The organism is Brevibacterium sp. 91QC2O2 (assembly GCF_024580695.1).
GTDB classification, from domain to species: Bacteria; Actinomycetota; Actinomycetes; order Actinomycetales; family Brevibacteriaceae; genus Brevibacterium; species Brevibacterium moorei.
Genome location: NZ_JANIJY010000016.1, coordinates 1 through 57,671 on the forward strand (window position 1 = coordinate 1; position 57,671 = coordinate 57,671).

The following is a 57,671-nucleotide window of genomic DNA, read 5'->3' on the forward strand; positions in this document are numbered from 1 at the left end:
ACTTCGAAGGTGATCTTTCTTCTGCGGGAATTGAACTCTAGACAAGTCCTATTTTCCCAGGTCAGAGGTCACCTTCACCTATTCATCCACACCCCGGACACCCCACACCATGAAAAACCCAGGCTAGCGACGCCCGATTTGCTCTACAGCGCGCAGATGATTTACTCTCGCACGTATCAGACTATTCCCCTTCTCCTCGTAGCCACAGTCTGGTATCTGGTGCTTACAACGATCTTCACCATCGCGCAACAGCTGATAGAACGTCGCATACATGATCAGCCGATGCTCAATGTTCGGAGACTGAGGTTTAACCCGTTTGCTTCGAAGGGCCCGAAGAAGGTGATGGCGTAATGAATGAAAAAATCACTGCGGCCGGTGCCGTCAACTCGGCAGATATGGAATGGCCGCTGCTCAAGGCCGACGGGATCCATAAGAGATTCGGGAGCAACCATGTTCTGCGCGGGGTGTCGCTCGATGTGCACAAAGGCGAAGTGCAATGTGTGATTGGACCGTCCGGATCAGGCAAGAGCACCCTGTTACGGTGCCTCAACCTGTTGGAAAGACCCGACGCTGGCTACGTCTACCTAGACGGCGAACCGGTGGGATACTCATGGCGAGGCGATGATCTGAGTGAGATGAAATCGGCTCAGTTGGCACGTCAACGAGAACGCATGGGAATGGTGTTCCAGAGTTTCAACTTATTCGGACATTTGAGCGTGCTGGAGAACGTAACTCTGGCACCTCGTCTGATCAATGGCTCCAGAGGAACCGCGATCAACACAGAAGCCACGGAACTGCTGGCCTCAGTCGGTTTAGCCGATAAAGCGGGGTTCAAACCCGCACAGCTTTCCGGTGGTCAGCAACAGCGCGTCGCCATTGCCAGAGCTTTGGCGATGCATCCGGAAGTCATGCTTTTCGACGAGCCGACCTCGGCGCTCGATCCGGAATTGGTCGGCGATGTTCTGGAGGTCATGAAGAATCTGGCCGAGCAAGGGATGACGATGGTCATCGTCACCCACGAAATGGGCTTCGCGGCCGACGTTGCAGACAAGGTCGTCTTCATGGACGGGGGAATCATCGTGGAAGCCGGCACTCCCAGGGAGATTTTCAAGGACAGCACACATCCGCGCACCACTGAGTTCTTGGCTAGGGTGTTGTGAGTACGTCGAGCTCGTTCCGCCTGTATTCCGCTGCGGAGTGCATGAAAGCGGTTCCCGATTCCACCGGGGTCGAGCTGATGGGGTTGGCGGGGTGCATCACGAAACATGTGGGTGTCCTGCAATCGCAGTTCGGCGGTCGAGTGGAGAGGGCACTAGATCAGCCAGAAGCTCTCCTCTTCGGGCACATGGGCTTCGTCCCCGGCCTGGGAACCTGTGTGAAATCGGGTATGCAGGTAAACGACAATGCACGCATGGGGCTCGACCGGGTGCAAGCATCCGTAACGCTCTTCTCCGCACAGACGGGAGAACCTCGGGCGGTCCTCGACGGCGGTGCGGTAACGGTACTGCGAACAGCCGGGGCATTAATCGCCGGGGTGCGGAGCGTGCTGACCATTGCAGACCCCGTGGTGGCTGTGATCGGCTACGGTGCACAGGGCAGGCAAGTGGCGCGGCTAGCCGGTAGCGTGCTGGGGGCTTCAGAAGTTCGGATCTGGGCACCGTCAAGGCCGTCTGTCAACGATGGGGAAGTCTTGGCTGAAAGCAAGGCTGCGGCGTTGCAGGGAGCGGATGTCGTTGCCTGCTGCACCTCGAGTCGCAGCCCAGTGGTCGAATTGGGGGAGCTCGAAGCCTCAGGAGCGGGGGAAAGCACGATAATTGCCTCAATAAACTCCTTCGCCCCCGATCACAGCGAGATCGCTCCGGATATTGTGGCGGCATCCCGGTTGGTGATCACCGACATCGACGAAGTGGATTCCTTCGGCCCGGTCCACGGTGCCGGAAGCCTAGCAGGAAATCCACAATTCCTCCGTCTGGGCACGGACGTGCTTGGTGAGTACACAGAGGATTTCGGGCGAATGACCGGACCGAAGACGGTACTGATCGGCGGTGCAGGGACCCAGGACGCCCTGATGGCCTGGGCTATCGTAGACGGTGAAGCCGCAGTCATCGAGGCGGTGTCCCGCCTTGCCGGGGACGCCTGCGATCGGGCCGGAGCCGACTGACAGCAGTCGTAGCCGTTTTCAAACAGCGGGGTGGATGGAGGCCGTCGGATGAAGAATGTGACGCTCAAGGACGTTGCCGCCGCCGCCGGAGTCTCGCGTGCCAGTGCCGCGCGTGTACTGGGCGACTACGGATATGCCAGCGACACGGTGAGAAATGCTGTGCTACGGGCTGCGGAAGAACTCGAGTATGCGCCTTCGAAGTTGGCCAGAGCGATGCGCAACGGACGCACCCAGCTCTTGGGATTCATTTGCGCAGATATTTCCGATGGGCTCTTCTCCCAAGCCCTTGCCGGAATCTGCCGTGTTGCCGAGCCCGCAGGTTACCAGGTGGTGGTCTTCACCAGTTCGGATCAGCTCGGAGTGGAACGTGATGGGGTATCGGCACTGCTGTCCCATGGAGTGGAAGGCTTGATCGTGTCGCCGGTGATCGTTGAAGAGCGATCGCATTTGGCCGATGCCACTGTGCCGGTTGTCTATCTCGACCGTGCCCCAGAGGACGTGTCGGGGGTGGTATCCGACAATGTCGGAGCAGGAAGTCTGGCCGCGCAGCTACTGGTGAATGCTGGACACCGCAGAATCGGCATGACGGCTGCTGTCCAGACGGAAGAACCGATCGTCGTCACTCCAGGTGAAGTCCACCGGGGCGGGGGTGCGGAGCTGAGCGTCCATGGAGCCGATCGACCTTCTGTCCTACGTGTCAGGGGATTCGTCAAGACACTGCAGGAAAAAGGCGTGCGGGTCGAGGAGGACGACTTACTGCTGAGCCCGCATCGAAGTCCGGATGCGCAAGACCGGCTGACCGCTTGGCTACGGGGGCGCCGGGACCTCACTGCCATTGCGGCAGTGGACTCGTACCAGGCGCGCAGTCTTTATCGTGCGGTAGGCGAGCTCGGTATGTGTGTGCCGGAAGACCTGTCGATCGTCGTGTTCAGCGATGACGATTGGGTCGAATTCACCAGGGTCCCTCTGACGACGATTCAACTGGATGGGGTCGAAATGGGTGCCCGGGCCGCGGAAAAACTCCTTGCAGCACTTTCCGAGGAGAAGACGACGGATGCGACCGTCGACGTGATACCGGTTATCAGGCGAGCCGGGGCCAGCATTGCGCAAATGCCGGCCACAAGTCGGTAGCGTCCATGCTGACACTCACCTATTCCAGGCGAGTTCCGCCGCGGTTCTGCGGTATCGGAGTTCGCCCAGCCGGAGCCGGTCACGGTTTCCCGGGTGCGGCCTCGGCTCCGGAGGCGGTGTTGGCCCGCAGGACTTCGAGGCGCTCGCGGTACTCGACTTCGTCGATGTCGCCGCGGGCGAAGCGCTCGGCCAGGGTGCGCTGGGCCTGGAACAAGGGGCCGGCTTGCTGGGAGCGCAGCCTGCGCAGCGCCGCGGTGCGCCTGATGAGCAGCACCACGAGCACGACGATGGCGGCGATGAACAAGGCGGTGATGAACATGCCGATGAACGGGACGAACGGCGGAATGTGCGGGCCGAAACCTCCGCGCCCGTAGCCAGTCGGCCCGAAGCCGCCCGTTCCGGAGGTGGCGAGTGCGCTGAACATGATGATCTCCTCTGCGGTGGAGACCCCGGCAATGAGCGCGGGACCGATTCGTACCTCCATCCAAGCCCGGACCCGGCCATCGCACATCCGGCCGGGGGAGTGTTCCTCCCTGCTCCCAGAGGATTACTCCGGCCGAGGCTACTGCCAGCCGGGCGCCACCAGGCCGGCCTCGTAGGCCGTGACCACCAGCTGGGCGCGGTCGCGAGCGCGCAGTTTCTGCATGATGCGGGAGACATGGGTCTTTGCGGTCAGCGGGGAGAGGACCAGCCGCCCGGCGATCTCGTCGTTCGTCAGGCCGTGGCCCACCAGCCGCAGCACCTCGCGTTCGCGCTCGGTCAGCCCGGCCAGCAGAGCGGTATCGGGCGTGGCGCGCAGGCCGGTGGCGGCCCGGTCCAGCAGCCGGCGCGTCACACCCGGCGAGAGTACAGCGTCCCCGGCGCAGGCGGCGCGGACGGCCCGGATGAGATCGGCCGGTTCCGTGTCCTTGACCAGGAAGCCCGCGGCACCGGCCCGGATCGCGCGGACCACGTACTCGTCGAGTTCGAAGGTCGTCACGATCACCACGTGCAGTCCGTCCAAGGCGGGATCTGCGGCGATCTGCTCAGTGGCCCACAGGCCGTCGCCCTCGGGCATCCGGATGTCGACGAGGACCACGTCTACGGGTGCGCCCCGGTCCGCGGCATCCCGCAGGGCGGCCAGGAGCTCATGCCCGCCGGCGGCCTCGGCGACCACCTCGATGTCCTCTTCGGCGTCGAGCAGGGCGCGGAAGCCCGCGCGCACCAACTGGTGGTCATCGGCCAGGGCCACGCGGATCATATCGGCTTCTCCTCATCCATTCGGTCTGCAGCCGGATTCGCAGCCCGGCCTGCAGTCGGGTCCTGCGTCCAGGGCAGGCGCGCTGTGATGCGGGTGCCGCGACCCGCGGCGCCCGAGGCGATGTCCAGGGTGCCGCCTGCCAGTTCGGCGCGCTCGCGCATACTGCGCAGGCCGCCGCCGGAGGGAGCGTGCCGGGCGCTGGTCGGCCCGCCACTCGCGGAGCCACCCTGGCTTGCAGTCCCGCCCTGTTCCACCGGCCCGCCCTGTTCCGCAGGCACGCCGGGCCCGACGCCGTCGTCCTCGATCAGCACGACGAGTCGGTCCCCGTCTCGCTCCAGACGGACCAGTGCGCGGTCCGCGGCTGAGTGCCGCAGGACGTTCGTCAGGGCCTCGCGCACGATCCGCACGGCCGTCGCCTGAATGGGGCCGGCGGGCGGGGTCCGGCCCGCCCCGCTCGTCCGGACCTCCCCGTTCATCCGTCCGGCCCCGCTCGTCCGGTCCGGAATCGCAATCCGGTCGTCGAAGACGATGTCCAGGCCCAGGGAGCGGTGCGCGGAAATGAGTTCGGGCAGCTCGGCGAGCTGGGGCGCGGGGCTCAGCGGGGCATCCTCGCCGCGCAGTGCAGCCAACACGCCACGGGCCTCGGCCAGGCCAGAGCCGGCGAGTCGTCGGATATTGCTCAGGGCCTCGCGCGCCTGTGCAGGGTCGCGGTCGAACAGGTGCAGCCCCATGCCCGACTGCACGGAGATCTGGCTGAGCGAATGGGACAGCACGTCGTGGAGTTCGCGGGCGATGGCCGCGCGTTCGGCCTGCTCCGCGGCCCTGGCGCGCTCGGCGAGTTCCTGTGTGCGGCGGGCGGCGCGGGCCGTCTTGGTCCGGATCGTCACACCGATGCCGGTGCACACGGCCAGGGCCACGGTGCCCGCGATGATGCGCGGGCCCGCGTGCTGTGGTGCGAGGAATTCTACCAGTGTGACGCCGGCCAGCCAGGCCGCCCCGGCCGAGGCCACAGCCCAGACGGGCGCGGCCCACACGAGGGCAGCGATCAGGGCGAAACCGAGCGCGAGCGGGGGCGGACCGAGCTGGGGCGGGATGAACAGCATGGCCAGGGACAGCCCGGCGACCACCGCGACGGTGGGACCCGGCCGGCGGGCCGCGGCGAGCAGGGTCAGGGCGGAAGCCGCGGCGAGCACGACCTTGAGGACGATCCAGGCCGTGGACTGGCCGTGCAGCACGCCCAGGGCGATGGTGGGCGGGGTCTGCACGAGCAGGGCGATGGCGGCTGCGGCCACGAGGAACGCGGGCAGATGACGGGTGGGGCCCTCCGGCCCGCCGGTGTGTCGATCCCCGTCCCGATCCCCGTGCATGGGCCGAGTCTACGCGGCGGAATCAGTGCCGGGCGTCGTCCGGGAGGAGGCCGTCCGGGTACTCCCGGGGGATGAGGAATGGGGAGACCACACCGGTGTCTCATCCCCACAGGCCGTGGGCCGAGCACCCGGACGAGCGCTCAAAGGGAGACCGCTCGCCCCTCATCGTGCTCCGGGAAGATCGTCGCGGGCGGTGCGACATTGATCCTGCGGGCCCAAGGAATGTAGATGAGGGCCGTGACGACCAGCCCGAGGATCCAGGAAACGTCTGCGCCGCCGATCAGCTCGACCATCGGACCCGTGTACAGGGTCTGGTCCAGGAATGGAATCTGAATGGCGACGCCGATGACGTAGCTGGTCAGCGCCGCCGCGTTCCAGCTGCCGTAGCGTCCCTTCCGTGTATAGAGCGCGGGGATGTCGAAACGGTCCTTGGACACCAGGTAGTAGTCCGCGAGGTTGATGATCGACCACGGGGTGAACACCATGAGCAGGAGCAGGACGAAGTTCTTGAAGAAGCCCAGGAACTCTGCGGATGCGGCCAGGGCCACGATCACGGTGAGTGCGACGATGGTGCAGACGAAAACCGCTCGGGTCGCCTTGGTGACCGCGGCGCGGTGGTTCCACGAGGTGGCGATTGTCAGAGTGCACATGAAGGCGCCGTAGGCGTTGAGGGTGTTGACCGTCAGCTTGCTCATCAGGATGACGATGAACATGAGCAGGGCGAGCACTCCGCCGCCGGCCAGCTCGCCGATGAACCCGACCTGGTTGGACAGGAACAGTTCGCCCGCGGCGGTGGCGATGATGACGCCCAGGATCATCGACCACTGCGAGCCGACGACCGATCCGAGGAACGTCCAGCCGAATGTTGTGGACTGCTTGGTGGAACTGGGGAGGTAGCGCGAATAGTCGGCGACATAGGGTCCGTAGGTCATCTGCCACCCGGCCGCCAGTCCCACCACCGAAAGGAAGGTCGGGAATGAGAAGGTGGTGTCACCGAAGACGGCGCCCAGGTCCACCTGGGTGATCACGCAGATGGACAGGTAGACGAACCCGATGAAGCCGGTAATCGTGCTGATCCGGCCCAGCACATGGATGTACCGGTACCCCAGGAGCGCGACCGCCGCGGTGAGGACGCCGAATATCACGATGCCGACCCACGGCGTCTCCACTCGCAGGATCCCGTTGACCGCCTGTCCGGAGAGCACTGCGCCGGTGGAGGCGAACCCGATATACATGAGGACGACGAGGACCAAGGGGACGACCGCGCCGATCACACCGAACTGTGCGCGGGAGGAGATCATCTGCGGCAAGCCGAGTTTGGGGCCCTGCGCGGAGTGCAGTGCCATGATCACCCCGCCGATGATATTGCCGATGAGCAGGGCGATGATCGCCCAGAGGGCGCCGGACTTGAAGGCGGTGACGGCGAGCGCCCCGTCGACGATGGCGGTGATCTGCGTGTTCGATCCGAACCACAGGGTGAATTGGGAGAACGGCCTGCCATGTCGTTCGCGTTCCGGGACCCAGTCGATGGTGCGGGCCTCCACCAGGCTCTGAGCGCCTTCTTCGACGGCATAGTGCAGATCCCGGGGATCCGGGTCCAGTCTCTTGTGCGGGTGTTCGGGTTCGGTCGCCATAGGGGTTCTCCTGGTCTTGTCCGAGTGGGGCGCTAGCCATGTTCTCAAACGTGACCGGTGACACAAGCGTGTCGGGAGGTGAAAGCGTCCGACATCCCGGACTGCGGGGCCCGTGCCGCGATCCGGCCGATACCCCGACGCGCACAGTCGGCCCGCCGCCTATCCCCTACCCGAAGGTCTCCTGCAGGGCCTCGAGTAGGACCTCGGTCGCCGCCCCGTCCTCGACCTCGGCGCGGACCATCGCCACGATCGTGCGCGCACCGCACTCGGTGCCCGGCACCACGGTGGCCACGCCCGGCGCCAGGGCCAGCATCGTGGGGGTGGCCAGGGTCAGGCCCACCCCGGCGCCGGCCATGGCCAGGGATACCGCGGTGTCCGTGACGATGTGCCGCTCCACCGGGGCGAAACCCAGGTCCGCGCAGGCGAAGCGCAGGGCTCGGCCGAAGGACGAGTCGTTCGGCGGCAGGATCCACGGGGCCGTGTGCAGATCGGCGGGCAGCCCGCCGCGCATGCCGTAGACCATGAAGGTCTCGTGGCGCAGGGGCACCATCCGCGCTCCGCGCAGTGGTGCCAGGGGCGCGGCGGGGTAGTCGATGCCGATGCCCACGTCGATGCGCCCCTCGATCACGGCCTGCTGCATGTGTTCGACGTCGACCTCGTGCGCGCGCACCTGTACCCCGGTGTCGGCCAGGCGTTCGAGCACCGGTCCGATCGCCACGAGCGAGGCGGAGCCGAACACGCCCAGCGTCAGCGTCTGGACGAACTCGGCCTGGGCCCCGCGCAGCGCTTCGGCGGCCTGGGCCTCTGCGGCCAGGATCCGCCTGGCCCGCGGCAGCAGGGCGCGTCCGGCCGGGGTCAGTTCGACCGTGCGGCCGGCCGGGCGCAGCAGGGTGGCGCGGGTGGCCCGTTGGAGGGCGGAGATGTGCTGGCTGACCGCCCCGGTGGTATAGCCCAGTTCGCGGGCGGCACGGGTCATAGTGCCGTGGTCGGCGATTGCGACGAAGGCGCGCAGCTGTGTCAGGGTCCAGTTCATATGGGGCTCATTATCCAGTAGACCTAAACGGAACATTCAAATCCTATCGATAGACCTAATGGTTTCTACCGGTGAGACTGTTGGAAAGTGATACGCAACACAGATCCAAAACACTGAGTCACGCCACAGAAAGGTGGTGTCATGTCCACTCCCACAGCACCCGCCCGACCCACTCCGGCTGCCCGCCCTGCACCGGCGAATGCGACCGTCGTCATCGTCGGCGGCGGCATCATGGGCGTGGCCAGCGCCTATGAGCTGGCCCGCGCAGGGGTCACCGACATCGTCGTGATCGAGCGCAACGAACTGGGCTCGGGCTCCACTTGCCGCGCCGCCGGCGGTCTGCGCAGCCAGTTCTCCGACGCCGTCAACATCGCCCTGGGCGCCCGCAGTCTGGAGACCTTCCGCCGGTTCAAGGACCTGTTCGACCAGGACATCGACTTCGTGGGCAGCGGCTACCTGTTCCTGCTCGACGGCGCCGAGGACGCGGCGGCCTTCGAGGACAATGTCGCCGTGCAGCGGGGCATGGGACAGAACTCACGGATGCTGACCGTCGCCCAGGCCGCCGAACTGTGCCCCGTCATCTCCACCACCGGCCTGGTCGGGGCGGCCTTCAACCCCGATGACGCCCACTGCACCCCCGAGTCCGCAGTGGCCGGCTATGCCCGCGCCGCCCGCCGACTGGGCGTGACGATCCTGACGGGGACCTCGGTCACGGGGATCACGGTGGAATCCGGGGCCGTCACCGGAGTGGACACGTCCGCCGGGCCGATCGCCACCGGCACCGTGGTGTGCGCCGCCGGCGCCTGGTCGCAGCAGGTGGGCGCGCTGGCCGGAGTGGACCTGCCGGTCACCCCGCTGCGCCGCCAGATCGTGGTGAGCGAGCCGATCAGCGCCTTCGATGCGCGCAGGCTGCCCTTCACCATCGACTTCTCCACCTCGTTCTACTTCCACTCGGAGGGCTCGGGCCTGCTGTTCGGTGCGCCAGAGGCCGGGGACGTCAATGCCTTCGACACCCGCCGCGACCCCGCTTGGCTGGACCACCTGGGCGAACTCATGGAACGGCGCGCGCCGGCCCTGACCGATGTTGGACTGGGGCGCGGCTGGGCCGGCCTCTACGAGTGCACGCCCGACCACAATGCGCTCATCGGCGTGGCCGAGGAGGTCGCCGGTTTCATCTACGCCTGCGGCTTCTCCGGCCACGGCTTCCTGCAGGGCCCGGCGGTGGGCGAGGTGGTGCGCGACCTGTACCTGGGCACCACCCCCTTCGTCGATGTCTCCGGCATGTCCGTGCAGCGCTTCGCAACCCAATCCACCCGAACCGAACTGAACTTCGTCTAACCCATCGTCAACCCCGTCCACTACTTACCGAAATGTCGAATTCCGGGCGAAAATCCCGATATATCAACATTTCGCCAAGTAGTGGACGGGGAGGAGAGAAAGGAAACACCATGACGTCATCCCTTCCCACACGCGAGGACGTGCTCGCCCTGGCACAGGCCGGGCTGACCGGCTGCGGGCTCGACTTCGAGGCCCTGCTGGGCGCGGATTCCGGCACCGCTGCCGGCGCTTCCGCTTCTGCGGATTCCGGCACGGCCCCCACCATCCCCGCGCGCTCGCCGCTGACCGGCGATGTGCTCGGCCGGCTGGCCGCCGACACCCCGGACACGGCCTCGGCGAAACTGGACCGGGCCCGCGCGGCCTTCGAGACCTGGCGCGATGTGCCGGCCCCCGTGCGCGGCAAGGTGGTGCAGCGCTGGGGCGAGCTGTTGCGCGAGCACAAGGTGGATCTGGGCAAGCTGGTCACCGTGGAGGCCGGCAAGACCCCCTCGGAGGCCGAGGGTGAGGTCCAGGAGATGATCGACATCTGCGAGTTGGCCCTGGGCCAGTCGCGCCAGCTCTTCGGCAAGACCCTGGCCAGCGAGCGCCCCGGCCACCGGCTGATGGAGACCTGGCATCCGCTGGGCGTGGTCGGCATCATCTCGGCGTTCAACTTCCCGGTGGCACCCTATGCATGGAACACGGCCCTGGCCATCGTGTGCGGAGATCCCGTCGTCTGGAAGCCCTCGGAGGTTGCGACGCTGTCCGCGGTGGCCGCCACGGCTCTGCTGACGCGTGCCGCTGCGGAACTCGGGGCGCCCGCGGACCTGGCACAGGTGCTCGTGGGCGACCGCACTGTCGGCCAGGTGCTGGTCGACGACGCCAGGGTGGACCTGGTGTCGGCCACCGGTTCGGTCCGGATGGGCAGGGAGATCGGTCCGGCCGTGGCGCGCCGGTTCGGCCAGTCCCTGCTGGAACTCGGCGGTAACAACGCCGCGATCGTGGCTCCCAGCGCGGATCAGGACCTGGCGATCCGCGGTTCGGTGTTCGCCGCCGCCGGCACCGCCGGCCAGCGCTGCACCACGCTGCGCCGGTTGATCGTGCACTCGTCGATCGCCGAGGACTTCACGGCTGCTCTGGTCGCGGCCTATGACACCCTGGCGATCGGATCGCCCACGACTCCCGGTGTGCTGGTGGGCCCGCTGATCTCGAAGCCTGCCTATGAGGCGATGCAGGCGGCCCTGGCCGCCGCCGTCGAGCAGGGCGGCCAGGTGCTCACCGGGGGTGAGCGGGTGCTGGTCGAGCAGGCCCCCGACGCCTACTACGTGAAGCCCGCCGTGGTGAAGATGCCGGCTCAGACGCAGATCGTCACGGAGGAGACCTTCGCCCCGATCCTTTACGTGATGGAGTACGAGGACTTCGATGCCGCGATCGCGATGAACAACGCGGTGCCGCAGGGCCTGTCCTCGGCGGTGTTCACCACCGAGCTCAAGGAGGCCGAGCGCTTCATCGCGCGCAGTGACGCCGGGATCGCCAACGTCAACATCGGGACCTCGGGCGCGGAGATCGGCGGGGCCTTCGGCGGGAACAAGGAGACCGGTTGGGGTCGCGAATCCGGCACGGACTCCTGGCACGCATACATGCGGCAGGCGACGAACACCGTCAACTACTCCGATGAGCTGCCGCTGGCCCAGGGAGTCGAGTTCCTGTGACGCACGGTGAGGCCTGGGTGAGCGAGGCCCCGACCGGGGCGGGTGCGCCCACGGCGGCCGAGGCCTCGGCCGTCGACGCTGCGGTCGCACCCGACCCGGCTGCACCCGGTTCGGCTTCCCCCACCGCTGCCGAGCGCTCGGCCGGGCACGCGATCGTCGAGCAGCTGCTGGCCTTCGGCATCGAGCGCGTGTTCGCCGTGCCCGGCGAGAGCTATCTGGACGTGCTCGACGGGCTGTACGAGCACCGCGAGTCCATCGACCTGGTGATCACCCGCCAGGAAGGGGGCGCTGCGATGATGGCGGCGGCCCACGGGCAGCTCACGGGAAGCCCGGGGATCTGCATGGTCACGCGCGGGCCCGGCGCCACGAACGCCTCGATCGGGGTGCATGTGGCGGGTCAGGACGCCAGCCCCATGGTGCTGTTCATCGGCCAGGTGCCCACGGCCGTCAACGGCCGGCGGGCCTTCCAGGAGGTTGACTACCGGCTCATGTTCGCAGGGCTGGCCAAGGAGGTCGTGGTCATCGACCGCCCGGAGCGGGCCCCGGAGCTCACCGCCTACGCCCTGACCCTGGCGGTTTCGGGGGAGCCGGGCCCGGTGGTGGTCGTGCTGCCAGAGGACACCCTGGTCGAACCGACCAGCGCGCCCGTGGTGCCCCGCCTGCCGCGCCCCGATCCGCAGCCGGCCATCCACGAGTTGGAGCGCGCAGCGGCCCTGTTGGCACAGGCCCACCGGCCCCTGGTGATCGCCGGTTCGGACCATTGGGATGTCGGGACGGCGCGCCTGCTGGCCGAGTTCGGCGAGTCCTCCGGCATCCCGGTGGCCACCGTGGTGCGCCGTCAGCACGCGCTCGACAACGACTCGGAAGCCTATGTGGGCACCCTGGGCCTGAACACCACGGCGGGCCTGGACGCCCTGATCCAGCGGGCGGACGTGGTGTTGCTGCTGGGCGCCAGGCCCGATGGCCTGTCGATGGCGAATGCTGATCTGCTGTTCGCCTCCGACCCGGGCAGGCGGTTCATCCACGTCTACCCGTCATCCGATGTGATCGGCCGGATCTACCCTGCACATGTTGGTGTTGTGGCGAAGCCGGGCGCGTTCCTCGAGGGCCTGGCGAACCTGGCAGCGGATCCGGCGGCGGCAGTGCCCGAGGCCGCCGGCGGGCAGGCGCCCGGTGAGCAGACGCCGGGTGGCGCAGTGCCCGAGGCCGCGGCCTCGGCGGCGGAGCGGGCTGCATGGCTGGCCGAACTGCGCGCGAACTACCTGGCGGTCTCCCGCCCGGACCCGGCGGCCCCGGAGACGCCGGCCGCAGCGGTCTACATGGACGTGTTCAATCGGCACTTCGACGCCGACACTGTGATGACCGTGGGGGCCGGTGACTACGCCGCCTTCCCCCAGCGCTACCACCGGTACCGTGCCTATCCCAGCCAGGTGGCCAGTCAGTCGGGGTCCATGGGCTTCGGCGTGCCGGCCGCCACCGCGGCGGCACTGGCCCTGCCAGGGCGGCAGGTGGTGTGCTTCGCCGGCGATGGCTGCCTGCTGATGAACGGGCAGGAACTGGCGACGATCGCGCGCTACGGGCTCAACGTGCTGGTGGTGCTGGTGAACAACTCGCGCTTCGGCACGATCCGCCGGCACCAGGACGGGCGGTATCCGGGCCGGGTGTCCGGCACGGATCTGGTCAACCCGGACTTCATCGCCTATGCCGGGTCCTTCGGCGCGCGCACCGCCAGGGTGGGCACGCCCGAGGAGTTCGACGCGGCGCTGGCCGAATTGGCCACCGTCCCCGGCCTGCGCTTCGTGGAGGTCGTCACCGCCTGAGGTGATGCGCAGGCCGGGGCGGGCCGGCTCAGTCCGGCAGGCCCTGCTCCCGGCGCACGTCCATCGCCGGACGGGTGTCGACTCCGCGCTTGGCCAGGGTGGACTTGACCGCAGGCCACAGGGCGAACAGTGCTGCGGTCAGGATCAGGCTGGTCCACACCTGGACGCGGGTGCCGCCGTCATTCGGATCGATGATCATGATGACGACGATGACCAGCACCAGCGCGATCACCAGGATGTTCAGGTACGGGGTGAGCCAGGAGCGGATCTTCAAGCCCTTGCGCTGTTCGGGTGTGAGCTTCAGGCGCATCCGCCACTGCGCCAGGGCGATGAACACGTAGATGAACAGGGCGACCAGACCGCCGGAGTTCATGATGAAGTCGAAGATCACGGTACCCTTGTCGCCGGCGTAGTTCGCGATGATCGCGATGAGCGCCGCCACACAGGAGGCGAACAGGGCCACCACCGGGGTGCCGTAGCGCGAGCGCTTGGCCACGAACCTCGGGGCGAAGCCCTTGTCGGCCAGAGCGGCCATCATCCGCGGGGCCGAATACAGACCCGAGTTCAACACGGAGATGACGGCCGTGAACAGGACGATCTCCATAATCGTCGAGGCCCCCGGCAGGCCGAACATGCCGAAGATGTAGGCGAACGGCGCGGTGATGGAGGGATCGGGCAGTTCGTTCCACGGCACGGCCATGACGATGATGAGCACGCCGCCGACGAAGAACAGCAGGATACGCCAGATGACGGTCTTCGTCGCCTGGTTGATACCGCGGGCGGGGTCGACGGATTCGGCCGAGGCCATCACGGCGATCTCGGTGCCGAAGTAGCTGAAGATGACGGTGGCGATCGCGATGAAGATCGCGGGCACGCCCATCGGGGCGAAACCGTCATGGGCCCACAGATTGGAGATGCCGGGATCGTGGTCTGCGGCGGTGGGCCACAGGTGCAGGACGAACAGGGCGCCGACGACCAAGAATACGATGATCGTGACGACCTTGATGCTGGCCAGCCAGAACTCGATCTCGCCGAAGATCCGCACCGAGAACAGATTGGTCATGATGAACACGGCCACCAGCAGGATCGACCACGCCCAGGTGGGGACCGCGGGGAACCAGCCGTTGAGCAGCCCGCCGCCGATCACCGCCTCGTAGGCGATGATGCCGGCCCAGTAATACCAGTACAGCCAACCGGTCAGGTAGGAGGCGTAGCCGCCCATGGACTCATTCGCGTACTCCATGAAGGAGCCGACGGCGGGCTTGCGGGCGGCCATCTCGCCGAGCATCCGCATGGCCAGGAAGACCAGGAGGCCGCCGATCAGATAGGCGATGATGGCCGCCGGGCCCACTGCGCGCACCACATTGCCAGAACCCACGAACAGGCTGGCGCCGATGATGCCGCCCAGGGTGATCATGGTGATGTGGCGGTTGGCCAGTTTTCCCTTGTCGCGCACGACGATATCGTCGATGCGCTCGCCGAGTTCGGCACCGCCGTCCTTACCGGTGCCCTGGTTGCGGGCATCGCCGTGCTGGGGTCTGTTTTCAGATTTCATCAAGAGTTTCCTGTATCGGTCTTTCTGTCGGGGGATACTGCGTCGTGCGGTCGCGCACGTGTGTGTCGTGCGGCAGAAGTGGCTCCAGGCATATGGAGTGTTCCAAAGCACAGGTCAGTCTACTGAATGTTTGTTTCAGAAAGAGTCGCCGGACACGGAAGTGGCCGAGGCCACACCCGGGTGGGTGTGGCCTCGGCCAGGGGTGCGGCGGCCGGTTCGCCCCGACCCGCGCGCGGCGGTCAGAGGGCGCTCGGCTACTTGCCGGCCGCCTCGGTTTCGGCACGGATGTCCATCGCCGGGCGGGTGTCGACCCCGCGCCGGTGCAGGGTCCGTGACACCAGTGGCCACAGCACGACCAGCACGGCGGTGGCCAGCAGACTGGTGAACACCTGGGCGCGGCCGCCCGGGGTGAGCAGCATGATGATGATGACGGCGATGACGGCGGCGAAGACCACGAGGTTGAGCCAGGGGACGAACGTGACCTTCAGGGGCAGCTCGGCGCGTTCGGCGGGGGAGAGCTTCATGCGCATGCGCAGCTGGGCCCAGGCGATGCAGACGTAGACGAACAGGGCGACCAGGCCGCCGGAGTTCATGATGAACGTGTAGATGTTCTCCGCTCCCGCGAAGTTCGCCACGATCGCGGCCAGCGCGCCCACGCACGACAGCAGAAGTGCGCCGATCGGGGCGCCGGACTTGGTGCGGCGGCCGATCCACTTGAAGGCGAAGCCCTTGTCCGACAGGCTGGCCAGCATGCGCGGGGCCGAATACAGCCCGGAGTTGAGCACGGAGATCGCCGCGGTGAACAGCACCAGGTTCATGATGAGTTTGGCCTGGGGCAGGCCCAGCATCTCGAAGACGTAGGCGAAGGGTGCGGCGACATCGGTGGGCGGCAGTTCGTTCCACGGCACGGCCATGACGATGATGAGCACGCCGCCGACGAAGAACAGCAGGATGCGCCAGACGACGGTGCGGGTGGCCAGTTTGATGCCGCGGGCGGGGTCGACGGACTCCGCTGCCGCCATGACGGCGATTTCGGTGCCGAAGTAGCTGAAGATGACGGTGGCGACCGCGACGATTGCGGTGCCGGCCCCCTCGGGCATGAAGCCGCCGTGGCTCCACAGATTGGAGATGGCCGGATCGTGGGCGCCCGAGGTGGGCCACAGGTGCAGGACGAACAGGGCGCCGGCGACGAGGAAGACGATGATGGTGATGACCTTGATGCTGGCCAGCCAGAATTCGATCTCGCCGAAGATGCGGACCGAGAACAGGTTGGTCAGCAGGAAGATGACGACCAGCAGCGAGGTCCAGGCCCAGCTGGGCACTGCGGGGAACCAGCCGAAGAGGGTGTTGCCGCCGACCACGGACTCATAGGCGATGATGCCGACCCAGAAGTACCAGTACAGCCAGCCGGACAGATAGGCGGCCCAGCCGCCCAGTGATTCGTCGGCGTACTCCATGAAGGAGCCGACGGCGGGCCGGCGGGCGGCCATTTCGCCGAGCATCTGCATGGTCAGCCAGACCAGCAGGCCGCCGATCAGATAGGAGATGATGGCGGCGGGGCCCACCGAGCGGATGACGTCGCCGGAGCCCACGAACAGGCTGGCGCCGATGATGCCGCCCAGCGTGATCATGGTGACGTGGCGGTTGGCCAGTTTGCCGCGGTCGCGTACGACGACCTCGTCAGTGGCGGGGGAATCGGGGGTGGCGCCCGCTGGGGCACCGGAATCCGAGGATTTCATAGCTTCCTTCACGACGGCTCGATGACGGCTCTTCGGGGCCGGAGTCCGCCATTGTGCAGTGTAAGCACGTAAAGGTTGGTGTGCATAGTTTTGAGGGCTGGGTCACTTGGCGGATAGGATCGCGGCGAGACGGATTGGCGGCGGCGAGGCGGGGCAAAGGAGCCCCGGCACAGCGCGGGAACGGCGCAGCGCGGGAACGCACAGCACAGAAGCGGAAGAGGAGTGGAGCATGGGTAGGGACCGAGGGACGATCGCGGTGATCGGCGGGCACGGCAAGACGGGTCGTGCGGTGATCGGCGGCCTGAAACGGCTGGATCAGGAGTCCGTGGCCGTGGGCAGGGCCCAGCTGGCGGACCCGGGCACAGCGCTGTCAGAGGCCGCGGCCATCTACCTCATCGCCCCGAATATGTGCGCCGACGAACCGGGATTCGTCGACACCTGGCTATCCGCCGCGGCCGAGGCCGGGGTCGAGCGGGTGGTCTACCATTCCGTGGCAGCCCCCTACGCCCCACAGATGCCGCACCACCTGCACAAGGCGATGAGCGAGGACCTGGTGCGCCGCAGCGGCCTGGACTGGACGATCCTGCAGCCGTGCGCCTATGCGGAGAACCTGCTGCCGGTCCTGCGCGAACCCCAGCCGCAGATCCGGATCGCCTACAGTCCGGACACACCCTTCGGGCTGATCGGCCTGGACGATGTGGGCGCGATCGCGGCCCGGGTGCTCCTGGAGTCCGGGCACACCGGCGCGAGCTACGAACTGGGCGGCCCGGAGCTGGTGACGGTGCGCCAGGTGGCGCGGATCGCCGAGGCGGCACTGGGCAGACCGGTCGATCTGCGGGTGGAGTCGGTCGACGACTGGGCAGCCGGCCCCGGCGCCGGACTCGAGGCCAGGGAGCGGGACTGGCTGGCGGCCATGTTCGCCTATTACGACGCCCACGGCCTACCCGTCGGAGGCAGGGTCGCGCAGATGCTCCTGGGACGTCGCCCCGAGTCCATGGAGCGGCTGCTGCGCCGTGCCCTGGTGCCCGAGGCCGAGGCGGCGGACCAGGGAGGCCGGCGGGAACGGGATTCCTAGGTGGACCGGGATTCCAGGGCGCGCCAGGCGCGCATCCCGCCGGTCACGTCGATGGGTTGCAGGCCGGGTGTCCCTCCCAGGAGGCGCACGGCGTGGGCCGACCTGGTGCCCGACTCGCAGTAGACATAGCACCGGCGCGGTGCGCCCGCGCCGGGTTCCCCGCCGAGTTCCATCAGGCGGGCCACGGCCCCGACGGGGTCCGCGGCGATGTCCTCGACCGGCAGGTTGACCGATCCCGGGATGGCGTCGGCGGCGTGTTCGGCCGGGGTGCGGACGTCGACCACCGGCACTGCCGTCCCCGTGGTGCCGGTCCCGGTAGCAGCCTCGGGCGCAGCGTGCCCCGTCCCTGCCAGGAGCCGGTGCAGTTCGCCCGCGCTCACCGCGGGGGCCAGGCCCTGGCCGATCTGGTCGGGGCCGGCCGGTCGGAGCGTCGATTCCCGGGCCGCGAGGTCGATGAACTCCCACTGCGCGGTGCGCATATCGTAGACGCCCACCCGGCCGCGCAGCACAGTGCCGATCCCGGTGATCAGCTTGATCGCCTCGGCGGCCAGGGCGGTGCCCATGATGCCGGGGAGTACGCCGAGGACCCCGGCCTGCACGCAGCTGGGCACCGACCCTGGCGCTGGAATCCGCGGGAAGAGATCACGGTAGGTGGGACCCGTGACCGGATCGAAGACGCTGAGCTGTCCGCCGTAGCCCAGGACCGCCGCCCACAGGTGGGGGATGCCCAGCAGGGTCGTGGCATCGGAGACGATATAGCGGGTGGCGAAGGAGTCGCTGCCGTCGATCACCAGGTCCCAGCCGTCCACGAGTTCCACCGCGTCGGCGGCGTCCAGTCTGCGGTCGATCGGCACGATCCGGACATCCGGGTTCAGGGCGCGCAGCGTGCGGGCGGCCGAATCGACCTTCTTCAGCCCCACATCCGCGGTGGTGTGCAGGGGCTGACGGTGCAGATTCGACAGTTCGACCCGATCGTCGTCGATCAACCCCAGCGTGCCGACGCCGGCGGTGGCCAGGTAGATCGCGGCGGGGGAGCCCAGGCCGCCGGCGCCGATGCACAGCACCCGGGCCCGCGCCAGAGCCTCCTGGCCGCGGGAGCCGAAGCCGGGCAGGCTGATCTGCCTGGCATAGCGGTCATCGGGCTCAGTGCCCATCGATGCCCACCCAGGTGTGCTCGCCGGTGGCATAGCTCTGGCGCTTCCAGATCGGCACCGTGGCCTTGACGGCATCGACGACCGCAGCGCAGCAGGCGAAGGCCTCGCCGCGGTGCGGGGCCGAAACCGCGACGACGATCGCGTCATCGCCGACGGCCAGCCGGCCGGTCCGGTGCGTGCAGTGGATCCGGGCCTCCGGGAAGTCCGCGGCGATCCGGGCCACGGTGCGCTGCATGATCGCGGCTGCATCCGGGTGGGCCGAATACTCCAGCCCGGTGACATCGGAGCGCCCGGAATCCGTATTGCGCACGGTGCCGACGAAGTCGACGGTGGCCCCCGCTCCGGCACGAGACACCGCGCGGCGGGCCGAGGCCGGGTCCAGTGGGAGCTCGCTGAGCCCGGTGACAACGGCCGGGACCGCTTCGGCTGTGCCGGCTGCTTCGGCTGTGCCGGGTGCACCGGTCGCATCGGGTGTCGCCGCGCCCGCGGCGGACTCCGCCGGGTCTCCGGCCGAGGGCGCGGCCTCGGCCGGGGCCTCGGGAGTGTGGGTGCGGATGTCGCGGACCTGGGCCAGCAGGTGCCCGAGCAGCGGGGAGAGGACCGCGATCGCATCGCGCGCCGCGCCGAGGGAGCCGGGCAGGTTGATGAGCACGGTGCTCCCGGCGATCCCCGCACGCCCGCGGGACAGTGCCGCCAGCGGAGTGGATTCCCGCCCTCCGGCCAGCAGTGCGTGCACGATCCCCGGCAGCTCGCGGTCGATGTAGCGGGCCGTCTGTTCGGGTGTCAGATCGTCCGGGGTGGCGCCGGTGCCGCCGGAGGTCAGGATCAGATCGGGCCGCGCGCCCGCCGGTGCGGACAGTCGTTCGCCCAGCAGGTGGCCCACGGGGGCGCCGTCGGCGACCACCAGGGGGCCGGTGACGGCGAAGCCGGCCTGTGCGAGCCAGTCGACCAACACGGGGCCCGACCGGTCCTGGGCCCTGCCATGGGCCGCCGAGGTGGAGGCGACGATGACGGTGGCGCGGGGCTGTGGGTCGAGGGTGACGTCGGTCATGGGGCCAAGACTATCCAACCGGGCGCCCGGGCGGACAACGCCGTCCGCCCAAGCGGGCGCGGCCGATGAATGGACTCCGCCGACGCGGTTGGTAACATCGGTCACATGTCTGTGGCGTTGGGAATGCCGATGGTCCGCGGCGAGGATACGGTCACGGTGGCGCGCAGGCGACTCGTGGAGCGCACGGAGGACTTCCCCGGAGGGCCGGGGCTGGCCGACCGGTTCGGCCGGATCGGCGAGGACCTGCGGATATCGGTGATCGACAAGTGCAATCTGCGCTGTGGCTACTGCATGCCCGCGGAGGGGATGCAATGGCTCCCGCGCGAGGACCTGCTCAGTGCCGCCGAGATCGTGCGGATCGTGCGCATCGGGGTCCGGCTGGGCGTGCGGGAACTGCGCCTGACCGGGGGCGAACCACTGGTGCGCCCCGATCTGGAGGAGATCATCGCCGGGGTGCACAGCGCACACCCCGAGCTGCCGATCTCCCTGACGACCAACGGGATAGGCCTGGACAAGCGCGCCGCCGGCCTGGTGCGCGCCGGCCTGCGGCGGATCAACGTGTCCCTCGACACCGTCGACCCGCAGGTGTTCGCCCGGATGACCCGCCGCGACCGGCTGCCGCGGGTGCTCGCCGGGATCGCCGCGGCGCGGGCCGCCGGGCTCGACCCGATCAAGGTCAACGCCGTGGTGCTGCACGGACAGAACGACCACACCGTGCTCGAACTCCTGGACTACTGCCTGGCCCACGGCCTGCAACTGCGCTTCATCGAGCAGATGCCCCTGGACGCCGACCACGGGTGGACGCGCGAGCGGATGGTCGACGCCGCCTGGCTGCGCACCACCCTGGCCCGGAAATACGTGCTGGAACCGGTGGCCGAACCGCGCGGGGGCGCTCCGGCCGAACTCTACGAGGTCCGCGCGGCGGACCCTGTGGCGCCCGGGAGGGCCGCCGTGCTGGGCCGGGTCGGGATGATCGCCTCGGTCACGGAGCCGTTCTGCGCTGCCTGCACGCGGACCCGGATCACCGCAGACGGGCGGGTCCGCTCCTGCCTGTTCTCCCGGGAGGAGTTCGATCTGGCCGGGCTGCTGCGCTCCGGGGCGGGCGACGCCCTCATCGCCGACACCTGGCAGCGCGCCATGTGGCTCAAGCCCCGCGCCCATGGAATGGACCATGCGGGTCTGGGCGATGCGGACTACGTCCAGCCGGAGCGCAGTATGAGCGCGATCGGGGGATGATGGTCCGGTGAGACTGGATGAGATGACACGGGATGCCCCCGGCGGGGCCGAGGCCCCTGTCCGGGTGCGGTACTTCGCCGCGGCCAGGGCGGCCGCCGGCCTGGCCGAGGAGACGGTGGGGCTGCGGGCCGGGGCGCTGGACGCCGCCGGGCTGCGCCGGGAGCTGGGACGGCGGCATCCGCAGCCGCCCGTCGGCGAACCCGCCCTGCACGAGGTGCTGGAACTGTCGAGCCTGCTGTGCGAGGGCCTGGTGCTCGAACCCGGCGACGAGGTCCCCGCAGGCGCGGTGGTCGATGTGCTCCCGCCCTTCGCCGGGGGCTGAGCAGGCCGCCGGTGGAAACACCCCGGTAACCCTTTGTCAGGTTTTGCCGGTGACTGTGTTTTCGGTTGGCGGAATATGCCGATGGAGTGATGCCCGTCACTTGGAAAAATAGTCTCAGCAGACAAAGCAGCCTGAAGGGACTCAGATGTCGAATCACAGTTCGCGTATCCGTATCGGTATCGACACCGGCGGTACGTTCACCGATGTCGTCGCATTCAACGAGGCGACCGGGGAATTGACCACCACCAAGACTCCGTCGACCCCGTCGAACCCCGCCGACGGTTTCATCAACGGCATCGACAAGGTGCTGGGCATGTTGGGCGCGGACGGCGAGGACATCGTGGCGGTCAGCCACGGCACCACGGTGGCCACCAACCAGTTGCTCGAGGGCAAGGTCGGCGACCTGGGCTTCATCACCACCGAGGGCTACGAGTTCGTCCTCGAGATCGCCCGCCAGGCCGTGCCCGACGGCTACGGCAACTCCTACTTCTGGGTCAAGCCCGACCGCATCGTGCCGGCCGACCTGGTCAAGACCGTGGGCGGCCGGATGGACTTCGAGGGCAATGAGGTCCGCCCCTTCGACGAGGACGCCGCCCGCACGGTGGCGCGCTGGTTCAAGGACAAGGGCATCACCACCCTGGGCGTGAACTTCCTGCACGCCTACGCCAACCCCGCGCACGAACAGCGGATGCGGCAGATCCTGCACGAGGAGCACCCCGGGGCCATCGTCTCCCTGAGCTCCGAGGTGCTGCGCGAATACCGCGAATACGAACGCTCCATGACCACCCTGGTCGACGCGGCCGTCAAGCCCAAGGTGTCGAAGTACGTGGCGAACATCCACGACCGCCTCGACCAGTACACCGGCACCGCAGCCGGCAAGCGCGCCGCGATCCCCTTCTACATCATGAAGTCCAACGGCGGCGTGCTCTCCGCCGACGAGGTCGTCAACCAGCCCATCACCACCGTGCTCTCGGGACCCGCCGCCGGCGCCCTGGGCGCCGGGCTGATCGCCCGCGAAGCCGGCTTCGACAAGGTCCTGACCTGCGACGGCGGCGGCACCTCGACCGATGTGACCGTGGTGCTCGACGGCGACCCGGCGCTGACCACCGAGGGCTCCGTTGGCGTCTACCCCTCGAAGATCCCGATGATCGACGTGGTCACGGTGGGCGCCGGCGGCGGCTCGATCGCCTGGACCACCCCGGAGGGCCAGCTCAAGGTCGGCCCGCAGTCGGCCGGCGCCGACCCCGGCCCCATCTGCTACGGCAACGGCGGGACCGAGCCCACCATCACCGACGCCCACGTGTACCTGGGCCGGATCCCCGCGCACCTGCTCGGCGGGGAGATCCCGCTGGACGCGGACGCCGCCCGCTCCGGCATCGCGCAGATCGCCGCGAAGCTGGGCCTGTCCACGGAGAAGGCCGCCACCGGCATCCTGGAGATCAGCGCCTGGAACCAGGCGAACGCCCTGAGCCAGATCTCCGTCAAGCGCGGCCTGGACGTGCGCGACTTCATGCTCGCGACCTTCGGCGGCTCCGGCTCGCTGCTGGCCTGCCGCCTGGTCGACATCCTCAACCTGGCCGGCGTGGTCGTGCCGCTGAACCCCGGCAACGTCTCCGCCTTCGGCCTGCTGACCGTGGACGTGAAGAACGACTACGTGCAGACCCACGTGGCCAAGGACATCGGCCTGGACATCGACACGATCGCCGGGATCTTCGACGAACTGCAGACCAAGGCCACCGCAGCGCTGGACAACGAGGGCTTCGCCGCCGCCGACCACCGCTTCGACCGCTCGGTCGACCTGCGCTACTTCGGCCAGGCCTTCGAGGTCAGGGTGCCGGCCCCCTCCGGCGCGATCACCCGCGACTGGGCGGACGAGGTGACCCACGCCTTCCACGCCGAACACCGCCGGCTCTACGGCTACGACTTCGAGGGCAATGCCGATCAGCAAGTCGAATGGGTCAACGTCCGGGTCTCCGGCATCGGCCCGATCACCCGCCCGCAGATCAAGCAGATCGCCTCGGCGACCGGGGCCGCGGCCCTCGACGAGCGGGCCCGCACCGGAGAACGCGGCGTGTGCTTCGACGCGGAGGCCGGCTTCGTGGAAGCGCCCATCTACTGGCGCCCCGAACTGCTGGCCGGCGATGTCATCACCGGCCCCGCCATCATCGAGGAATTCGGCTCGACCGTGCCCCTGCACCCGGGCTTCACCGCCCGGATCGACCAGGCGGCGAACATCATCATCACCCGCAGCGCAAACCAGGAGGCAGCCAAGTGACGCAGGCAGCGCAGAACACCGTGCAGACCCCCACCGACTCCGGATCCATGCTGGGCCTTGAACCACTGACCGGCCAGGCCCTGCAGGACTACATCGAGGCCCAACCGATCAACCCCGCCGGCCTGCCGACGCCGTACGAACACGGCGAACGGCTGACCCCGGAGGGGACCTCGGTCGACCCGATCGTCGTCGAAATCGTCGAGGGCACCCTGGCCAGCGTGGAGATGGAGGTGGAGACCGCCATCGCCAGGACCTCGCGCTCGCCGATGATCCGCGACGCCCACGACTTCCGCGCCGGCATCCACGACCGGCAGCTGCGCAAGCTGACCGGCCGATCGTACTCCGCCCTGGTCCACCCCGTGGTGCGTGACTACCCCATCGACCAGATGAAGGAAGGCGACGTCTTCTTCCACAACGACGTCTACGAATCCGAAGGCGGCATCGGCCACCTGCCGGACATGTGCGTGACCGTCCCCGTGTTCGCCGACGGCAAGGTCGTGTGCTTCGTGCAGGCCTTCGGCCACCACGACGACATCGGCGGCGCGACACCGGGCTCCATGCCCTCGGCCGCGACCAGCGTGTTCGAGGAGGGCCTGATGATCCCCCCGATCAAGCTGTGGGACCAGGGCGTGCCGAACAAGTCCGCCCAGCGCATCATGACGCGCAACTCCCGGATGCCCGACTCCATCGCGGCGGACCTGGACGCGGAGTGCTCCGCCTGCCTGATGGGCGCCCGCCGGCTGTCCGAGCTGTTCACCCGCTACGGCGTGGACACCGTGGAGGCCGCCTTCGACACGATCCTGGACAATACGACGGAGATCTACCGGCGCGAGATCCTCTCGAAGATCCCCGACGGACAGTACGTGTGGGAGGACTACGCGGAACACGACGGAGTCTCCGATCCGATGCTGCACACCCAGCGGATCACCCTGACGAAGACCTCGACGGGCGGCCCGGGCGATGGCCCGCGCCTCATCATCGACTTCACCGGCACTGCGGCCCAGGCTGTGGGCCCGATCAACCACTGCGGCGACTACGTGGGCGGGAACTTCCTGAAGAAGTGGCTGGCGCCGATCCTGCGCAACCTGGCAGACACCCCGGAGCGGATGGCCGAACTGGACGTCAACGAGGGCATCGTGCCGCTCATCGAGATGCGCTTCCCCGAGAAGGGCACGCTGCTCACCCCCGTGTTCCCCGGGCCCACGAACGCCCGCACCTTCGTCATCCTGCGCCTGCTGGGCGTGCTGGCCGGCGTGGTCGCCAAGGCCGTGGACGGACAGATGCCGGCGGACCAGGAGACGATCCGCTACACCGGCGTCTACGGCAAGGACCGCGACGGCAACGACTATCTGATGCGCGAAGTGCTCGGCGGCGGCTCCGGCGGGCGCTACTACTCCGACGGCGAGGACACCATCCACGTGGTGCCCGACTCCCGTAACCTGCCCACCGAGTTCACCGAGTCCCGCTTCCCCCTCCTGGTGGAGCGCCTGGGCCTGGCCCAGGATTCCGGCGGTGCCGGCCGCTACCGCGGCGGGCTGGGCTATGAGAAGCACATCCGGATGCTCAAGGACGGACACTTCATGTCGATCGCCGACAGGTCCATCCTGGCCTGCTGGGGTGTCAAGGGCGGTCTGGCGGGCAAGCCCTTCCAGGTCACCATCGACCCGGGCGGCCCGGAGGAGCGCGAAGTCGAGGCGCTGGCCGACGACGAGCCGATCAGGGCCGGCCAGGTGGTGCGCATCCGCACCACCGGCGGCGGCGGCTGGGGCGACCCGCTGGAGCGGCCCTATGACGAGGTGCTGCGCGATGTCCGCTGGGCCAAGGTGTCCGTGGCCGGGGCGCACGACTCCTACGGCGTCGTGATCACCGGCACCGGCGACGATGTCGCGGTGGACGTCGCGGCCTCGGACGCGCTGCGCGCCGACATGCGAGCCGGACGCACCGGCGAGGAGCCGTTCTTCGACCGCGGGCCCGGCTTCGCGGCCCTGGCCGGCGACGGGTCCCAGGCGCCGTCCGTGGACTGGCTGTGACGCGATGAGGGTACTGGTGGCCCTGGGCGGCAACGCCATGACGGGGCCGGACGGGGACGCCTCACCGGACGCCCAGCGGCGCGCGATCGCCCGGGCCGCCGTGCACCTGGCCGATCTGGTGGCGGCCGGCCACGAGGTGGTCGTCACCCACGGCAACGGCCCGCAGGTCGGCAACATCATGCGCAAGAACGAGCTGGCATCGGTCGAGCTCCCACCGGTCAGCCTGGACTGGTGCGGGGCGCAGACCCAGGGCACCCTGGGCTTCACGATCGTCAACCGGATCGAGAAGGAACTGGGTGCCCGCGGGATCGACAAGCACGTCACCGCGCTCGTCACCCGCACCGTGGTGGACCCGGACGATCCGGCCTTCGACGATCCGGTCAAGCCGATCGGGTCCTACCAGGACGCGGCCCACGCCGCGCGGATGAGCGCGCTGGGCCAGGTCTGGAAGGACTTCGGGGCCAAGGGCTGGCGGCGCGTCGTGCCCTCGCCGGATCCGCAGGAGATCCTGGAGACGCCCACCGTGACCCATCTGGTGGACGCCGGCTGGATCGTGGTGGCCGCCGGTGGCGGCGGCATCCCCGTGGTGCCCGACGGCACCGGCTACAACGGGGCCTCGGCCGTGATCGACAAGGACCTCAGCGCGGCCAGGCTGGCGCTGTCCGTGGGCGCGGACCGGCTGGTCATCGCCACCGATGTGCCCTATGCGGTCGCGGGCTTCGGCACGCCGGAGGCACGCGATATCGAACAGGTGGACGTGGCCGGACTGCGCGCGATCGCAGCCCAGGGCACCTTCGCCTCCGGGTCCATGGGCCCCAAGGTCGAGGCGGTCCTGCGCTTCGTCGAGGGCGGCGGGCCGATGGGCGTGATCGCCTCCTTGGACGCCCTGCCCGAGGCCGTGGCCGGCACCGCGGGCACGGTGGTGACGGCGTAGCGGCGGACGCCGGGCCCGGTCGGTGGCGCTCGACCCCCTCCACCAGCTGCGCCGCTTAGGATGGAGGCGATGGTCACACCGAAGAATCCACAGATCCCCGTGGTCCTGTTGGCCGCGGGCCGGGGCCGCCGCATGGGTGGGCCCAAGGGCCTGTTGCGCGACGATAGGGGCCGGTCCCTGGTGGCCTGCCAGGTGGAGTCGATCCGCCGGGCCGCCGCCCTGGAACCGAACCTGGATCCAGATCCGATCGTGGTGCTCGGCGCCGCCGCGCAGCGGGTGGAGCACCTGGTGCCCGCCGGTGCGCGGATCGTCCACAACCCCGACTGGGCCTCCGGGATGGGCGGCTCGCTGGCCGCGGGCCTGCGCGCCGTGCCGGCGGATGCGCCAGGGGCCCTGGTGATGTTGCTCGACCTGCCCCACGTCCCGGCCGAGGCCCTGGCCCGCCTGGCCGCACAGACGGACCCCGGGCAGCTGGCCCGGGCGCTGTGGAACGGCGTGCCCGGACACCCCGTGGCCATCGGCGCAGCGCACATCCCGGCGGCCATCACCGCCTGCCACGGCGATGCCGGCGCGCGCGGACTGTTCGCCGCCGTGGCACCCGCCGCCGTGAACCTGGTCGAATGCGCCGATCTGCTGGCGCCCGGCGTGCACGGGGACGCCGATATCGACACACCGGAGCAGGCGGCTGCCGCAGGGTTGCGGCTGCCCGCAGCGCTACCCGCCCGGGGACAGGGGGCCGACCCGCGCGAGGATGCCGGACGGGCCAGAGGAGAGCGCGCATGACGGAACGATCAGAACACACCCCGCTCGACGGTCCCGAATCCTGCCGCCGGGCGCTGGCGGCCGCCGGCTACATCGCCGACGACGCGGTGGCCACCGCCTGCTTCCTGGCGCTGGAACTGGACCGGCCCCTGCTGTGCGAGGGCGTGCCGGGGGTGGGCAAGACCAGCCTGGCCCGGGCCCTGGCCCAGGTTCTGGGCGGACCGCTGATCCGCCTGCAGTGCTACGAGGGCCTCGACTCCACCCACGCCCTCTACGATTGGGACTTCGCCGCGCAGATCCTGCACGTGCGCACCCTGGAGGCCCAGGCCACGAGCACGGGGACCGCACTGGCGGCCGCCGGCATCGAAGACGAACTGCACCGCGAGCGCTTCCTGGTCGCCCGGCCCATCCTCAAGGCCCTGCAGGCCGGCGCGCCCGTGGCTGCCGGCGCCGCGGGCGGGCGGGCGGTGCTGCTGATCGACGAACTGGACCGGGCGGACGACGAATTCGACGCCCTGCTGCTCGAAGTGCTCTCCGACTGGTCCCTGACGATCCCGGAATTGGGCACCGTGCGCGCCGCGGTGCCGCCGGTGGTGATCCTGACCTCGAACCGGACCAGGGACGTCCACGATGCGCTCAAGCGCCGCTGCCTCTACCACTGGTTCGACCAGCCGGGCCCCGAGCGGGAACGCGAGGTGCTGGCCCTGCACGTCCCACATGCCGCGAGCGGGCTGCGCGATGCCGTGGTCGCCGCCGCCGGGCGCCTGCGGGCGGCCGATCTGCTCAAACCGCCGGGGACCTCGGAGACGATCGACTGGTTGCGCGCCCTGCACGCCCTGCGGGTGGACGAACTGGACGAGCCGGCGCTGCGGGCGAGTCTGTCCGCGGTGGTCAAGGACGCCGCAGACATCCCCGTGGCGCGCGAGGTCCTGGGCGTGACCGGCGGTGCCTGAACTGGCCCGGGTGCTCACGGACTTCGCCGCAGCGCTGCGCGCCCAGGGGCTCGCCGCCGACCCCACCAGAGTGGGCCTGTTGCTGCGCGCTGTGGCATTGGTGGACCCGCTGGACGTGGCGCAGGTGCGCGCCGCGTCCCGGACGATCATGTGCTCACAGCGGGAGCACCCGGCCGTACACGACCGCGTCTTCGACCGCTACTTCGGCCTGGCCGGCCGCCGGCTGCCGCGTTCGACCCCGGACGAGGTCCGGGTCCCCACGGCACAGGAGGGCGCCGGCGGGCAGGACGGGGAGGAGGGCGCGGGGCCCATCGTGCCGCAGGCCAGGGCGGCGCGCACCGAACTGCTGCGCCACGTCGACCTGGGCGCCTCCGAACTGGCCGGCGAGGCGCTGGCCCTGATGGAGCGGCTGGAGCTGCGCAGTCCCCGGCGGCGCTCGCACCGCGTCCGCCCTGCGCCGCGGGGCACGCCGGATGAGCGGCGGACCCTGCGGCTGCTGGCCCGCGGACGCGAACTGGACCGACTGCCCACCGCCCGGCCCCGGGTCCGGCGCCGCCCGGTGATCGTGGTCGCCGATGTCTCCGCTTCGATGGACGAATGGCTGCCGGCGCTGTTGCGCTTCATGCAGCGGGCCGTGGTGGAGATCGACGCGCGCGCCTTCGCCCTTGGCACCCGGCTGACGCACCTGAGCCCGCGGCTGACCGGGCCGGGCGGGGTGGCGGCGGCTCAGCGCGCCATCCCGGATCTGGCCTCGGGCACCCGGCTGGGCGACGGGCTGCACGAGCTGGTGGACTCCCGGTGGCGCGAGGCCGTGCGCGGCAGCGTGTTCGTCCTCATCAGCGACGGCTGGGAGCGCGGGGACTGCGCCGGGCTGGAGGCGGCGGCGGGCCGGATCGGCCGGCTGGCGCGGCACTTCGTGTGGATCAACCCGCGGGCCGGGCGCACCGGCTTCGCCCCCGAGATCCGCGGGATGCGGATCGCCCAGCGCTACAGCGATGCGCTGATACCCGCGACCACGGTGGCCGATTGGCAGCGGGCCTGCACCCATATCGCGATGGAGAGGGAGATGCGATGAGCACTGCGAACACACCGGGGGCTGCCCCGGGCGGCGAAGCGGGTCCGAGCACAGCCGAACTCGCCGGCACCCTGCTCGACTGGCTGCACACGGACCGGCCCTTCGCTCTGGCCCTGGTCGTGCAGACCTGGTCCTCGGCACCGCGGCCGGCCGGGGCGCTGATGGCCGTGGCCGCCGACGGGCAGGTGGTCGGCAGTCTGTCGGGCGGCTGCGTGGAGGGCGCAGTGCACGAACTGGCGCTCGACGTCCAGCGCACAGGAGGCGCTGCCCTGGCCCATTACGGGGTCAGCGACGACGATGCCTTCGCGGTGGGCCTGGCCTGCGGCGGCAAGCTCGACGTGCTCGTCACCGCGCTGGGCCCCGGCGACCGGGAGGCCCTGGCAGCCCATCTGGCGGCAGGCCGGGCGGGCGGCCCGAGCGCCCTGGCGGTGCGGCTGCCGGCCGGGCCCGGTGAGCCCGATCCGGCGGGACCGCACCTCATGCGGATCGGGCCCGGTGGTGCGCCCGGGGCCGCGGACAGTTCCGCGAGTCCAGGCGCCGCCGCAGGGACCCTGGGGGACTCGGGGCTCGACGCCCGGATCGGGACTCTGGCCACTGACCTGATCGGCACCGGCGCCACCCGGGTCCTGCAGCCCGCGGACGGACCGCGGGTGCTGGTCACGGCCTCGGCGGCACAGCCGCGGCTCATCGTCTTCGGCGCGATCGACTACGCCGCCGCCCTGGCCGAACTGGGCCGGTTCCTGGGCTACCGGGTGACCGTCTGCGACGCCCGCGCGGTGTTCGCCACCGCCGCGCGCTTCCCCGCCGCCCACGAGGTCGTCGTGGCCTGGCCGCACCGCTATCTGGCAGCCGAGGTGGACGCCGGGCGGGTCGCGGCCTCGACCGTGGTGGCGGTGCTCACCCACGACCTGAAGTTCGATGTGCCCGTGCTGGCCCAGGCCCTGGCATCGCCCGCGGCGTACATCGGCGCGCTGGGCAGCCGGCGCACGCACGCCCTGCGCGTTCAGGCCCTGGCCGAGGCCGGGGTGGCCGCCGAGGACATCGCCCGGATCCACGCGCCGATCGGCCTGGACCTGGGTGCGCGCACCCCGCAGGCCACGGCCGTGTCGATCTTCGCCGAGGTGATCGGCGCGGCAGCCGGCCACACCGGTGGGAGCCTGAAGGATTCCGTCGGCCCGATCCACTGACCGGGCCGGCGACCCCGGGGCCGGGCCGGAAACCCGACCCCGGGCGCTGGCTCAGGCCCGCTGGGCCAGGGTCTCGATGCCGGTGGTGAAGCACTCGCGCGGGGGATTGACCAGCCCGGCGCCCACCTGGCCCACACCTGCGACCCGGCCGGCCATGCCCGTGTTGATCTGCGGCAGCACGTTCGTGCGCAGCACCTTGACGATGTCGATGCCGGAGGGCACGCCGCGGAACTCCAGGATCGGGATCTGGTGGACCGGGTGCTCGCCCAGGGTGATCTCGTACATCCGCTGCGTGGTCTCCACGGCGAAGGGCACGTCCCCGCCCACCAGGCGCACTACGGCCGGTGCCGCGGCCATGGCCAGGCCGCCGATCCCGGCGGTCTCCGTGATGGCGGAGTCGCCGATGTCCGGGTTCGCGTCCTCGGGTCCGTAGGAGCCCAGGAACAGGCCCTCGGCGATCTGCGCGGGACCGGTGTACCAGGTGTCACCGGTGCCGGCCAGCTGCACGCCGAACTCCGTGCCGTTGCGCGCCATGGTCACGACCATGGACGAACCGGCCACGCCCTTGGCCGCGTGCATCGCGAGCTTGCAGGTGGGCATCACCAGGTTGAGCGCGAAGTAGTCGTTGGCGCCCAGGAAGCGGCAGACCTCGGCCAGATCGGAGGACTCCCAGCCGTCCAGGTTCAGCAGATCGGGCATCAGATCGCGCAGGAACAGCAGGGTCGCCGTGCGGTTGCGGTTGTGCCCCTCATCGCCGGACTGCAGCATCTGGGAGACATAGTATTTCGTGTCGATCGGACCGTGCGCGGCCACCGCCGCGCCCAACACAGGGCCCAGCACATCGCGCATCCAGCGCAGCCGGGTGAGCACCTCGTCGTTGTTCGCGCCGTAGCGCAGCACTTTGCCCAGGCCCTCGTTGAGCGAACAGTAGGCGCGGCCGCCGTAGACCGGGTCGCGCAGCTCGAACATCCACATCGAGGGGCTGACCACGCCGGCCATCGGGCCCACCGCATCGCGCGAATGGCACGGGGCCATGGTGAAGCGGCCGTCGGCCAGGCCGGCCTCGGCCTCCTCGAGGGTATCGGCCAGGCCCTCGAAGACCACTGCGCCGGCCAGCGCGCCGCGCATCGGGCCCGAGGCGTTCTCCCACTGCAGCGGCGGGCCCGAGTGCAGGAACTCGTTGTCCGCCAGGCCCAGGCATTCGCGGGCGGGCCGTAGACCCACCAGTTCCGCTCCGGCATTCAGGATCCGCTCGAGCGCCTCCTGGTTCGCCGCCAGTCTCCGGGGATCGGACATCACCCGGTAGATCGCGGCGGCATCGCCCAGCGGCGGCTGCCAGGGGACCTCGGTGACGTCGACGGCCTGGGCGCGCAGGGCATCGGCGAACAGCGCCACGCCCACGGTGGCGACCGTGGGCTCCCCGTCGAGCAGGCCGTGCAGCGCCGGGCCGGCGGCCTCGGCCGCGGCGGTCAGGGCGGACTCCGCACCGGCGGCAGCCGGCGCAGACCCGGCCGGCGCGGCTGCGGCCGGCTGCGCGGACGCGACGCCCAGCAGTTCCAGCGCCCGACGCACGGCCTGTGCATTGGAGGCGTAGACCTCGGCCCCGGCGGCCACCAGCGTCTGCGCCGTGGCGGCGAGGTCCTGCGGATCGGCGGGCGTGCCCAACAGGCTCACGACCACCGGCAGGTTCCGGCCGGAGTCCGCCGCGGCGGCCCTGGCGTCCGAGATCGCCGCGGCCAGATCAGCCGCCGGGTCCTGATGGGCGCCATGGCCCAGCACCAGATCCAGCACCAGGACGCCGGCGTGTTCGGCCTGGGCGCGGATCGCCTCGAGGCGCAGGCCCGGATCGATCATCGGGTGGGCGCGCCCCTGGGTCATGGCGTCGTCGCCGAAGTCCACCACGGCATGACCGGTGGCCGGAATCCGCGCGCCGTCGATGCGCGGGGCGCCGGCCAGCGGGATGTTCGAGGGAATGGGGCCCAGCCCGGCCGCGGCGATCAGCATGGCCTCATCAGCCAGGGTGCCGCCGCAGAACAGACCGCGCAGCGGGCCGGCGACGTCTCCGGCCGCAGTGGTGCTTTCCGGCAGCCAGCGCGGCCACCGGGGTGCGGGGTGTCCGGCCGCGGCCAGGGCGTGCTCGACGCCGGCCGTCAGATCGGGGGAGTCCGGGCCCAAGACGGCCCAGCTGACCGCCAGGCCCAGCTCGGCGGCCAGGGATTCGACCTCGGCCACGACCTGCGGATCGGCCGGTTTGGACACGACGACGACGTGCTCGGTGGCGGGATCGGCGGCCAGGGCGCGCAGCGCCTGCTTGGTCGTCAGACCGCCGACCTGCGCGCTCAGATCGCGTCCGCCTGTGCCGATCAGATGGCTCACACCCACACCGGCCGCGTCGAGCAGCGTCGAGACCTGCTGGGACCCGGTGCCAGAGGCCCCGACGATGCCGAAGGAGCCGGCGGCGACCCGGTTGGCGAAGCCCAGACCCGCGCCGCCGATGATCGCGGTGCCGCAATCGGGGCCCATCAGCAGCAGATCGCGCTCGCCGGCGTAGCGCTTGAGTTCGACCTCGGTGGCGACGTCGACATTGTCGCTGAACAGCAGGACGGAACTGCCGGCGTCCAGGGCGGCCCTGGCCTCGATCCCGGCGTAGGCGCCGGGCACGGATACCACGGTGAGGTTGGCGCCGGCCCGGTCCACCGCGGACTCGACCGTCAACGGGGGCTGGACGCCCGCGCCGAGACCGCCGGCGGACTTCGCCGCGGCGGTCAGTTCCGCGAAGGCCGAGTCGACGGCGGTGCGCCCGGCGGCCAGGGTGTCCTCGTCGGTGGCGCGCAGGGCGATGACAAGGTCGTTCGGGGTGACGTCGGCGGGTACCGTGAAGCCCACCCCGCGCATCAGTTCCAGGTTGAGTTCGGTGCCCATGCCGATCAGGGCATCGGTGATTCCCTCCGTGGTCTGCTTGACCCGGGTCGAGACTTGCATGAGGGCGACGGAGTCGAAGTAGAGGCCGGCTTTGACGTCGAGGAGTTCGGGCACGGGCTTGTCCCTTTCGATCGGGGTGGATGGACGTGGACGTTTGGTAGTGCAGGATGCGCTGGTGCGGTTCACGGGGCGGCGCGCGCGGTCGCGGTGGCCGGGTCCGCCGGAGCCTCCGGTGCGCCGCGGGCCCGGTGGGCCAGGGCCGCTCCCAGCAGCAGGTCGTATCCGGAACTGTGGCCGATCCCGGAGACCAGTTGCAGGGCCGGTTCCGGGTCGGTGAGATCCGCGAGCGAGGCGATCGCGCGGGCCGTCTGCGGCAGGCAGTAGCCGGCCAGGGCGGCTTCGATCAGCGAGGCCGACAGCGCCGGGGTGCGCGCGTAGAGCAGGGGGCCAGGCAGGTGTTCGCGCAGGAGCGCCAGCGCGCTGTCCTGCCCGCCGGCGCGCAGGGCCAGGGCGACGCCGCAGAGCAGATCGTCGCCCGAGGGCGTGCTGCCGGGGCCGAAGCCCAGCAGGTGGTGCACGGCGGAGGTCAGGGCAGGGGACCGCTCGGTCAGGGCGGCCAGCAGTTCCCGGCCCCGGCGGGCCAGGTCGGAGTGCCCGGTGTGTGCGGCGATCGTCGCGAGCACTTCGGCGGCCCCGCCGGCTGCGGCCCGTGGCGCCGCGGCGGGCGAAGGGCGGGCGGCCACCGGCTGTACCCGCCGACGGGCGATCCTGGTGGGCCGCCAGGTGCGGGCCGCGCGCAGCTGCAGGCCGTCGGTCTCCAACGCCCGCACGAGCCCTGTCCGGTCGGTGTGGACCAGGACCGGATCGCCGGTGGAGATTCCGGCCAGGTGCCGGTGGTCCAGTCCGGGGCAGCGCAGTCCGGTTGGCAGCTCGAGGGCGCCGGGGCCCAGGACGGGCAGCACGCGCGGGCACGGTCCGGTGGTGCAGACGTAGAAGCCGGTGCCGAAGATCTGCAGAACGGCACCCGGCAGCACGGCTTCCGACCGGACCGTGCGGGGCCGGCCGGCAACTGGGGCCCCGGCCACCGGACTCGGGGTCGGCGGGGTCGAAAAGGGCAGGGGGGAGGCCGCCGCCGGGATGATAAGTGATCTGGACCTCACTTTCCCAGGTTATCGCGGGCTGCTAGGGTCCAAGCATGTCAAACGATGCCAAGAAGAGGCCCGATTTGCAGCAAGAAATGCTACTCGAGCTCGATGGTGTCGAAACGGTGGCGCTGACGGTCCGCGAAGTGCTTCAGCTGCCCAGCATGCGGGGCTGCACCGTGGTCGCCGGTCGCGCGGGGCTGGACCGGCTGGTCGAGAAGACCAATGTCATGGAGGTCCCCGACATCCTCCCCTGGGTCAAACCGCGCGAACTCCTGCTGACCACCGGATATCCGCTGCGGGAGGCCCCCGACGCCCTGGTGGAGTTGCTGGGCCGCGTCGAAGCGGCGGGGGTCTCGGCCCTGTGCATCAAACCGGGCCGCTATATCGACCGGATCCCGCCGCAGGCGCTGGCCGAGGCCGAACGCCTGTCCCTGCCCATTCTGGAGCTGGGCGAGGGCGTGGGATTCGACGAGATCATGCACGAGGTGCTCTCCTCGAGCCTGAGCCGGGGCGTGGCCATGATCCGGCTGGCCGAACACACCATGCGGGAACTGGTCAACGTGGTCGTCGGCGGTGGCGACCTGACGGACGTGTGCCGGATGCTCATCGAGCGCATCGGCTTCGCCGCGGCCGTCACCACCCTGGACGGCCGCCTCAAGGCGATGGTGGCCGAATCAGATGCCGAACGCGAACGCCTGCTGGGCCTGAGCTGCTTCGACGAATCCGGCAGGTTCATCGTCGAGGACGAGCCGGCCAGGGCGGCCAGGTCCCAGGGGCAGGTGTTCTGGGGCAACTGTCAGATCCTCGATGACGAGCGGACGCTGGGCCGGATCGTGGCGTTCTCCGACCGGACCCCGGGGGACGTCGAATTCCGGGTGCTGGAGCAGGCGGCCGCGGCCGCCGCCCTGGTGCTGGCCCGCGAGCAGTCGGTGGCGGCGGTGGAGAGCAAGTACCGCAGCGACTTCGTGCTCGAAGTGCTGCGCGGGCACATCGCGTCCCCGGAGCGCACGGTGTCACATGCGAAGTCCCTGGGATGGGACCTGGACCGTGAACTCAACGTGGTCGTCGCCGAGGCCGATCCCAGCGATGACAGCGTGGCCGCCGACGATCTGTCCCAGTTGCAGACGCTGTTCGCCCGCGCCTGGTCCTCTGTGGTCTCCGCCGACGATCCCCATGCGGCGGTCGTCGGGTCAGGCGATCAGGTGATCCTGCTGCTGGCGGCGGCCGACCGCGACGAGATCGTCGAGCGGGTGCGCGCCTACGCCACCGCGGTGCGGGGGCGCGGCGGCGGTGGCCGGAGGGAGTTCTCCGTGGGGATCTCACGACCCACCGCGGACGTCGTCGACCTGGCCGATGCCTATCAGCAGGCGACCAGGGCCCTGGACGTGGGGCGTCAGCTGGGGGCCGGCCACAACTTCAGCCACTTCGACGGACTGGGCGTCTACCGGTTGCTGCTGCACGTGGGGCAGAAGGAGGAACTGCGCGCCTTCGCCCAGGAGACCCTGGGCGTGCTGGCCGGCGATGACAAACCGGAATACGCGGACCTGCGGGAGACCCTGCAGGCCCTGCTCGACCACAATCTCAACGTCGCGGAGACGGCAAGGGCGCTGTTCTTCCACTACAACACGCTGCGCTATCGGATCACCAAACTCGAACGCATGATCGGTCCATTCACCCGTGATCCGCACCTGCGGCTCGCCGTCGAACTCGCCCTGCAGATCGTCAAACTTCCATAGGGCCGACCGGGCCGTCTTTGGCAGAATCTGTGGGTTCGGCAGTGGTTCACACCACATAGCCTGGGGTGTGAGACCTTCGTTCGATCAATGGTGATGAAGAACCCGGGAGCATTCGTGGCGATATTCGGTTGGACCGTCCATGGCGATGGCAAGCATGTGAAACAGGGTGAGGTCGTCAAGACCTATGAGCGCCTCACCTGGCCGCGGACCATCGGCTTCGGAGCGCAGCACGTGGTGGCGATGTTCGGCTCCACGTTCATCTTCCCCATCGTCATGGGGCTCAACCCGCAGCTGGCGGTGATGATGAGCGGGGTCGCCACCATCATCTTCCTGCTCATCGTCAAGGGCCGGATCCCCAGCTATCTGGGAACGTCCGCGGCCTTCGTCGGAGGCGTCGCGGCGGTCCACGCCCAGGGCGGGATGCCGCAGGAGGTGACCGGTGCGATCATGGTCGCCGGCATCGTCCTGGCCCTTGCCGGCGTCTTCATCCACCTGGTCGGCGCGCAGTTCCTGACCAAGGTCCTGCCGCCTGTGGTGGTGGGCGGGGTCGTCATGCTCATCGGTTTCAACCTGGCGCCCGTGGTGGCCAGGACCTACTGGCCCCAGGACCAGTGGATCGCCCTCATCGTCATGCTCTTCACCATCGTCATCGCCGTCGTGGCCAAGGGATTCCTGGGCCGGATGGCGGTCCTCCTGGGCCTGGTCTTCGGATACCTGCTGTCGTGGGTGTTCGACCGTGCGTTCGGCCAGATCACCTCCTTCAGCTCCTCCGCAGGAGAGGCGACGACGCACTGGCGGGTCGATTGGTCCTCCGTGTACGCGGCCGACTGGTTGGGGCTGCCCCCGATGACGGATGCCGCGGCCGGGGTCGTGGGCTTCCACCTGCCGGTCTTCAACGCGGCGGCGATCATCGTCATGCTGCCGGGGGTGATCGCCCTGGTGGCGGAGAACGTCGGACACGTCAAAGCGGTCGAGGAGATGATGGGGGAGCCGCTGGACAAGTACGTCGGGCGGGCGGTCGTCGGCGACGGGGTGGCGACGGCCGTCGTCACCATGGTCGGCGGTTCCCCGACGACGACCCATGCGGAGAACATCGGCGTGATGGCCGCGACCAGGGTCTACTCAACCGCCGCCTACTGGGCGGCGGCCGGTATCGCGATCCTCTTCGGGTTCTCCCCGAAGTTCGGCGCGCTCATCTCATCGGTGCCCGGCGGCGTGCTGGGCGGGATCATGGTCGTCCTGTACGGCATGATCGGGCTGCTGGGGGCCAAGATCTGGATCGAGAACAAGGTCGACTTCGCGCGGCCGGTCAATATGGTGCCGATCGCCGCGGGCGTCATCATCGCCATTGGCGATGTCAGCCTGAAGTTCTCGGAGACATTCACCCTGTCCGGGATTACCCTGGGCACCATCGTCGTGCTGGTGATGTACCACCTGGGCCGCTGGCTGACGGACCGGTCGGCCGGCAGGGCCGGTGCGGCCGCCGACCCCGGCGCCCGCAATGTTAAGCGCGAGTAAATGACCGCGCTCGTATGAGCAAACCTTGCCTGCGGACACCATTCGTCTTTGGCATATCTATCTGTGACCTGCGCCTCACGGCTGTCCTAGAGTGTGGGATACGGCGCGGCCTGTCAATAACGGAACCCCCACCTCGGCGCCACCGGCTAAGGAGCACAGCATGGCGATATTCGGTTGGAAACTACACGGCGACGGCAAGACGATCGCCCCCGGCGACGCGGTCGCCCCCAGTGAGCGACTGACGTGGCCGCGCACGATCGGACTGGGCTTCCAGCACGTGTTCGCGATGTTCGGCGCGACCTTCGTGTTCCCGGTCATCATGGGGCTGAACCCACAGCTGGCCGTGATGATGTCCGGCTTCGGCACGATCATCTTCCTGCTCATCGTCTCCGGGAAGGTCCCCAGCTACGTCGGCACCTCGGCCGCCTTCGTGGGCGGCACCGCCACGGTCACCGCCCAGGGTGGCAGCCCGGCACAGGTGACCGGCGCGATCCTGGTCTCCGGCGCCGTCCTGACCCTGGTGGGCGCCTTCATCCACTGGATCGGCGCCAGCGCCCTGACCCGGGTCCTGCCCGCGGTCGTCACCGGCGGCGTGGTCATGCTCATCGGCTTCAACCTCGCGCCCGTGGTGGCCAACACCTACTGGCCCCAGGACCAGTGGGTCGCCCTGCTGGTGATGGCGTTCATCATCCTGTTCTCCGTGTGCATCAAGGGATTCATCGGCAGGGTCGCGGTGTTCCTCGGCCTGATCTTCGGCTACCTGCTCTCCTGGCTGTTCGACACGGTGTTCGGCAAGATCACCTCCTTCGACGCGGGCGCCGGCGAGGTCACCGAGCACTTCCGCATCGACTGGTCCGGCGTGCAGTCCGCGCCCTGGATCGGCCTGCCCCCGGTATCGGATGAGGCGGCCGGCGTGGTGGGCCTCCACCTCCCCGAATTCAACGCCGCCGCCATCGTCGTCATGCTGCCGGCGATCATCGCCCTGGTCGCGGAGAACGTCGGCCACGTCAAGGCGGTCGAGGAGATGACCGGCGAGAAGCTGGACAAGTACACCGGCCGAGCGGTGATGGGCGACGGCGTGGCCACCATGGTGGCCACCGGCGTCGGCGGTTCGCCCACCACCACCTACGCGGAGAACATCGGCGTGATGGCCGCGACCAAGGTCTACTCCACCGCCGCCTACTGGGTGGCCGCGATCGTGGCGATCGTCTTCGGGCTCTCCCCGAAGTTCGGCGCGCTCATCGCGTCCGTGCCCGGCGGTGTGCTGGGCGGGATCACCGTCGTGCTCTACGGCATGATCGGCATGCTGGGCGCGAAGATCTGGATCGAGAACAAGGTCGACTTCTCCAGCCCGCTCAACATGGTCCCAGTGGCCGCCGGCATCATCATCGCAATCGGCGACGTCAGCCTGAAGTTCAGCGAATCGTTCACGCTCTCGGGCATCGCCCTTGGCACCCTTGTGATGCTGGTCATGTACCATGTGGCGCGCTGGCTGGCGCCCAAGGACATCAGGGAGGCGGCCGAGTCCGATGTCGGTGGAACCGCCATCAGCGTCGGCTCGAAGGGCCTGGAGGAACGGGTTTCCGAGGAACTCCGGCAGGATCGGAAACACTGAAGGAAGAAGTCGACGAGGCAAGTGATATAAGGAATGAAGCCGTCCCCATTTACCATCCATCGGCCCACGAGCGTGGAACAGACCCTGGAACTGCTGAGCGAGTTCGGCGCCCACGGCAAGATCATCGCCGGCGGCCAGAGCCTGGTCCCCGTGCTCAATATGCGGCTCGCGGCACCCGAACACCTCATCGACATCACCGCGGTCAGCGGACTGTCCGACATCGTCGTGCACGATGGCGACGTCGAGGTGGGAGCCCTGGTCAGCCATGCCCGGCTGGAACACGATGAGCGCGCCCACGCCGCACAGCCCGTGCTGCGGGCGGCTCTGAAGTGCGTGGCCCACCCCGCGATTCGCAACCGGGGGACCACGGTGGGCTCCCTGGCCCACGCCGACCCCAACGGGGAGATGCCGATGATCCTGGCGCTGACCGGCGGGCACGTCGACGTGGTGAGCAGCAGGGGGACGCGCAGCCTGGAGGCCGCCGAACTCAATGTGGGCCCGTTGGAGACCTGTTTGGAATCCGATGAGCTCATCGTCAAGGCGGTGTTCGGCGGTCTGGCCCCCGGCCAGTCGGCGGACTTCGCCGAACTCACCAGGCGCACCGGCGACTACGCCCTGGCCGGGGTCGGCATGGTCCTGAGCGCCGATCCGGACACCGGCGAGTTGACCGGGCTGCGGGCGGGCTTCGTGTCCGTGACCGACCTGCCCGACATCCTGGACCTGGGCGGTGTCGTGGCCGGGACCCAGCGGGCCGAGGCCGCCGCCCTGGTGCCCGCGATCGCACAGGCGGTCGAGGAGTTCGTCGATCCGGTGGGCGACATCCATGCCACTGCGGACTATCGGCGCCACCTGGCCGGGGTGATGGCCGGTCGGGTTTTCACAGGACTGATCTCCGGGGCCGTCCCCGGAAGGGAAACGGAGGAGGCGGCATGAGCGCCGAAACGCTGAACAGGATCCGACTGACCGTCAACGGCGTCGATCACGATCTGGACGTCCCCGACCGCAAACTGCTCTCCGATGTGCTGCGCCAGGACCTGGAGCTGACCGGCACCCATGTGGGGTGCGAACACGGGGTGTGCGGGGCCTGCACGGTCCAATTCGACGGGGTTCCCGTGCGCTCGTGCCTGGTCTTCGCGGCCAGCGCACAGGGCCACGAGGTGACCACGGTCGAGGGCATCGGCAACGATCCTGAGCACCCCTCGCCCGTGCAGCAGGCCTTCATCGACTGCCACGGCCTGCAGTGCGGATTCTGCACGCCGGGCTTCATCACCACCATCGACGCCTTCATCAAGGACAACCCCCACCCAACGGAGGAGGAGTCCCGCGAGGTCGTCTCCGGCAATCTGTGCCGGTGCACCGGCTACCAGAACATCGTCAAGGCGGTGCAGCGCGCCGCCGAACTGCAGGAACAGGACAAGGCCCTGGCCGCGGGTTCCAGCGCGCCGTCCGGGAGCGGCGGCTGTTGCGGCGGGGGCTGCTGCGGGGAGGGAAGCGCCGAATGACCACCAGGATGTTCGGGCAGAAGATCAAGCGCCGCGAGGACCCGCGCCTGGTCACCGGGAACGGCCGCTACGTCGACGATTTGGGCGCCGGCGCCCTGGTCGCGGCCTTCGTCCGCAGCCCCCACGCGCACGCGAATATCGTCGACATCGATGTCACCGACGCCATCGACGTCGACGGGGTCGTGGCGATCTGGACCCACGAGGACCTGCCGGGCGATGCTGCGGAACGCCTGCCCATGCTGCTGCCCCACCCCTCCATCGTCAATCCCATGACCGGGTACGCCCTGGCCCGCGATCACGTGAACTTCGTGGGCGAGCCGGTGGCGATGGTCGTGGCGGAGAACCGCTATATCGCCGAGGACGCGGCCGGGCGGATCTCGGTCGACTACGAATTCCTGCCCCCGGTGGTGGGAGTCGACCAGGCCCGTGCGGCGCAGACCGCTGTGCACGAGGGCATCGAGGACAATGTCGCGGCCCACTACCAGCAGACCGTCGGCGATGCACCCGGTGCCATCGCCTCGGCCCCGCACAGCCTGGAGCTGGAACTGGAGGTGTCCCGTTCGGCCTGCATGCCGATGGAGGGCAAGGGCGTGGTCGCCAAATGGAACACCGAGGACGGCACCCTGCTGCTGCACTCCTCGACCCAGACGGCATCGGGCCTGCGCGCGGCGATCGCCGCGAAGCTGGGCCTGCCGCTGACCAAGGTCGAGGTCGTCGCCCCCGACATCGGCGGCGGCTTCGGCGTGAAGATCAACCACCCGTGGCCGGAGGAGCTGGCCTGTGCCTGCGCCGCGCGCGCCCTGGGCACGACCGTGAAATGGACCGAGGACAGGCGCGAGCACTTCGTATCATCGGCCCATGAGCGCGGCCAGATCCAGGAAGTCCACGTGGGCTTCGACGACGAGGGCCGGATCCTGGGCCTGGACGTGAAGTTCTGGCACGACAACGGCGCCTATCTGCCCTATGGCGTGATCGTCCCGCTCAACACCTCCACCCACATCATGGGTCCCTACGACATCGCGAACTTCAACGTCGAATGGTGGTCGCTCTACACCAACTGCGTGATCGTCACCCCCTATCGCGGGGCCGGGCGCGTGCACGCGACCTTCATGATGGAGCGCACGATGGACGCGATCGCCGATGAGCTGGGCCTGGACCGGGCACAGGTGCGGTTGAACAACTTCGTGCGCGAATTCCCGCACCCCATGGGCGTGGTGATGCAGGACGGCGCCGAGGGCTGCCTGGACTCCGGGGACTTCCTGACCTCGCTGGACAAGCTCAAGGCACTGGTCGGCTGGGACGAATTCGAGGACTACCGGAACCGGGCCAGGGCCGAGGGCCGCCACGTGGGCATCGGAATGGGCGCCTATGTGGAGAGCACGGGCGCCGGGCCCTATGAGGGCGGCCATATCGAGATCGAATCCTCCGGCCGGGTCAATGTGTGGACCGGCCTGACCACCCAGGGACAGGCGCACGCCACCGTGTTCGCCCAGATCGTCGCCGATGAACTGGGCGTGCCGATCGACACCGTCCACGTCACCACGGGCGACACCAGGAAGATGCCCTACTCCGTGGGCACCTGGGGTTCGCGCGGCGGGGTGATGGCGGGCAACGCCCTGCACGTGACGGCGAAGAAGGTCAAGGCCAAGGCGCTGAAGATCGCCGGGGACCTGTTGGAGGTGTCCCCGGAGGACCTGGAGATCGTCGACGGCACGGTCCAGGTCAAGGGGGACCCGTCGGCCTCGATGCCGCTGGCCTCCGTGGCGGTGCTGTCCAATCCGCTGCGCTACGCCTTCGACGAGAGCGCCAAACAGGCGACCCAGTTCGCCAAGCCCGCCGATCCGAACACCCCGCCGATCAAGCCGGGGGAGGAGCCGGGCCTGGAGGAACAGGACTACTTCTCGCCCCTGCGCTCGACCGTGGCCAACGGCATGCACGCCGCGATCGTGGAGACGGATCCGGAGACGGCCGACATCACGATCCTCAAGTACTGCGTGGTCCACGACTGCGGCCCGATGATCAACCCGATGGTCGTCGAGGGCCAGGTGCACGGCGGAGTGGCCCAGGGAGTGGGCGGGGCGCTGTACGAGAAGATGGCCTACGACGCCGACGGCCAGCTGCTCAACGCATCGTTCATGGACTTCCTCATGCCCTTCGCATCGGAGGTCCCGAAGGTCGAGACGGACCATCTGGAGACCCCGAGCCCGCTCAACCCCCTGGGGATCAAGGGCGCGGGCGAAGCGGGGGCGATCCCCGTGGTCTCCGTCATCGCCTCGGCCATCGAGGACGCCGAGGGCTTCGAGATCCGCAGCATGCCCATCGACCCGTCGACCCTGTGGGAGCTGCGCCGGAAGCACGCGGCCGGCGCCGTTCCCAGTCTGCATCGGGCCTGAGCGCCGGGGCCACGCGCTCCGGCTGCGGCGCTCCGGCGCGGCTCCCACAGCCCGGCTCCCGCAGTCCTCACCGCACCATCACCGTATCGATCACCGCTTAGAGCACAGAAGGAAATCACACCATGGAGATCACCGCCACTGCCCATATGGAAGCCGATCCGCAGACCGCCTGGGATGCGTTCCACGCGGAGTGGGTGCTGGCGCGCACGATCCCCGGCGTGGAGTCGCTGACCCCCGCCGGCCCCGGAGCCTATGACGTTGTCATGACCATGGGGGTCGCGGCGATCAAGGGCACCTACAAGGGCTCGGTCGGCTTCTCCCAGGAGAAGGAGCCGGAGTCCTTCGTGATGTCCGCCAAGGGCCAGGGCGGCCCCGGCACGATCGGCGCGGACGTCACCGTGCAGATGGCCCCCGGCGCACAGGGCGGCACCGACATCACCTGGAGCGCCGACGCGGTCCTGGGCGGGGCGATCGGCGGAGTGGGCCAGCGAATGCTCACCGGGGTGGCCAAGCGGATCGCGGCCAAGTTCTTCAAGGACATCGACCAGGCGATCAAGGACGGCCCCGATGCCGGCAAAGCCGCGCCCGGAGCCGAGGCCGCCGGCGCGGACGGTGCCGCAACCGCCGCAGCCGCCTCCGGCGGCGAGGCCGGTGTCGCCGCGGGACAACCCGCAGCGCCCGCGGGAGCCGTGCCCGCCCCGCTCGGCGCCTATCCCGTTGCCGCGGCACCCGCGCGCGGCGGAATGAACGAGTTCTTCGCGGGCGCCGTGGTGGGCGCCGGCGCCGCACTGCTGGGCACGTGCATCGGCATCCTGGCCGGCCGGAAGTGACGTCCGAACTGGACTACCTGTCCCTGCGCGAACTGGCGTGCGGATTGCGCTCCGGCGACGTGCGCGCCGGTGAGGCGATGGAGGCCCACCTGGACCGGATCGCCGAGGTCAACCCCGTGCTGGGCGCGGTGGTGACCGTGGACGCCGAAGGGTCGATGGCCTCGGCCAGGGCGGCCGAGGCCCGCCTGAACATCGCGCGGCGGCGCGGCGACACCACCGGGCTGCCGTCCCTGCTGGGCGTGCCGATGACGCACAAGGACACGCACGATACCGCGGGAATGCGCACCACCTACGGCTCGCCGATCTTCGCGGAGAACGTGCCCCGGCGCGATGCGCTGATCGTCGCGCGCCTGCACGCGGCCGGAGTGATCGGCACGGGCAAGTCGAATGTCCCGGAATTCGCCTGCGGGGCCCACACCTTCAATCCGCTCTTCGGCACCACCGTCAACCCCTATGACCCGAGCCGGTCAGCGGCCGGCTCCTCCGGCGGCGCGGCGGCCGCGATCGCCGCGGGCGTGCAGGCCGCGGGCGACGGTTCCGATACCGGCGGCTCCCTGCGGATGCCCGCCTCGTTCAACAATCTGGTGGGGCTGCGGCCGTCCAACGGCTGGATCCCGCACACCCTGCCCGGCAATCCCTGGGAGTGGCTGAGTCAGGCGGGCTTCATGGCGCGCACGGTCGGCGACGTCGCCTGGCTGATGGACCTGGTGTCCGGACCGGACCCGCGGGCGGCGACGGACCGCCACGAACCGGGCCGATTCGACCTGCCCGAGTACACCCAGCCGGACTTCCAACCGGATCTTGGGGGACGGCGGATCGGGTTCGCCCCCGATCTGGGCGGCCTGCTGGAGGTCGACGCCGAGGTCGCCGCCGTTGTGGGAACCGCTGCCGAGGTGTTCGCCGGGCTGGGCGCTGACCTGGACGGGACGGTCCCCGACCTGTCGTGCGCCGGCGAGGTGTTCGCTGTGGCCCGCGCCTTCGAGTTCGGCCTCAATTACGGGCACCTGCTGGCCGAGCACGCCGATCAGATGAAGCCGGCGCTGCGGGGGAACATCAGGGCCGGGCTCGAATTGGGCCCCGAACGGATCTTCGCGGCGATCCACGCCAGGGGCCGCCTCTGGGCGGCCGTGCAGGATTACTTCGCCGACCATGCCGCGCTGGTGACCGTGACCAGCCAGGTGCTGCCCTTCGACGCGGAACTGGAATTCCCAGCCGAACTGGCCGGGCATCCGGTGCGGGACTATCTGTCCTGGATGGACGCGACCACGTTGATCTCGGCCACGGGCTGTCCCGCGGTGAGTGTGCCCGCCGGGTTCAGCGCCTCCGGTCTGCCGGTGGGCCTGCAGATCATCGGCGCGCCGGGGGATGACGCGGGCGTCCTGCAGATCGCCCACGCCTTCGAAGTCGCGACCGGCTACGGGATGCGCCGGCCAGGGCCGCTACCCGGCCCGTCGGCGCACAGGCTGCCCGGCGGCGGGCCGGCCGCATAGAATCGAGCCATGCCACAGACCCCTGCCCCCGCCCTGCGCGTCGAGGAGTACCGAGCCCGGATCTGGGATCTGGTGCACGTCCTGCGCCGGGTCGAAACCGTGTCGATCGCCGATCTGGCCGCCGCTCCCACCCCCGTGGTGCTGGCCCATGATGTGCACAGTCCGCTGGCTGTCCCGCCGTTCGACAATTCCCAGATGGACGGTTTCGCGGTGGACAGCTCCTTCGCCGGCGGGGCCCAGTCGGGCGCAGGGCCCGCCGGCGGGGTGGCGGAGTTGCCGCTCATGCCGATGGTCACCGCGGGCAGCCCGCCCCCGGCCCTGGAACCCGGATATGCGATGCCCGTGATGACGGGCGGGCGCATCCCCGCCGGGGCGGACTGTGTGGTGCCGGTGGAGGAGACGGAAGCAGGCTTCGCACACCGGGAGAGCGTGCGCCTGCGGGCCGATGCGCAGCTGAGCCCGGGGCGATTCGTGCGCACGGCGGGCAGCGACACGGCCCCGGGCGCGTTGATCGCCACCGCGGGAACGGTCCTCACGCCCGCCCTGCTGGGCGTGCTGGCCAGCGTGGGCCTGGCCGAGGTGCCCGTCCTGGCGCCTGTGCGCATCGCCCTGGTCTCCACCGGCGACGAGGTCGTGGCGCCCGGGCAGGAGCGGGGCCCGGCCCAGATCTACGATGCGAACTCCTTCGCCGCGACCGCCGCACTGAACGCCGCGGGCGCCACGGTCGTCCACGTGCTGCGGGTGCCAGACGACCCGCGCCTGCTCTTGGACCGGATCGCCGCCATCCGGGCAGACGTCGACCTGGTGGTCTCGATGGGCGGGATCTCCAAGGGAGCCAAGGAAGTGCTCCGGCTGGCCGCGGACCTGGAGGCCGAGCGAGCGGGTGAGCAGGCCGCGGGCGCGGAGCCGGCGGGTGCGGAACCTGCCGAGTGCGGCGAGCTGACATTCGCCTCGGTCGCCATGCAGCCGGGCGGACCCCAGGGCTGTGGCCGACTGGCCGGACTGCCGTGGATCGCCGCCCCCGGCAACCCCGTGTCCACCCTCATCACCATCGAGATGTTCATCCGACCCGCACTCCTGGGCATCGCCCCCGGCATCGCGCCCCGGCCGCGCACCCGGGCACGGTTGAATGCGGAGTCCGGCGAGGCCTCGCCGGCGGCGAAGACCCAGGTGCGCCGGGCGCTGCTGTGCGAGGACGGCACCGTCACCCTGCAGGGCGGGCCGTCCTCGCACCTGCTGGCGGCCTATGCGCGGGCCGATGCGCTGGCCATCATCCCGCTGGGCGTCGACCGGGTGGAGCCCGGAGAGGAACTGGACGTGTGGAGGATCGGATGAGTGAGGACGGGGCAATGAACCTGTCGCATATCGACGAACAGGGCAGGGCGCAGATGGTCGACGTGTCCGCGAAGGCACAGACCAAGCGGGTGGCGCTGGCTACAGGAACCGTGCAGACCACGCGGGAGGTCATCGAGCTGATCTCCTCGGGCGGCCTGCCCAAGGGCGAAGCACTGCAGGTGGCCAGGGTCGCGGGCATCATGGGGGCCAAGCGGACCCCCGAACTCATCCCGCTGTGCCACACCCTGCTGCTCTCCGGAGTCGAGGTCGAATTCGAGCTGGCGGAATCCGCCGTCCACATCAGCGCGCGCGTCAAGACCTCCGGGCAGACCGGGGTGGAGATGGAGGCGCTGACCGCCGTCAGCGTGGCGGCCCTGACCGTGTTCGACATGATCAAGGCGGTGGACAAGGCCGCGGTGCTCACCGACATCCGCGTCGAGCACAAGTCCGGCGGCAAGTCGGGGGAGTGGGTGCGCGATGAGCGGAACTGACGGGCCCTGTTATCGGATCGCACAGGCGGCCGACCTGCTGGGCGTCAGCCCCGATACCGTGCGGCGCTGGATCGCCGCGGGGCGCCTGCCGGACGGCAGCGACGAATCGGGGCGGACCGTGGTCGACGGTGCCGGTCTGGCCCAGCTGGCCCAGGAGCTGAGCACCGCTCCCGAGGGCGTGCACCAGTCCGCGAGTTCGGCCAGGAACCGTTTCGTGGGCCTGGTGACGGGGATCAAGAAGGACACCGTGATGGCCCAGGTGGACATCCAGGCGGGCCCACACCGGGTGGTCTCCCTGATCTCCCGCGAGGCCCTGGACGATCTGGGCCTACAGCTGGGATCTTTGGCAGTCGCCACCGTGAAGGCGACGAATGTCATCGTGGAGAGTCCTGAAAGTTAAGGCCCCGATTCGGCAAGTGCTCATAGAATCCCAGAACTGTCGCCGCAGGTGCGTTCCTGGAGCCGTGATCGAAGACGCATGTGCGAAACTTGATTCCGACTTCTCCCATCGCTGTGCCAGATGAACGCCGCCAGTGCGGCGTCCTTCGGCCACCGGCGGGAACACTCGATCGGTCCCCACCCGGGACGAACGTAAGGAAGACGGACATGCGATTCAACGGCAAGCGGACTGCGGGCCTGCTGGCGGGACTCGCGGCAGCGGGACTGTTGCTGAGCGCCTGCGGGCAGGGGACCTCGGACGCCAAGGACGGAAATGGTGAGGAGAAGACCCTGACGGTCTTCGCCGCCGCCAGCCTGACCCAGACCTTCGACGAACTGGGCAAGACCTTCGAGGGCGAGCACCCCGGCGTGAAGGTCCGCTTCAGCTATGCGGGCTCCTCCGAACTGGTCACCCAGATCCAGGAGGGCGCGCCGGCCGATGTGTTCGCCTCCGCGGACGAGAAGAACATGCAGAAGGCCACCGATGCCAAGCTGATGGACGGTACCCCGGTGCCTTTCGCCACGAATGTGCTGACGATCGCCACCGCACCTGACAACCCGAAGAAGATCACGGGGTTCAAGGACCTGACGAAGGACGGCACGAGCGTCGTGGTGTGCGCCGAGGGAGTGCCGTGCGGCAACGCCACCAAGACGGTGGAGGACAAGACCGGGGTGAAGCTCAAGCCCGTGAGTGAGGAATCCAAGGTCACCGATGTGCTGGGCAAGGTCCAGTCCGGTCAGGCCGATGCCGGGCTGGTCTACGTGACCGACGCCAAGGGCGCAGGGGACAAGGTCACCGCCGTGGACTTCCCCGAATCCGACCAGGCCGTCAACACCTACCCGATCGGCGTCGTGAAAGACGCCAAGCAGGCCGACCTGGCCCGCGAATTCCAGGACATGGTCACCGGCGAACAGGGCCAGAAGGTCCTCGGCGAAGCGGGCTTCGGCAAGCCGTGAGGTCTGAGCCGGGGGCAGGCGGACGTGGACCGGCGGGGGTTCCCCTGCCGCGCTGGCTGTGGGTGCCGGCCGGGCTCGCCGCCCTGCTCGTGCTCCTGCCCCTGGCCGGCCTGCTCAGCCGAGTCGACTACACCCACTTCTGGTCGCTGGTGACCAGCGAGTCGGCGCTCACCGCGCTGCGCCTGTCACTGCTCACCGCCACGGTCGCGACCCTCATCTGCCTGCTGCTGGGGGTGCCCTTGGCACTGGTCTTCGCCCGGACGAGGTTTCCCGGACGGTCCGTCCTGCGCTCGCTGACGCTGCTGCCGCTGGTACTGCCGCCCGTGGTCGGCGGTATCGCCCTGCTCTTCACCTTCGGGCGGATGGGCCTGGTCGGACGGCAGCTGGAAGCCGTGGGCATCCACATCGCATTCTCGACCGTGGCGGTGATCCTGGCGCAGGCATTCGTCGCCCTGCCCTTCATGGTGATGACCGTCGAGGGGGCGCTCAACAGTCTGGACAGCCGGTTCGAACTGGCGGCCCTGGCCCTGGGTGCCAAGCCGGGATACGTGCTGCGCCGCGTCACCCTGCCCGTGCTGGGGCCGGCGCTGGTGTCGGGGACGGTGCTGTGCTTCGCCCGGGCGCTGGGGGAGTTCGGCGCTACCGTGACCTTCGCCGGGTCCCTGCAGGGCACCACCAGGACCCTGCCCCTGGAGATCTACCTGACCCGGGAGACGGATTCGGATGCGGCGGTGGCCATGTCGATGATGCTGGTCGTCATCGCGATGGTCATTGTCGTGGGGACCTACGGATGGGCGGATCATCGGAGGCGCGGTGGGACCGCCGGCAGCGGGGCCGTCGGTGGTAGGGCCAGCGGTGGTAGCGCCCGAGCAAGTGGGTCTGGAACGAGTGGGGCATCCGGGAAATCCGGCCGGGGCACTGGCGGGGAACCCGTTGCTGCCGGTGCAGGCGAGGAGTCGGGTTCTGCCGGTGCCGGCCTGGAATGCGACTTCGACCTGCCCAGCCGGAGCCTGGACGTGTCGTTCATCGTTCCCGCTGGGGTGACCTGTGCCCTGATCGGGCCCAATGGTTCGGGCAAGTCCACCACCCTGGATGTGCTCTCGGGCCTGGTGCGCCCGCGAGCCGTGCGGATTCGATTGGGCTCGGAGCTGCTGACCGACGTCAGTGCCGGACGTGGGGTGACGGCGGCGCCGTGGAAACGACTCATCGTGCAGCTGAGCCAGAAGCCCTGGTTGTTCCCGCACCTGAACGTGTTGGACAATGCGGCTTTCGGGCTGCGCGCCAGGGGGCTGGGCAAACGGGAGGCCAGGAACAGGGCGTTCGACCTGTTGGACCGTGTGGGAGCGGCCGAACTGGCGGGCCGCCGGCCCATGCAGTTGTCCGGTGGACAGGCCCAGCGGGTGGCCATTGCCCGGGCCCTGGCCGTGCGCCCGGAGCTGGTGCTGCTGGATGAGCCCCTGGCCGCGCTGGATACGGAATCGCAGGAGACGATCCGCGTCCTGTTGCGTGAACTCCTGGCGGGGACGAGCACAGTGCTGGTCACCCACGACCAACGGGATCTGGACTTGGCCGACCGGGTGCTGGTGATGGATGCGGGCCGAATCGTCCAAGACGCTCCGCTGCAGGACTTCCAGGCGGCCCCCGCAACGGAATTCGCCGCCCGCTTCGTCACCCGAACGGTGTGAACCTCGGGGCCTGTGCGGGGTGGGGCGGACTGAGTTCCACACCAGTGCAGCGCAAGAGGAACCCTGACGCATGACAAGCGCAGATTCACATCGCGTGCGGGTATGTCCGCACGCGATGTGAATCTGCGCTTGCGATGCCGACCGACCGGGATCGCGGGATCCCGGATGAGTCCGTCGGTTAGTTCTTCTGGCTTCTTGAGAACTTCCCGCCCCGGTCGGCCAGGGCGCCTGCGATGACCAGCAAGCCTGCGAACACCAGGACCACACCGACCCAGAACGTCGAGTTGGTGGGTGAGGCGACGACCAGGCTGAGTGCGCCCAAGGGTGCCAGCGCGCCGGAGATCGCGGTACCGACCTCGCGTCCGATGCCCACACCGCTGCTGCGCACATCGGCGGGGAACTGCCGCGACAGGAATGCGCCCTGGGCGGAGAACATCATCGGCGCGATGATCCCGGTGCCGATGCCCAGCGCCACGAACACGCCCCAGGTGGTGCCGTTGGACAGCAGCCAGAGGAAGATGAAGGCGAAGACCGCGGAGATGACGCCACCGTAGCCGATGACCTTCTTCGAGCCGATTTGGTCACACAGCCAGCCGAAGATCGGCACGACGATGATCGCTATCGCTGCGGCCACTGTCACGGAGGCCGAAGCGGTCGAGGCCGAGAACCCCTGGAACTGTTTGACATAGGCAATCGAGAACGTCTTGAAGATATAGCTGACCGCGTTGTAGCCCAGGGCCACCAGCAGGACGACCAGCAGGCTGGGCCAGTGCTTGGCGAACAGAGTGCGCAAGCGGGTGTCGGCCTGCTCGTTGTTCTTCACACGCTTTTCGAACTCGGGGGATTCCGGGACGGCGGAGCGAACCCACAGGCCGATCGCCACCAGCACGATGCTGACGAGGAAGCCGATGCGCCAGCCACCGTTGATCAGGAATTCATCGCCTTTGAGGCTGAGCAGGTAGACGGCCGCGGAGCTGATGAGCAGACCAATGTTCAGGCCCAGTGCGGGCCACGATCCCTGTGCCCCGCGCTTGTCCGCCCTGGCGTGCTCATAGGCGTTGACGGCCGAGGACGTGTATTCCGCACCGGCGCCCAGACCCTGCAGGATGCGCAGTACGACGAGCAGGATTGGAGCCCAGACGCCGGCGGTGTCGTAGCTGGGCAGGCAGCCGATGAGGAAGCTGGCGATGCCCATCAGCGTGAAGGTGATGACCAGGTTCTTCTTCCGCCCGATCCGATCGCCCAAGTGGCCGAACAGGAATCCGCCCAGTGGACGTGCGATGAAACCGACGGCGAAGGTCGCGAAGGCCGAAAGGGTTGCGACTTGGGGATCGGACTTCGGAAAGAAGACGTGGCCGAACACGATTGAGGCCATCGTCGCGTAGAGGTAGAAGTCGTACCATTCGACAGTGGTTCCGACCAGGGTGGCAGTGCGGACCCGGGACAGGCGCTTCTTCTCCTGTTCCGGGGTCTCACCGGTGATGACAGAGTTCGTCATTGATGCTCCATATTTATTGATTTATTGGGGGTGGTATTACGAGGGGAGTGTCTACTCCCGCGGTTCAGATCTGGGAGATCAGATCCCGTGGCGGTCGGCCAGGCCGTCGACGATGTATTCGGCGATGGCCATCGAGGACGTGGCGCCCGGCGAGGGGGCGTTGCGGATCAGCGTGACATTGCCCAGGTTCTCGATCGCGAAGTCGTCGACCAGGCCGCCGTCGGCCGCCATCGCCTGGGCGCGGATGCCGCGGGTGATCGGCGTGGTCTCCACATCGGCCAGAGCCGGAACGTATTCGGCGGCCCCGCGCAGGAAGCTCTTGCGCGATACCACCGACTTGATCTCGCGCACCGCGGCCTTCGCGTTCTGGCCGGCGAACTTCCAGAACCCTGGGTTCAGCGCCACGTCGAGGCTGTCCTTGACGCCCAGCTTGTAGCCGGCGTAGTTCTCCCGGCCGAACGACAGGAAGGCGTTGGGGCCCACCAGCAGTTCGCCGTCGACGCGCTTGGTCACGTGCACGCCCAAGAACGGGTAGGCGGGGTCCGGCACGGGGTAGACCAGGCCGCGCACCACATCGCGGTGGGACGATTCGACCTGTGAGTACTGGCCGAAGAACGGCACGATCGCCGGGTTCTTGTCCCCGCCGGCCAGCTTGGCCACACGGTCGGACTGCAGGCCGGCACACGCAACGACATAGGTGAAGGAGTGTTCGCCGTAGGGGGTGCGCACCTTCACCCCGGAGGCGTTGGGCGTCATGCCGACGACCTCGGTCGCGAAGTGGATGGCGCCGCCGCGGGCGACGAAGTCCTCGGCCAGGGCCTCGGTCAGCGCCCGGTAGTCCACGATCGCGGTGTGCGGGGAGTGCAGGGCGGTCCGGCCCACGGCGTTCGGTTCGATTTCGCGGATCTGTTCGGGGCCGATCATCGCGACGTCGGGCACGCCGTTGGCGGTCGCCTTCTCATAGATCGCCTGCAGGCGGGGCTCCTCCTCGGCGTCGAGGGCGACGACGATCTTGCCGCACTCGTCGTAGGGGACCTCGTGCTCCAGGGCGAAGTCGTGCAGCAGGCCAACGCCGCGCCGGCACAGGCGCGCCTTGAGGCCGCCGGGCTGGTAGTACAGTCCCGCGTGCACGACGCCCGAATTGTGGCCGGTCTGGTGGGCGGCCACGTCAGCGGCCTTCTCGAATACGGTGACGTCCGCGCCGGGGTAGCGCAGCAGCAGTTCGCGGGCGGTGGCGATGCCGATGATCCCGGCGCCGATCACCGCGAACGATGCGGTCTTGTCAGTCATGTCTGTGTTCCATCCTGGTAGGTGTGCTGAAGGTGGCGGTCGATCGGCGACCGGCAGGGCGCCGAGGTGCGGGCGGGCACGGTCCGGCCCGTGGCCTCGGCGCCGGGTAGTGCGGGCGGGCTGAGATAATGCCAGCATGCCCGCATTGCCCAAACCCGCCACCCTCACGGAAACCGTGACCGCCGAACTCAAGAGCCAGATCATGGGCGGGGCGCTGGTGCCGGACGAACGGTACACCGCCGGGCAGTTGGCCGAGACGCTCGGCGTATCGCGCACTCCGGTGCGCGAGGCCCTGCTCGAACTCTCGCGGCTGGGCCTGGTCGAGATCGAGAAGAACCGCGGGGTGCGGATTCTCAGCTCCAGCCCGTCGACCTTCATCGAGATCTACCAGCTGCGCCTGATGCTGGAGATTCCACTGGCGCGCCGGGCGGTGGCCCTGGCGACCGCGGAATCCGTCGCCGAGGTCGATGCCGCCTATGCGAGTTTCTCCCGTGCCGCGCAGGACGGGAACACCGCCGCGCTGCTGCGCGCCGACCGGGACTTCCATGATGCGCTGCTGCGGGGTGCGGATAACCGACGGGCCCTGGACATGCTGCGCCAGCAGCGCGATCTGGTGCTGGACACGGGGGTGGGAACGGTGCCGGCCTCGCGCAGCGCCGCCGAGTGCTTCGCCGACCACGCGGACGTCTACGCGGCCTTCAAAGCCGGGGACCAGGACGCGCTGGCGCGTGCGATGGGTCGTCACATCGTCAACACCGCGCAGATCCTGATGCGCCAGGAGGCGGGGAAGCGACCCGAATTCGGCACTGTCGACACCCTCGCGGCACTGAGCTGGTTGGTGGATTAGCACCGCGCCGGACGTATGCCGGGCGCGGAGGCAACAGAGTGCCGCGGACACGCGCTGGGGTGCGCTGGCGGCGTGCGGCATGACTGCGTCCTCGAGGTCTGCTGGGGTTTGTTGTGCTTGGGGGCTCTGCTCTGGGCCCGGTTCGCGGGCATCCGTGTGGAGCTCCGTGTGAACTCTAGCACCTTGTTGCATGTTGCATGCAACTTGAGTGTGAGGGAGTTGAGACGGTGCTGCGAGGCCTCGCCGGCCCGGGACCAGCCGGCCTAGTTCTCTTCTGCCTGCGCGGCCTCGGCGGCGCGGCGCTCGCGGCCCTCGAGGATCTGCTCCAACACGATCGTCGCAACACCGCAGACCAGGCCGATGACGGTGGCCAGGAGGCGTTCACCCGCGATGTCCACCCCGGTGCCCGGATGGCTGACGGCGGTCATGGCCAGGGCCTGCACGGTGATGAAGACGATGCCGATCGCATAGTTGCGCAGGACGAACAGCTCGGTCAGGCCCTGGGCCAGGACCAAGGTGGTGATGGTGGCCCAGACCGGCATGTCCCACAACAGCAGGGGAGTGGCGATGACGGCGCCGATCAGGGTTCCGGTGAACCGGTGCAGGGCGCGGATCTTCCAATTGGCGCCGTGTGGTCGGGATGCCATGGCGATCGCGGTGACCGTGCCCCAGTAGGCGTGTTCCGGGGTGGCCAGCCAGCCGAAGAAGCTGCCCGCAAGGGCCGCAATGAGCACGACCAGGGTGGTCTCGGAGAAGAAGGTGCCCCGTAGGCGGTGAGTCTTCGGCGGGAAATCCTGCGTCAGATTCGGATTGTGGTGCAAGGACTGGAGGAGCGTGAGGACCAGTGCGAAAGCCCCGGTGCCGGCGGCTGCTACGAAAATCGACAGCGCCTTGGAGCCGTCGACGTCTGCCGTATTGGAGAACGCGCCCGCAGCGAAGGCCACGAACAGTCCGGCCGGGGCGCGCCAGACCCTGGACCGGTTGATCGCGTCGATGCACACCGCGTAGACCGCGACGACCAGCACGGAGATCAGCGGGCTGGGCGACCAGGCTGCGCAGGCCACGCCGATCATGATGGCCGCGATCACGGTCAGCCCGCCCTCGGCCTGGGCCCGCATGGCATGTCGCGGCGGGACGTTGCGGGCGAACAGGGCGGAGAATGCGCCGAAGGCGGCGGCGCCGAACAGGTCGGTGCGCTCGAATCCGGTGAGGATGAGAAGCGAAACGATGAGGCACAGCATCGCTTTGATGGAGACCTGGACGTCACCGTTGAGTGGCGAGATCCGCGCGAATTCGCGGGCGAATGCTGCGGTCCTGCCGGTCTTCCCCCTCGGCTGGTCGGGAGTGGGCGATGACGGGGCCGAGGGGCTCAAAAGAGATGCAGTCCTTCCACGGGGAACAGGGATGATGAGTCCATTTTATCGTCTGGTGGGTAGTGCCTCCGTTCCTATGCAGAGACCGTGGACTCGACGGATGCCAGTCCGCGCAGCGCGGTGAGCAGGCTGCCGTCGAGGATGGCCCGGTGGACTGCCTGCGGATCGATGCCCAGGTCCTGCGCCTCGTAGGTGGCGGAAATGAAGGTCAGCAGGGTGTCTGCATCAGCCCGCGCCAGCTGCGAGCGATCGAAGGTCATCCACGGGGTGCCCGCCTGTGCGAGTTTCATGAAGGCGTTGTCCACATGGAATTCCGCCAGAGCGGTATGCAGTTCGGTCACCGTGGCCGAGGTCTCGGCCGGCTGGGCGGCGGTACCTTCCAAAGGCTCCAGAACGTCGATGAACTTCGTCAGGTTGGCATAGTGGGAGTCTTCTAGGATGCCCGGCTGATCAGGCTGTGAGGTCTCAGGGGCCTGGTCCGCGCGCAGAGTGATGAGAAGGTCGTCGGGATCCAACCCCAGATAGGCGAACGTCCTCCTGAGCTGTACGACCTTCGTCATGGTGTTGGTGTCTGCATATGCCCACAGACCCGGGACTACCTGCCATTCCTTCTTCATATGTACGGGCATGCGGTCGGAAGCCACCAGCCAGTCCTGGTCGGTGGCGAACTCGAATACCCGGTCGCGGTAATTCTCGGCAAGGATTGTCAGGACCCGGATGAACAGATCCCGCCAGCTACGCACGGTCGCCGCTGCGTCCTGATACTCGAATCGCACGGCATCGCGGCCCTTGAAATCCGTGTCGGTTCCCAGCGGTTCGACCGGTAGCTGGGGCTTGGGCGGGACGAAGGAAGTCTGTGGGTAGTCCCAGTAGGCCAGGGCCTCGCGCACCAGACGTTCGGACCGGGCGCGGAGCTGCTCCACGGTCCACACGGGGGATTCCTTCATCTCCTGGTTGAGGCGGTAGGGGGAGTGGGCGAAGCCGTTCTCCGTTGTGCGCTTCTGTTCATAGGGGGAATTGGAGTACGAGGAGTTATAGCCGGTGACCGTCAGGTTGCCGATCCGGTGCAGCCAGGTTTCATGGATTTCCGTAGCATCCTGGCCGAGCTCGGCCCGCCACGCTTCCGTGAGTGTCTGCGGCATGATGTGTTCGACGCTCAACGTCCCCTCGGCTAGGCGTCCGGCGATATCGCGCACATCGTTGGAGTCCCCGTTCTCCAAGCACTCGAACATGTACTGGCGGCGTTCGGACCGGATCTTGTAGAGGTTGTGGGTGGCGAAGTCCTCGGCGAACCATTGATCGTCTGGGAAGATTCCGCTGCCCTCGCGGCGGCGCAGGGAGTAAGCCAAGACGTCTGAGAACCTGCTGCCGGGCGTCTGGATGCGGCGCAGTTCCGCGTATAAAGTCGCAAAGACCTTGTTGAGGCCGTTAGTCGGGATATCGCAGGCGAAGCGGCGGAACATATAGGACTCAATGATGTCGATGACCCGGACGAATTCGCCTTCGGACAGTGCGCCGGCACGGAAGTCGGCGATCACCGGCATGAAGAACGGCAGGGCCACATCCTGGCGCAGGATGTTCAACTTGCGCAGTTTGGCGTCTGCCGCCTTCGACCCTGTGTCCGCGGCGCGGACCCGGCGGTAACAATCCGAATAGTCCCGGACCTCGGCCAGGAGAGCGGCGCCACGCAAGCCGGTGTCGGCGGCGAATTTCTTGAAGGATTCGTATACTCGGTCGAAGCGTGGGGTCTTCGAGGTCTTGGCGGTGAGGTACCAGCGCAGGAAGTCATCGGTCTCGTAACCGACATTGACCTCGATGCGGTTCCAGAAGTCTTCGTAGACGA

At 69.0% G+C, this 57,671-nt stretch carries 45 protein-coding genes (1 of these 45 running past the window's edge); 30 read left to right on the forward strand and 15 right to left on the reverse strand.

Going from position 1 to position 57,671, the window contains the following annotated elements; translation table 11 throughout:
* Positions 1-350: 350 nt before the first annotated feature.
* The 3 genes from NQ036_RS11040 to NQ036_RS11050 are packed head-to-tail and all read left to right on the forward strand — an operon-like array spanning position 351 to position 3,292.
* Positions 351-1,160: an amino acid ABC transporter ATP-binding protein gene (locus NQ036_RS11040; RefSeq protein ID WP_306427835.1), complete on the forward strand. Its 810-nt coding sequence runs from the start codon at positions 351-353 to the stop codon at positions 1,158-1,160.
* Positions 1,157-2,161 (forward strand): hypothetical protein, encoded by a 1,005-nt coding sequence (locus NQ036_RS11045; RefSeq protein WP_257058961.1) that lies wholly within the window; start codon positions 1,157-1,159, stop codon positions 2,159-2,161. The genes NQ036_RS11040 and NQ036_RS11045 overlap by 4 nt, the downstream gene beginning before the upstream one ends.
* Before the next feature lie 48 nt (positions 2,162-2,209).
* Positions 2,210-3,292 (forward strand): LacI family DNA-binding transcriptional regulator, encoded by a 1,083-nt coding sequence (locus NQ036_RS11050; RefSeq protein WP_257058962.1) that lies wholly within the window; start codon positions 2,210-2,212, stop codon positions 3,290-3,292.
* Between the two features lie 79 nt (positions 3,293-3,371).
* On the opposite strand, the gene NQ036_RS11055 is transcribed toward NQ036_RS11050, so the two are convergent.
* The 5 genes from NQ036_RS11055 to NQ036_RS11075 all read right to left on the reverse strand — a co-directional run bounded on the left by NQ036_RS11055 (position 3,372) and on the right by NQ036_RS11075 (position 8,566).
* Positions 3,372-3,716: an SHOCT domain-containing protein gene (locus tag NQ036_RS11055; RefSeq protein WP_257058965.1), complete on the reverse strand. Its 345-nt coding sequence runs from the start codon at positions 3,714-3,716 to the stop codon at positions 3,372-3,374.
* A 138-nt stretch (positions 3,717-3,854) separates the two neighbouring features.
* Complete coding sequence (locus tag NQ036_RS11060; protein ID WP_257058967.1) at positions 3,855-4,532, reverse strand: response regulator transcription factor; 678 nt, start codon at positions 4,530-4,532, stop codon at positions 3,855-3,857.
* Positions 4,529-5,899: a sensor histidine kinase gene (locus NQ036_RS11065; protein ID WP_257058970.1), complete on the reverse strand. Its 1,371-nt coding sequence runs from the start codon at positions 5,897-5,899 to the stop codon at positions 4,529-4,531. Before NQ036_RS11065 ends, NQ036_RS11060 begins: the two co-directional genes overlap by 4 nt.
* A gap of 140 nt (positions 5,900-6,039) precedes the next feature.
* Positions 6,040-7,533, reverse strand: coding sequence for a cytosine permease (locus NQ036_RS11070; RefSeq protein ID WP_257058973.1), 1,494 nt, complete (start codon positions 7,531-7,533; stop codon positions 6,040-6,042).
* Between the two features lie 166 nt (positions 7,534-7,699).
* Complete coding sequence (locus NQ036_RS11075; protein WP_257058976.1) at positions 7,700-8,566, reverse strand: LysR family transcriptional regulator; 867 nt, start codon at positions 8,564-8,566, stop codon at positions 7,700-7,702.
* Positions 8,567-8,707: 141 nt separating this feature from the next.
* Here NQ036_RS11075 and NQ036_RS11080 point away from each other — a divergent pair, with 141 nt between their 5' ends.
* The 3 genes from NQ036_RS11080 (at position 8,708) to NQ036_RS15835 (ending at position 13,415) form a co-directional block, all read left to right on the forward strand.
* Positions 8,708-9,904 (forward strand): FAD-binding oxidoreductase, encoded by a 1,197-nt coding sequence (locus tag NQ036_RS11080; protein WP_257058979.1) that lies wholly within the window; start codon positions 8,708-8,710, stop codon positions 9,902-9,904.
* Between the two features lie 110 nt (positions 9,905-10,014).
* Entirely contained in the window at positions 10,015-11,595 is a 1,581-nt protein-coding gene (locus tag NQ036_RS11085) for an aldehyde dehydrogenase family protein (RefSeq protein ID WP_257058982.1), read from the forward strand.
* Entirely contained in the window at positions 11,592-13,415 is a 1,824-nt protein-coding gene (locus NQ036_RS15835) for a thiamine pyrophosphate-dependent enzyme (protein WP_257058984.1), read from the forward strand. The genes NQ036_RS11085 and NQ036_RS15835 overlap by 4 nt, the downstream gene beginning before the upstream one ends.
* 28 nt (positions 13,416-13,443) lie before the next feature.
* On the opposite strand, the gene NQ036_RS11095 is transcribed toward NQ036_RS15835, so the two are convergent.
* Both NQ036_RS11095 and NQ036_RS11100 read right to left on the reverse strand, forming a co-directional pair.
* The gene (locus NQ036_RS11095; protein WP_257058987.1) at positions 13,444-14,970 is read right to left on the reverse strand and encodes an amino acid permease; all 1,527 of its coding nucleotides are present in this window, start codon (positions 14,968-14,970) and stop codon (positions 13,444-13,446) included.
* Positions 14,971-15,224: 254 nt separating this feature from the next.
* The gene (locus NQ036_RS11100; RefSeq protein ID WP_257058990.1) at positions 15,225-16,709 is read right to left on the reverse strand and encodes an amino acid permease; all 1,485 of its coding nucleotides are present in this window, start codon (positions 16,707-16,709) and stop codon (positions 15,225-15,227) included.
* 229 nt (positions 16,710-16,938) lie between these two features.
* Here NQ036_RS11100 and NQ036_RS11105 point away from each other — a divergent pair, with 229 nt between their 5' ends.
* Complete coding sequence (locus NQ036_RS11105; RefSeq protein WP_257058994.1) at positions 16,939-17,784, forward strand: NmrA family NAD(P)-binding protein; 846 nt, start codon at positions 16,939-16,941, stop codon at positions 17,782-17,784.
* Here NQ036_RS11105 and NQ036_RS11110 read toward each other — a convergent pair.
* Both NQ036_RS11110 and NQ036_RS11115 read right to left on the reverse strand, forming a co-directional pair.
* Entirely contained in the window at positions 17,781-18,938 is a 1,158-nt protein-coding gene (locus tag NQ036_RS11110; RefSeq protein WP_257058997.1) for a ThiF family adenylyltransferase, read from the reverse strand. The two genes, NQ036_RS11105 and NQ036_RS11110, sit on opposite strands and share 4 nt — an antisense overlap.
* Entirely contained in the window at positions 18,928-19,989 is a 1,062-nt protein-coding gene (locus NQ036_RS11115) for a molybdenum cofactor biosynthesis protein MoaE (RefSeq protein WP_257059001.1), read from the reverse strand. Before NQ036_RS11115 ends, NQ036_RS11110 begins: the two co-directional genes overlap by 11 nt.
* Before the next feature lie 105 nt (positions 19,990-20,094).
* On the opposite strand from NQ036_RS11115, the gene moaA reads away from it, so the two are divergent.
* The 9 genes from moaA (at position 20,095) to NQ036_RS11160 (ending at position 30,763) form a co-directional block, all read left to right on the forward strand.
* Positions 20,095-21,225 carry a GTP 3',8-cyclase MoaA gene (moaA, locus tag NQ036_RS11120; protein ID WP_257048994.1) on the forward strand — a complete coding sequence of 377 codons (1,131 nt, stop codon included), beginning with the start codon at positions 20,095-20,097 and terminating at the stop codon, positions 21,223-21,225.
* Between the two features lie 22 nt (positions 21,226-21,247).
* Positions 21,248-21,547, forward strand: a complete 300-nt coding sequence (locus NQ036_RS11125) for a MoaD/ThiS family protein (RefSeq protein ID WP_257048995.1) — start codon at positions 21,248-21,250, stop codon at positions 21,545-21,547.
* Positions 21,548-21,692: 145 nt separating this feature from the next.
* Positions 21,693-23,822, forward strand: coding sequence for a hydantoinase/oxoprolinase family protein (locus tag NQ036_RS11130; RefSeq protein WP_257059012.1), 2,130 nt, complete (start codon positions 21,693-21,695; stop codon positions 23,820-23,822).
* Positions 23,819-25,852, forward strand: coding sequence for a hydantoinase B/oxoprolinase family protein (locus NQ036_RS11135; RefSeq protein WP_257059015.1), 2,034 nt, complete (start codon positions 23,819-23,821; stop codon positions 25,850-25,852). The genes NQ036_RS11130 and NQ036_RS11135 overlap by 4 nt, the downstream gene beginning before the upstream one ends.
* 4 nt (positions 25,853-25,856) lie before the next feature.
* The gene (locus NQ036_RS11140) at positions 25,857-26,786 is read left to right on the forward strand and encodes a carbamate kinase (protein ID WP_257048999.1); all 930 of its coding nucleotides are present in this window, start codon (positions 25,857-25,859) and stop codon (positions 26,784-26,786) included.
* Positions 26,787-26,855: 69 nt separating this feature from the next.
* Positions 26,856-27,569: an NTP transferase domain-containing protein gene (locus NQ036_RS11145; RefSeq protein ID WP_257059018.1), complete on the forward strand. Its 714-nt coding sequence runs from the start codon at positions 26,856-26,858 to the stop codon at positions 27,567-27,569.
* Positions 27,566-28,501 (forward strand): MoxR family ATPase, encoded by a 936-nt coding sequence (locus NQ036_RS11150; RefSeq protein WP_257059024.1) that lies wholly within the window; start codon positions 27,566-27,568, stop codon positions 28,499-28,501. The genes NQ036_RS11145 and NQ036_RS11150 overlap by 4 nt, the downstream gene beginning before the upstream one ends.
* A complete protein-coding gene (locus NQ036_RS11155; RefSeq protein ID WP_257049003.1) occupies positions 28,494-29,576 on the forward strand; it encodes a VWA domain-containing protein in 1,083 nt (360 codons plus the stop codon). The genes NQ036_RS11150 and NQ036_RS11155 overlap by 8 nt, the downstream gene beginning before the upstream one ends.
* Positions 29,573-30,763 carry an XdhC family protein gene (locus NQ036_RS11160; RefSeq protein WP_257059025.1) on the forward strand — a complete coding sequence of 397 codons (1,191 nt, stop codon included), beginning with the start codon at positions 29,573-29,575 and terminating at the stop codon, positions 30,761-30,763. The genes NQ036_RS11155 and NQ036_RS11160 overlap by 4 nt, the downstream gene beginning before the upstream one ends.
* A 51-nt stretch (positions 30,764-30,814) precedes the next feature.
* Here NQ036_RS11160 and NQ036_RS11165 read toward each other — a convergent pair whose 3' ends face one another.
* Both NQ036_RS11165 and NQ036_RS11170 read right to left on the reverse strand, forming a co-directional pair.
* Entirely contained in the window at positions 30,815-33,799 is a 2,985-nt protein-coding gene (locus NQ036_RS11165; RefSeq protein ID WP_257059026.1) for a DUF1116 domain-containing protein, read from the reverse strand.
* Between the two features lie 68 nt (positions 33,800-33,867).
* Positions 33,868-34,845 carry a DUF2877 domain-containing protein gene (locus NQ036_RS11170; RefSeq protein WP_257049006.1) on the reverse strand — a complete coding sequence of 326 codons (978 nt, stop codon included), beginning with the start codon at positions 34,843-34,845 and terminating at the stop codon, positions 33,868-33,870.
* A gap of 35 nt (positions 34,846-34,880) precedes the next feature.
* On the opposite strand from NQ036_RS11170, the gene NQ036_RS11175 reads away from it, so the two are divergent.
* The 13 genes from NQ036_RS11175 to NQ036_RS15710 all read left to right on the forward strand — a co-directional run bounded on the left by NQ036_RS11175 (position 34,881) and on the right by NQ036_RS15710 (position 50,820).
* The gene (locus tag NQ036_RS11175; RefSeq protein ID WP_257059028.1) at positions 34,881-36,566 is read left to right on the forward strand and encodes a PucR family transcriptional regulator; all 1,686 of its coding nucleotides are present in this window, start codon (positions 34,881-34,883) and stop codon (positions 36,564-36,566) included.
* A 114-nt stretch (positions 36,567-36,680) separates the two neighbouring features.
* On the forward strand, positions 36,681-38,084 hold the full coding sequence (locus NQ036_RS11180) for a solute carrier family 23 protein (RefSeq protein ID WP_257059030.1): 1,404 nt from the start codon (positions 36,681-36,683) through the stop codon (positions 38,082-38,084).
* Between the two features lie 160 nt (positions 38,085-38,244).
* Positions 38,245-39,699, forward strand: coding sequence for a uracil-xanthine permease family protein (locus tag NQ036_RS11185; RefSeq protein WP_257049009.1), 1,455 nt, complete (start codon positions 38,245-38,247; stop codon positions 39,697-39,699).
* Positions 39,700-39,732: 33 nt separating this feature from the next.
* Positions 39,733-40,632 (forward strand): xanthine dehydrogenase family protein subunit M, encoded by a 900-nt coding sequence (locus NQ036_RS11190; RefSeq protein WP_257059031.1) that lies wholly within the window; start codon positions 39,733-39,735, stop codon positions 40,630-40,632.
* Entirely contained in the window at positions 40,629-41,201 is a 573-nt protein-coding gene (locus NQ036_RS11195; protein WP_257049011.1) for a (2Fe-2S)-binding protein, read from the forward strand. The genes NQ036_RS11190 and NQ036_RS11195 overlap by 4 nt, the downstream gene beginning before the upstream one ends.
* Positions 41,198-43,594, forward strand: coding sequence for an aerobic carbon-monoxide dehydrogenase large subunit (cutA, locus tag NQ036_RS11200; RefSeq protein WP_257059033.1), 2,397 nt, complete (start codon positions 41,198-41,200; stop codon positions 43,592-43,594). The genes NQ036_RS11195 and cutA overlap by 4 nt, the downstream gene beginning before the upstream one ends.
* A gap of 122 nt (positions 43,595-43,716) precedes the next feature.
* Complete coding sequence (locus NQ036_RS11205) at positions 43,717-44,424, forward strand: carbon monoxide dehydrogenase subunit G (protein WP_257059035.1); 708 nt, start codon at positions 43,717-43,719, stop codon at positions 44,422-44,424.
* Positions 44,421-45,914 (forward strand): amidase family protein, encoded by a 1,494-nt coding sequence (locus NQ036_RS11210; protein WP_257059037.1) that lies wholly within the window; start codon positions 44,421-44,423, stop codon positions 45,912-45,914. The genes NQ036_RS11205 and NQ036_RS11210 overlap by 4 nt, the downstream gene beginning before the upstream one ends.
* 9 nt (positions 45,915-45,923) lie before the next feature.
* Complete coding sequence (gene glp, locus NQ036_RS11215) at positions 45,924-47,249, forward strand: gephyrin-like molybdotransferase Glp (RefSeq protein WP_257059039.1); 1,326 nt, start codon at positions 45,924-45,926, stop codon at positions 47,247-47,249.
* Between the two features lie 14 nt (positions 47,250-47,263).
* Positions 47,264-47,740, forward strand: coding sequence for a cyclic pyranopterin monophosphate synthase MoaC (gene moaC, locus NQ036_RS11220; RefSeq protein ID WP_257059041.1), 477 nt, complete (start codon positions 47,264-47,266; stop codon positions 47,738-47,740).
* The gene (locus tag NQ036_RS11225) at positions 47,727-48,140 is read left to right on the forward strand and encodes a molybdopterin-binding protein (protein WP_257049017.1); all 414 of its coding nucleotides are present in this window, start codon (positions 47,727-47,729) and stop codon (positions 48,138-48,140) included. The genes moaC and NQ036_RS11225 overlap by 14 nt, the downstream gene beginning before the upstream one ends.
* Positions 48,141-48,346: 206 nt before the next feature.
* Positions 48,347-49,135 carry a molybdate ABC transporter substrate-binding protein gene (gene modA / locus NQ036_RS11230; protein WP_257049018.1) on the forward strand — a complete coding sequence of 263 codons (789 nt, stop codon included), beginning with the start codon at positions 48,347-48,349 and terminating at the stop codon, positions 49,133-49,135.
* The gene (locus NQ036_RS15710) at positions 49,132-50,820 is read left to right on the forward strand and encodes an ABC transporter permease (RefSeq protein ID WP_373566591.1); all 1,689 of its coding nucleotides are present in this window, start codon (positions 49,132-49,134) and stop codon (positions 50,818-50,820) included. Before modA ends, NQ036_RS15710 begins: the two co-directional genes overlap by 4 nt.
* Before the next feature lie 178 nt (positions 50,821-50,998).
* On the opposite strand, the gene NQ036_RS11245 is transcribed toward NQ036_RS15710, so the two are convergent.
* Positions 50,999-52,318 carry an MFS transporter gene (locus NQ036_RS11245; protein WP_257059043.1) on the reverse strand — a complete coding sequence of 440 codons (1,320 nt, stop codon included), beginning with the start codon at positions 52,316-52,318 and terminating at the stop codon, positions 50,999-51,001.
* A 78-nt stretch (positions 52,319-52,396) separates the two neighbouring features.
* Positions 52,397-53,608 (reverse strand): L-2-hydroxyglutarate oxidase, encoded by a 1,212-nt coding sequence (gene lhgO, locus NQ036_RS11250; RefSeq protein ID WP_257049020.1) that lies wholly within the window; start codon positions 53,606-53,608, stop codon positions 52,397-52,399.
* Positions 53,609-53,744: 136 nt separating this feature from the next.
* On the opposite strand from lhgO, the gene NQ036_RS11255 reads away from it, so the two are divergent.
* The gene (locus tag NQ036_RS11255) at positions 53,745-54,455 is read left to right on the forward strand and encodes a GntR family transcriptional regulator (protein ID WP_257049021.1); all 711 of its coding nucleotides are present in this window, start codon (positions 53,745-53,747) and stop codon (positions 54,453-54,455) included.
* Between the two features lie 263 nt (positions 54,456-54,718).
* Here the strand turns inward: NQ036_RS11255 and NQ036_RS11260 are convergent, their stop codons facing one another.
* Positions 54,719-55,828 carry an FUSC family protein gene (locus NQ036_RS11260; protein ID WP_257059045.1) on the reverse strand — a complete coding sequence of 370 codons (1,110 nt, stop codon included), beginning with the start codon at positions 55,826-55,828 and terminating at the stop codon, positions 54,719-54,721.
* A 74-nt stretch (positions 55,829-55,902) separates the two neighbouring features.
* A protein-coding gene (locus NQ036_RS11265) for a DUF262 domain-containing protein (protein WP_257049023.1) crosses the window boundary here: on the reverse strand, positions 55,903-57,671 show its 3' portion. The gene runs 679 nt beyond the window's last position; the window shows 1,769 of its 2,448 coding nt (coding positions 680-2,448); the start codon falls outside the window, past its right edge; its stop codon occupies positions 55,903-55,905.

Excerpts from the sequence above, each read along its gene's own strand:
- NQ036_RS11040 (WP_306427835.1), top strand. The coding sequence starts at position 351 with ATGAATGAAAAAATCACTGCGGCCGGTGCCGTCAACTCGGCAGATATG.
- NQ036_RS11050 (WP_257058962.1), top strand. The coding sequence starts at position 2,210 with ATGAAGAATGTGACGCTCAAGGACGTTGCCGCCGCCGCCGGAGTCTCG.
- NQ036_RS11055 (WP_257058965.1), bottom strand. The coding sequence starts at position 3,716 with ATGTTCAGCGCACTCGCCACCTCCGGAACGGGCGGCTTCGGGCCGACT.
- NQ036_RS11060 (WP_257058967.1), bottom strand. The coding sequence starts at position 4,532 with ATGATCCGCGTGGCCCTGGCCGATGACCACCAGTTGGTGCGCGCGGGC.
- NQ036_RS11065 (WP_257058970.1), bottom strand. The coding sequence starts at position 5,899 with ATGCACGGGGATCGGGACGGGGATCGACACACCGGCGGGCCGGAGGGC.
- NQ036_RS11070 (WP_257058973.1), bottom strand. The coding sequence starts at position 7,533 with ATGGCGACCGAACCCGAACACCCGCACAAGAGACTGGACCCGGATCCC.
- NQ036_RS11075 (WP_257058976.1), bottom strand. The coding sequence starts at position 8,566 with ATGAACTGGACCCTGACACAGCTGCGCGCCTTCGTCGCAATCGCCGAC.
- NQ036_RS11080 (WP_257058979.1), top strand. The coding sequence starts at position 8,708 with ATGTCCACTCCCACAGCACCCGCCCGACCCACTCCGGCTGCCCGCCCT.
- NQ036_RS11085 (WP_257058982.1), top strand. The coding sequence starts at position 10,015 with ATGACGTCATCCCTTCCCACACGCGAGGACGTGCTCGCCCTGGCACAG.
- NQ036_RS11095 (WP_257058987.1), bottom strand. The coding sequence starts at position 14,970 with ATGAAATCTGAAAACAGACCCCAGCACGGCGATGCCCGCAACCAGGGC.
- NQ036_RS11100 (WP_257058990.1), bottom strand. The coding sequence starts at position 16,709 with ATGAAATCCTCGGATTCCGGTGCCCCAGCGGGCGCCACCCCCGATTCC.
- NQ036_RS11105 (WP_257058994.1), top strand. The coding sequence starts at position 16,939 with ATGGGTAGGGACCGAGGGACGATCGCGGTGATCGGCGGGCACGGCAAG.
- NQ036_RS11110 (WP_257058997.1), bottom strand. The coding sequence starts at position 18,938 with ATGGGCACTGAGCCCGATGACCGCTATGCCAGGCAGATCAGCCTGCCC.
- NQ036_RS11115 (WP_257059001.1), bottom strand. The coding sequence starts at position 19,989 with ATGACCGACGTCACCCTCGACCCACAGCCCCGCGCCACCGTCATCGTC.
- moaA (WP_257048994.1), top strand. The coding sequence starts at position 20,095 with ATGTCTGTGGCGTTGGGAATGCCGATGGTCCGCGGCGAGGATACGGTC.
- NQ036_RS11125 (WP_257048995.1), top strand. The coding sequence starts at position 21,248 with ATGACACGGGATGCCCCCGGCGGGGCCGAGGCCCCTGTCCGGGTGCGG.
- NQ036_RS11130 (WP_257059012.1), top strand. The coding sequence starts at position 21,693 with ATGTCGAATCACAGTTCGCGTATCCGTATCGGTATCGACACCGGCGGT.
- NQ036_RS11140 (WP_257048999.1), top strand. The coding sequence starts at position 25,857 with ATGAGGGTACTGGTGGCCCTGGGCGGCAACGCCATGACGGGGCCGGAC.
- NQ036_RS11145 (WP_257059018.1), top strand. The coding sequence starts at position 26,856 with ATGGTCACACCGAAGAATCCACAGATCCCCGTGGTCCTGTTGGCCGCG.
- NQ036_RS11150 (WP_257059024.1), top strand. The coding sequence starts at position 27,566 with ATGACGGAACGATCAGAACACACCCCGCTCGACGGTCCCGAATCCTGC.
- NQ036_RS11160 (WP_257059025.1), top strand. The coding sequence starts at position 29,573 with ATGAGCACTGCGAACACACCGGGGGCTGCCCCGGGCGGCGAAGCGGGT.
- NQ036_RS11175 (WP_257059028.1), top strand. The coding sequence starts at position 34,881 with ATGTCAAACGATGCCAAGAAGAGGCCCGATTTGCAGCAAGAAATGCTA.
- NQ036_RS11185 (WP_257049009.1), top strand. The coding sequence starts at position 38,245 with ATGGCGATATTCGGTTGGAAACTACACGGCGACGGCAAGACGATCGCC.
- NQ036_RS11190 (WP_257059031.1), top strand. The coding sequence starts at position 39,733 with ATGAAGCCGTCCCCATTTACCATCCATCGGCCCACGAGCGTGGAACAG.
- NQ036_RS11195 (WP_257049011.1), top strand. The coding sequence starts at position 40,629 with ATGAGCGCCGAAACGCTGAACAGGATCCGACTGACCGTCAACGGCGTC.
- cutA (WP_257059033.1), top strand. The coding sequence starts at position 41,198 with ATGACCACCAGGATGTTCGGGCAGAAGATCAAGCGCCGCGAGGACCCG.
- NQ036_RS11205 (WP_257059035.1), top strand. The coding sequence starts at position 43,717 with ATGGAGATCACCGCCACTGCCCATATGGAAGCCGATCCGCAGACCGCC.
- glp (WP_257059039.1), top strand. The coding sequence starts at position 45,924 with ATGCCACAGACCCCTGCCCCCGCCCTGCGCGTCGAGGAGTACCGAGCC.
- moaC (WP_257059041.1), top strand. The coding sequence starts at position 47,264 with ATGAACCTGTCGCATATCGACGAACAGGGCAGGGCGCAGATGGTCGAC.
- NQ036_RS11225 (WP_257049017.1), top strand. The coding sequence starts at position 47,727 with ATGAGCGGAACTGACGGGCCCTGTTATCGGATCGCACAGGCGGCCGAC.
- modA (WP_257049018.1), top strand. The coding sequence starts at position 48,347 with ATGCGATTCAACGGCAAGCGGACTGCGGGCCTGCTGGCGGGACTCGCG.
- NQ036_RS11245 (WP_257059043.1), bottom strand. The coding sequence starts at position 52,318 with ATGACGAACTCTGTCATCACCGGTGAGACCCCGGAACAGGAGAAGAAG.
- lhgO (WP_257049020.1), bottom strand. The coding sequence starts at position 53,608 with ATGACTGACAAGACCGCATCGTTCGCGGTGATCGGCGCCGGGATCATC.
- NQ036_RS11255 (WP_257049021.1), top strand. The coding sequence starts at position 53,745 with ATGCCCGCATTGCCCAAACCCGCCACCCTCACGGAAACCGTGACCGCC.